The sequence below is a fragment of the Membranihabitans marinus genome, from assembly GCF_021729155.1.
GTDB lineage: Bacteria > Bacteroidota > Bacteroidia > Chitinophagales > Saprospiraceae > Membranihabitans > Membranihabitans marinus.
The window spans coordinates 1-57,671 of sequence record NZ_JAJQYA010000015.1; the positions used below are offsets into that span (position 1 = coordinate 1).

Annotated in this window: 43 protein-coding genes (1 of these 43 running past the window's edge); 18 read left to right on the plus strand and 25 right to left on the minus strand. The window is 38.0% G+C overall.

Features of this window, described 5'->3' with window-relative positions; genetic code table 11:
* The first annotated feature begins 842 nt into the window (after nt 1–842).
* The 3 genes from LVD51_RS10850 (at nt 843) to LVD51_RS10860 (ending at nt 4,090) form a co-directional block, all read left to right on the plus strand.
* Complete coding sequence (locus tag LVD51_RS10850; RefSeq protein WP_236971262.1) at nt 843–1,259, plus strand: thiol-disulfide oxidoreductase DCC family protein; 417 nt, start codon at nt 843–845, stop codon at nt 1,257–1,259.
* A gap of 130 nt (nt 1,260–1,389) precedes the next feature.
* Nucleotides 1,390–2,790 carry an alpha/beta hydrolase family protein gene (locus LVD51_RS10855; protein WP_236971264.1) on the plus strand — a complete coding sequence of 467 codons (1,401 nt, stop codon included), beginning with the start codon at nt 1,390–1,392 and terminating at the stop codon, nt 2,788–2,790.
* Between the two features lie 346 nt (nt 2,791–3,136).
* Nucleotides 3,137–4,090, plus strand: coding sequence for a calcium/sodium antiporter (locus tag LVD51_RS10860; RefSeq protein ID WP_236971276.1), 954 nt, complete (start codon nt 3,137–3,139; stop codon nt 4,088–4,090).
* Nucleotides 4,091–4,464: 374 nt separating this feature from the next.
* Here LVD51_RS10860 and LVD51_RS10865 read toward each other — a convergent pair whose 3' ends face one another.
* Nucleotides 4,465–5,289, minus strand: coding sequence for an SDR family oxidoreductase (locus LVD51_RS10865; RefSeq protein ID WP_236971283.1), 825 nt, complete (start codon nt 5,287–5,289; stop codon nt 4,465–4,467).
* A 491-nt stretch (nt 5,290–5,780) separates the two neighbouring features.
* Here LVD51_RS10865 and LVD51_RS10870 point away from each other — a divergent pair, with 491 nt between their 5' ends.
* Nucleotides 5,781–8,417, plus strand: coding sequence for a beta-N-acetylhexosaminidase family protein (locus LVD51_RS10870; protein ID WP_236971285.1), 2,637 nt, complete (start codon nt 5,781–5,783; stop codon nt 8,415–8,417).
* 48 nt (nt 8,418–8,465) lie between these two features.
* On the opposite strand, the gene LVD51_RS10875 is transcribed toward LVD51_RS10870, so the two are convergent.
* Nucleotides 8,466–10,043: an FG-GAP repeat domain-containing protein gene (locus LVD51_RS10875; RefSeq protein WP_236971287.1), complete on the minus strand. Its 1,578-nt coding sequence runs from the start codon at nt 10,041–10,043 to the stop codon at nt 8,466–8,468.
* A 274-nt stretch (nt 10,044–10,317) separates the two neighbouring features.
* On the opposite strand from LVD51_RS10875, the gene LVD51_RS10880 reads away from it, so the two are divergent.
* The 3 genes from LVD51_RS10880 (at nt 10,318) to LVD51_RS10890 (ending at nt 15,107) form a co-directional block, all read left to right on the plus strand.
* Nucleotides 10,318–12,117, plus strand: a complete 1,800-nt coding sequence (locus LVD51_RS10880) for a helix-turn-helix domain-containing protein (RefSeq protein WP_236971289.1) — start codon at nt 10,318–10,320, stop codon at nt 12,115–12,117.
* Between the two features lie 193 nt (nt 12,118–12,310).
* Complete coding sequence (locus LVD51_RS10885; RefSeq protein ID WP_236971291.1) at nt 12,311–13,285, plus strand: NAD(P)-dependent alcohol dehydrogenase; 975 nt, start codon at nt 12,311–12,313, stop codon at nt 13,283–13,285.
* 871 nt (nt 13,286–14,156) lie between these two features.
* Nucleotides 14,157–15,107 carry an IS1595 family transposase gene (locus LVD51_RS10890; protein WP_236971297.1) on the plus strand — a complete coding sequence of 317 codons (951 nt, stop codon included), beginning with the start codon at nt 14,157–14,159 and terminating at the stop codon, nt 15,105–15,107.
* 137 nt (nt 15,108–15,244) lie between these two features.
* Here LVD51_RS10890 and LVD51_RS10895 read toward each other — a convergent pair whose 3' ends face one another.
* The 4 genes from LVD51_RS10895 to LVD51_RS10910 all read right to left on the minus strand — a co-directional run bounded on the left by LVD51_RS10895 (nt 15,245) and on the right by LVD51_RS10910 (nt 22,290).
* On the minus strand, nt 15,245–17,983 hold the full coding sequence (locus LVD51_RS10895) for a 2-oxoglutarate dehydrogenase E1 component (RefSeq protein WP_236971299.1): 2,739 nt from the start codon (nt 17,981–17,983) through the stop codon (nt 15,245–15,247).
* A 109-nt stretch (nt 17,984–18,092) separates the two neighbouring features.
* Nucleotides 18,093–19,181, minus strand: coding sequence for an ABC transporter permease (locus LVD51_RS10900; protein WP_236971306.1), 1,089 nt, complete (start codon nt 19,179–19,181; stop codon nt 18,093–18,095).
* Nucleotides 19,178–20,572, minus strand: a complete 1,395-nt coding sequence (locus LVD51_RS10905; RefSeq protein WP_236971308.1) for an ABC transporter permease family protein — start codon at nt 20,570–20,572, stop codon at nt 19,178–19,180. Before LVD51_RS10905 ends, LVD51_RS10900 begins: the two co-directional genes overlap by 4 nt.
* Before the next feature lie 23 nt (nt 20,573–20,595).
* A complete protein-coding gene (locus LVD51_RS10910) occupies nt 20,596–22,290 on the minus strand; it encodes an ABC transporter substrate-binding protein (protein WP_236971310.1) in 1,695 nt (564 codons plus the stop codon).
* A gap of 60 nt (nt 22,291–22,350) precedes the next feature.
* Between LVD51_RS10910 and LVD51_RS10915 the strand changes: the two genes are divergently transcribed.
* Nucleotides 22,351–23,262, plus strand: coding sequence for a TIGR01777 family oxidoreductase (locus LVD51_RS10915; protein WP_236971312.1), 912 nt, complete (start codon nt 22,351–22,353; stop codon nt 23,260–23,262).
* Here LVD51_RS10915 and LVD51_RS10920 read toward each other — a convergent pair.
* Together LVD51_RS10920 and LVD51_RS10925 are read right to left on the minus strand one after the other, a co-directional pair.
* The gene (locus tag LVD51_RS10920) at nt 23,259–23,693 is read right to left on the minus strand and encodes an LNS2 domain-containing protein (RefSeq protein WP_236971313.1); all 435 of its coding nucleotides are present in this window, start codon (nt 23,691–23,693) and stop codon (nt 23,259–23,261) included. The genes LVD51_RS10915 and LVD51_RS10920 overlap by 4 nt on opposite strands.
* Nucleotides 23,694–23,742: 49 nt before the next feature.
* On the minus strand, nt 23,743–24,633 hold the full coding sequence (locus LVD51_RS10925) for a M23 family metallopeptidase (RefSeq protein ID WP_236971321.1): 891 nt from the start codon (nt 24,631–24,633) through the stop codon (nt 23,743–23,745).
* Nucleotides 24,634–24,991: 358 nt separating this feature from the next.
* Between LVD51_RS10925 and porW the strand changes: the two genes are divergently transcribed.
* Entirely contained in the window at nt 24,992–27,907 is a 2,916-nt protein-coding gene (gene porW / locus LVD51_RS10930; RefSeq protein WP_236971323.1) for a type IX secretion system periplasmic lipoprotein PorW/SprE, read from the plus strand.
* Between the two features lie 203 nt (nt 27,908–28,110).
* Here the strand turns inward: porW and LVD51_RS10935 are convergent, their stop codons facing one another.
* From LVD51_RS10935 to LVD51_RS10950, 4 genes are all read right to left on the minus strand, one after another.
* Entirely contained in the window at nt 28,111–28,599 is a 489-nt protein-coding gene (locus LVD51_RS10935) for an acetyl-CoA carboxylase biotin carboxyl carrier protein subunit (protein ID WP_236971325.1), read from the minus strand.
* Nucleotides 28,596–28,967: a hypothetical protein gene (locus LVD51_RS10940; RefSeq protein ID WP_236971327.1), complete on the minus strand. Its 372-nt coding sequence runs from the start codon at nt 28,965–28,967 to the stop codon at nt 28,596–28,598. The genes LVD51_RS10935 and LVD51_RS10940 overlap by 4 nt, the downstream gene beginning before the upstream one ends.
* 84 nt (nt 28,968–29,051) lie before the next feature.
* On the minus strand, nt 29,052–29,507 hold the full coding sequence (locus LVD51_RS10945; protein ID WP_236971329.1) for a bactofilin family protein: 456 nt from the start codon (nt 29,505–29,507) through the stop codon (nt 29,052–29,054).
* Nucleotides 29,508–29,519: 12 nt separating this feature from the next.
* A complete protein-coding gene (locus tag LVD51_RS10950) occupies nt 29,520–30,581 on the minus strand; it encodes a PorP/SprF family type IX secretion system membrane protein (protein ID WP_236971341.1) in 1,062 nt (353 codons plus the stop codon).
* 325 nt (nt 30,582–30,906) lie between these two features.
* Between LVD51_RS10950 and recN the strand changes: the two genes are divergently transcribed.
* From recN to LVD51_RS10970, 4 genes are all read left to right on the plus strand, one after another.
* Nucleotides 30,907–32,574 (plus strand): DNA repair protein RecN, encoded by a 1,668-nt coding sequence (gene recN / locus LVD51_RS10955; RefSeq protein WP_236971351.1) that lies wholly within the window; start codon nt 30,907–30,909, stop codon nt 32,572–32,574.
* Nucleotides 32,575–32,727: 153 nt separating this feature from the next.
* Nucleotides 32,728–33,531: an enoyl-ACP reductase FabI gene (locus tag LVD51_RS10960; protein WP_236971353.1), complete on the plus strand. Its 804-nt coding sequence runs from the start codon at nt 32,728–32,730 to the stop codon at nt 33,529–33,531.
* Nucleotides 33,532–33,603: 72 nt separating this feature from the next.
* A complete protein-coding gene (locus LVD51_RS10965; RefSeq protein WP_236971355.1) occupies nt 33,604–35,397 on the plus strand; it encodes a putative porin in 1,794 nt (597 codons plus the stop codon).
* 635 nt (nt 35,398–36,032) lie between these two features.
* The gene (locus LVD51_RS10970) at nt 36,033–36,956 is read left to right on the plus strand and encodes an IS1595 family transposase (protein ID WP_236971357.1); all 924 of its coding nucleotides are present in this window, start codon (nt 36,033–36,035) and stop codon (nt 36,954–36,956) included.
* Nucleotides 36,957–37,280: 324 nt separating this feature from the next.
* Here LVD51_RS10970 and LVD51_RS10975 read toward each other — a convergent pair whose 3' ends face one another.
* The 5 genes from LVD51_RS10975 to recR all read right to left on the minus strand — a co-directional run bounded on the left by LVD51_RS10975 (nt 37,281) and on the right by recR (nt 42,615).
* Nucleotides 37,281–38,015 (minus strand): LOG family protein, encoded by a 735-nt coding sequence (locus tag LVD51_RS10975; protein ID WP_236971365.1) that lies wholly within the window; start codon nt 38,013–38,015, stop codon nt 37,281–37,283.
* Between the two features lie 36 nt (nt 38,016–38,051).
* Nucleotides 38,052–39,323 carry a sigma-54-dependent transcriptional regulator gene (locus LVD51_RS10980; protein WP_236971366.1) on the minus strand — a complete coding sequence of 424 codons (1,272 nt, stop codon included), beginning with the start codon at nt 39,321–39,323 and terminating at the stop codon, nt 38,052–38,054.
* 207 nt (nt 39,324–39,530) lie between these two features.
* Nucleotides 39,531–40,721 (minus strand): M20 metallopeptidase family protein, encoded by a 1,191-nt coding sequence (locus LVD51_RS10985; protein WP_236971368.1) that lies wholly within the window; start codon nt 40,719–40,721, stop codon nt 39,531–39,533.
* Nucleotides 40,722–40,780: 59 nt separating this feature from the next.
* Nucleotides 40,781–41,992: a glycosyltransferase family 2 protein gene (locus tag LVD51_RS10990; RefSeq protein ID WP_236971369.1), complete on the minus strand. Its 1,212-nt coding sequence runs from the start codon at nt 41,990–41,992 to the stop codon at nt 40,781–40,783.
* Nucleotides 41,993–41,997: 5 nt separating this feature from the next.
* On the minus strand, nt 41,998–42,615 hold the full coding sequence (gene recR, locus LVD51_RS10995; protein WP_236971376.1) for a recombination mediator RecR: 618 nt from the start codon (nt 42,613–42,615) through the stop codon (nt 41,998–42,000).
* Between the two features lie 113 nt (nt 42,616–42,728).
* Between recR and LVD51_RS11000 the strand changes: the two genes are divergently transcribed.
* From LVD51_RS11000 to LVD51_RS11010, 3 genes are all read left to right on the plus strand, one after another.
* Nucleotides 42,729–43,979: a pyruvate dehydrogenase complex dihydrolipoamide acetyltransferase gene (locus tag LVD51_RS11000; protein WP_236971382.1), complete on the plus strand. Its 1,251-nt coding sequence runs from the start codon at nt 42,729–42,731 to the stop codon at nt 43,977–43,979.
* 200 nt (nt 43,980–44,179) lie between these two features.
* Nucleotides 44,180–45,760 (plus strand): DUF1800 domain-containing protein, encoded by a 1,581-nt coding sequence (locus LVD51_RS11005; RefSeq protein ID WP_236971384.1) that lies wholly within the window; start codon nt 44,180–44,182, stop codon nt 45,758–45,760.
* Nucleotides 45,761–45,769: 9 nt separating this feature from the next.
* Nucleotides 45,770–47,299 carry a DUF1501 domain-containing protein gene (locus LVD51_RS11010; RefSeq protein ID WP_236971386.1) on the plus strand — a complete coding sequence of 510 codons (1,530 nt, stop codon included), beginning with the start codon at nt 45,770–45,772 and terminating at the stop codon, nt 47,297–47,299.
* 314 nt (nt 47,300–47,613) lie between these two features.
* Here LVD51_RS11010 and rpmA read toward each other — a convergent pair whose 3' ends face one another.
* The 3 genes from rpmA to LVD51_RS11025 form a co-directional block, all read right to left on the minus strand.
* The gene (rpmA, locus tag LVD51_RS11015; protein ID WP_236971394.1) at nt 47,614–47,862 is read right to left on the minus strand and encodes a 50S ribosomal protein L27; all 249 of its coding nucleotides are present in this window, start codon (nt 47,860–47,862) and stop codon (nt 47,614–47,616) included.
* A 19-nt stretch (nt 47,863–47,881) separates the two neighbouring features.
* Complete coding sequence (gene rplU, locus LVD51_RS11020) at nt 47,882–48,187, minus strand: 50S ribosomal protein L21 (protein WP_236971396.1); 306 nt, start codon at nt 48,185–48,187, stop codon at nt 47,882–47,884.
* Between the two features lie 134 nt (nt 48,188–48,321).
* On the minus strand, nt 48,322–49,386 hold the full coding sequence (locus LVD51_RS11025; protein ID WP_236971404.1) for a serine hydrolase domain-containing protein: 1,065 nt from the start codon (nt 49,384–49,386) through the stop codon (nt 48,322–48,324).
* 187 nt (nt 49,387–49,573) lie between these two features.
* Here LVD51_RS11025 and LVD51_RS11030 point away from each other — a divergent pair, with 187 nt between their 5' ends.
* Together LVD51_RS11030 and LVD51_RS11035 are read left to right on the plus strand one after the other, a co-directional pair.
* Nucleotides 49,574–50,383: a DUF4349 domain-containing protein gene (locus LVD51_RS11030; RefSeq protein ID WP_236971406.1), complete on the plus strand. Its 810-nt coding sequence runs from the start codon at nt 49,574–49,576 to the stop codon at nt 50,381–50,383.
* A gap of 102 nt (nt 50,384–50,485) precedes the next feature.
* Nucleotides 50,486–52,441 (plus strand): M1 family metallopeptidase, encoded by a 1,956-nt coding sequence (locus LVD51_RS11035; RefSeq protein WP_236971408.1) that lies wholly within the window; start codon nt 50,486–50,488, stop codon nt 52,439–52,441.
* Nucleotides 52,442–52,487: 46 nt separating this feature from the next.
* Here LVD51_RS11035 and LVD51_RS11040 read toward each other — a convergent pair whose 3' ends face one another.
* The 5 genes from LVD51_RS11040 to LVD51_RS11060 all read right to left on the minus strand — a co-directional run.
* Nucleotides 52,488–53,621 carry a glycosyltransferase gene (locus tag LVD51_RS11040; protein ID WP_236971410.1) on the minus strand — a complete coding sequence of 378 codons (1,134 nt, stop codon included), beginning with the start codon at nt 53,619–53,621 and terminating at the stop codon, nt 52,488–52,490.
* A gap of 81 nt (nt 53,622–53,702) precedes the next feature.
* Nucleotides 53,703–54,131, minus strand: a complete 429-nt coding sequence (locus LVD51_RS11045; RefSeq protein WP_236971418.1) for a hypothetical protein — start codon at nt 54,129–54,131, stop codon at nt 53,703–53,705.
* A gap of 537 nt (nt 54,132–54,668) precedes the next feature.
* On the minus strand, nt 54,669–56,426 hold the full coding sequence (locus LVD51_RS11050; protein WP_236971420.1) for an ABC transporter ATP-binding protein: 1,758 nt from the start codon (nt 56,424–56,426) through the stop codon (nt 54,669–54,671).
* Nucleotides 56,427–56,538: 112 nt separating this feature from the next.
* Nucleotides 56,539–57,240, minus strand: a complete 702-nt coding sequence (gene radC, locus LVD51_RS11055; protein WP_236971422.1) for a RadC family protein — start codon at nt 57,238–57,240, stop codon at nt 56,539–56,541.
* 173 nt (nt 57,241–57,413) lie between these two features.
* Nucleotides 57,414–57,671, minus strand: the 3' portion of a protein-coding gene (locus LVD51_RS11060) for a YkvA family protein (protein ID WP_236971424.1). Its footprint extends 96 nt past the window's final position; only the last 258 of its 354 coding nucleotides appear in the window; the start codon falls outside the window, past its right edge; its stop codon occupies nt 57,414–57,416.

Sequence of the window (57,671 nt, forward strand, 5' to 3'; positions counted from 1 at the left end):
TGTTACAATGAAATTGAATTTACAAAACTCAATTTTAAATTAAAACTTTTACTCTTTCCTACTTATCAAAGAACTTTAATTATCTTTTTTCTTTCACCCTGTTGCAAACACTTTGTTTGTTAAGGGACGGCAAATATACGGCAATATTTCAAACCTCCAAGCACTTTCTCAAAAAAAATTGATAAAATTGATTTTTCAAGGCTTTTTTCGCCGTTTTCATGGTTTTCACCACCCATTTTTAGACAAATAAACCACTTCTTATCTCCACATAGCCATACAACCCAGTATTAAATACCGACCAATATACTACATCCAATCATTACTATGGATGTTGGTTTTTTTTCTGCTCAAGCTCATTTTTTTTTAATTTTTTTTTCATTCTCTAAATATTTCCAACCACAAGCAATACCATATCCGTAAATAATACAATCATCCACCCATTCCATCGATTTTATCTCTGAATCTAAAAACCTTGCTTTTTTATAAAAATTAATGTTTCCATATTTCTAATTAAATATTTTTTGATGAATTCATAGATCTGACCTGCATAAATCTTCCATCCTCTTTGTACAGGAAGTATAATGGAAATTGAATTCTGAAAAATAGAAAATAGTCTATTTATAAGTAATGAGTACTTTATACGAATTACAATTCAGCAGATGAATTGAATTCTTCATTTTTCATCTAGCAAAATGAATACTTTACAGTTCAAAATTATCATCAGCCCTTGTCCTACTCATTAAACTATTGTCATCCCTAAGCATTTTCATTATATTGAAACAATTATAAATGTACTTGGTATAAAACCATTTTACACCTATATCATATCCGTAGGAATAAAAATGAAACATTCAAACTCAAATAGCAATAATCACAGTTACATTATATATGATGGCGCTTGTGGATTTTGTAATCGAGGTATTCTATTTATCGCTCACCACGACGATCACAACAAATATTCCTTTGTTTCCAATCTCTCTGATCTTGGAAAACAATTACTCATCCAGTATAAGATGAATCACCTAGTAGACAAAACCATTGTATTGATCGAAGACCAACCCTATATAAAGAGTACTGCGGTCAAACGAATTATCCGAAACCTACCTCAATATTCATTCTTATATTACTTCCTTCTACTCCTTCCCCGCCCCATTGCAGATTTTGCCTATGACTTAGTGGCAAAATATCGTAAAAAACTCATGCCGAACAACACCTGTCCAGCCCCTAGTCCAGAAATACAGAAAAAATTTATCCTATAATCCCTTTGTTTTCAATCTTAAATTGTCAAAAGATTGATGAATTTCACTTCAAAATCATTAAAAATGATTAACTTAAAGGGAAGGGCAATGTAAATGCCTACATCCATTCATCACCTGTAATCATGGATCTATGAAAGTAATAATGTTTATTGCAATAATGATTTCGACATTTCATCACCTCCATGGTCAAGACATCGCAGGGCAATGGAATGGTTTACTAAAAGTTCAAGGTCTAGAACTCCCCCTCGTATTTCACATTTCTCCAAATGATACGGGATATACGGCCACCATGGATAGCCCAGACCAAGGGGCAATCGGTCTACCGGTCAACAGTACGACATTTGAAAACAATATATTGCAAATTCAACTCAACGCCATAGGCATTCAATATCGAGGTCAATGGCAAGAGAATAATACGTTTTCAGGTGAATTTACTCAAGGGGGAATGACCGTCCCATTAGACCTGAGTCGAGATAAGATAAGCAAGACCAAAGTCAATCGACCACAAGAGCCAATACCTCCCTACCCATATTATACAGAGGAAGTGCGATTCAAAAATAATGAAGCCGATATCGTTTTAGCAGGCACACTATCTCTGCCCGAAAAAAATGGCATCTTCCCAGCCGTAGTCTTAATCAGTGGCTCTGGACCTCAGAATAGAGACGAAGAATTAATGGGCCATAAACCATTCTTGGTGTTGGCCGACGATTTGACCAGAAAAGGCATAGCCGTATTGAGATTTGACGACAGGGGAACCGCCGAATCTACCGGCCAGTTTAATACGGCCACCACAAAAGATTTGGCCACAGATGTAAAAGCCGCAGTTCAGTATCTGTCCACTCGCAGCGAAATCAATGATTATATAGGATTGATTGGACATAGTGAAGGCGGAATCATTGCTCCCATCGTTGCTTCTGACATGGACAACATTGATTTTATAGTACTTTTAGCCGGCACAGGAATTAGAGGAGATCGATTACTATTATTGCAACAAGAACTCATAAACAAAGCCAATGGAATGACAGAAGAAGAATGGCAAGAAATCCAACCCATCAATGCCACTGCTATTGATATGGTACTTAATTCATCTAATCTTGATAGTCTTTCCTCAGCCTTAATGGCTTACTTTGAAGACAGCGTTCAGAAAAAAGAAGGTGGTGATTTACCAGGAGGGATGGGGAATAAGGGGTACTTGGAGGCTCAAGTTCAACAATTATCCACAAAATGGATGCAGTATTTTATTCAATTTGATCCAGCGACCGCCTTGGAAAAAGTAAGGTGTCCAGTTTTAGCACTCATTGGAGAAAAAGACTTACAAGTACCCGCGGAAGTCAATTTAAATGCCATTAAAACCGCATTGAAACAGGGAGGCAATCACAATGTAACCACCATTACTCTGCCCAATCTCAACCATCTCTTCCAAGAATGCAATACCGGTTCTCCCAATGAGTACGCCACAATTGAACAAACTTTTTCTCCGATAGCCCTAGACACTATTAGTCATTGGATCAAAGATCAAATAAACCAATAGCAGAAAGAATTCTATCCATGAGACTGATTATTTGTGAATAGTAGAATATCGGCTCCATTTAGATAGTGCAATTCTATATTCAATAGAATAAAATAGGTTTTTCCAATAAAATTTAACTTTCGGTATTTCGCCAATTGTTATCTTTATATCAAATTTTACGGCATGAAAATATTCACGCTAATCAATGGTGTTTTTTATCCCGTTCGACTTCTGTCAAATCCCCATGGCTTGCTGAAGGGACACTCTGTTTTCAAGATTTATGGTACAATGAGGCCACGAAAATATCATCCACAATTTAACTAACTAGGCTTTGACCAATCATCGGTTTTAATAAAGAATAATTTAAATGATTATATCCCTTTTATTCATTGTTTTTGGCTTTACCATTTTAATTCTGGGAGCCAATAGCTTGGTCGACGGTGCCACGGCACTGGCCCAAAAATATAAAGTTTCCGACCTAGCCATCGGATTGACCATTGTAGCCTTCGGTACATCGGCCCCAGAATTGGTAGTCAATACCATGGCCTCTTATCAAGGTCACGATGACATAGTACTTGGAAACATTATTGGCAGCAACCATTTTAATCTATTTATTATCCTGGGCATTGCTGGACTAATCTATCCCATGACGGTAAAATCATCAACGGTATGGAGAGAAATACCTATTTCCATTATAGCTGCCATCTTCCTGTATCTCTTGGCCAATTTAAATTTCACAAACCACACTCATCATATTGCTCGATTGGAAGGAATGATCTTATTGTCTTGTTTCATTGGATTTATGTATTATGTATTCATTCAAATGAAAACTGATGTTGAAGTGGTGGGAAAACATATTGAGTCCTCAAACATCAAAATTGTTTTGCGAATAATTCTAGGCTTAACCGGTCTAATATTAGGGGGCAAATGGGTAGTCGACCACAGCATTGTCATTGCTACCGAACTGGGCATGAGTGAAAAAATAATTGGCATGACCATTATTGCGGCCGGAACTTCACTACCCGAATTAATCACCTCCATTGTTGCCGCATTAAAGAAAAAGAGTGACATAGCCATTGGAAATGTCATAGGCTCCAATATTTTCAACATATTTCTAATCCTAGGGGTCAGTGCAGTTATCCACCCCATTTCTTACAATCCATTGTTCAATCTGGATATTGTCTTTTTATGTATGGGTAGCTTGTTTTTGTTTATCGCTATGTTTACGGGAAAAAAGAAAAAACTCGATCGCTGGGAGTCCGCAGTATTGATCACGGCATATATAATCTATACCCTCTATATTATTTTTGTGGAAGGGTAAGTGATCCTCAGGAGGAAGTCGACTGTGCTTGCTTGGCTCCGGCGTGGTATTAATAATACTCCATGTTAATCTTTATTGGCATCAATGGATAAAATTTCGATTTATGTAAATTAGATTTAGACGCAAAATTTTGCGTCTCTACCGAGGGGTGACTGCACAAAATTCGACAGCCAAATTCCCCTCTATTGGAGGGGTGTCTGACTTGTCAGACGGGGTGGTTTGATTGTCATGATTTTTTATTTATACCATTCCGGAGCACGGTGGCTCCGGGTGGGCTTGCCAGGATGAAGGAAGACGACCACTGTGTCGTGGGTGGGTGAGCTTGTCAATTAAAAATGTAATTCCTATAAATTCAAAAGGAGATACCCTAATTTCTATAAATTAAATTGTTGTTTTATACCCTGTAAAAAATGAGCATCACTACTTTCCCCCCTTCGAGTCAATAGGATTTCAGCATCCTTGCCCACTCGATATCTCAAACGATTGGAAGTATCTGTAGCCGCTTGATATATGACAGCAGCCACCAATGAAGGTTTGGACAATTTACTAGTATCACCTAGGGTTTCTTCAAATCCCAACAAGGTCTTTCCCACCATTTCTTGATACTCCACCATAGATTCATTATTTTGAAAATCAAAGGATCTCCCGGCAAAATCGGTAGCTACACCACCGGGCTCAATGATGCGTACTTTTACTCCAATGGCCTCCATTTCAAAACTCAGTGATTCTGAAATTCCCTCTACCGCAAATTTACTCCCGTGATATAAACTGCCCAAAGGGAAGGTCATTTTACCCCCAATAGAAGAAATATTGATAATCGTACCTGAATGACGCGCTCTAAAATGAGGTAAGATAGCTCTAGTCACGTCCAAGAGACCTATGACATTGGTGTTAAACTGACGTATAATATTTTCTCTAGGAAAAGATTCCAAGGGTCCATAAGCCCCATATCCCGCATTATTTAGCAAAACATCGATGCCTCCAAACTGCTCCAATCCTCTATGAACAGCCTTGTCGATAGACTGTAAATCCAATACATCCATCTTGACCACCAGAACATTTTCCATTATCGAAAGTTCTTTTTCCTTGTCTGGGCTTCGCATCGTAGCAATCACATTCCACCCCTTGGCTTGAAAGTACTTTGCCGTTTCTTTGCCAATACCACTGCTGGTCCCCGTTATTAGTATTGTCTTATTCATAATGTTCTATTTAATAATTTATCAAAAGAAAATATCGCTCGCATCGACATCTATCATTTATATTTATTTCTATTTGGTCTATGTCATCGAAAACCAACTAGATAAAACTATTTGTAACATAATCACTTTAACAGTGATCATGGTATCTGTCCATCTCCTGTGTGCAGGGCGGCATTTAATCTGTCAAATTTGAGGTTAAAAAATATATAGTACCAAATACATTTGGTAGGACTAGATGGGATGTAGCATTCATATATCGACCATCGGTTTCTACGCCGACAGTATTTGCATTAAGATAATAAAATTTGTTCAATTTATTTATACTATACGACGTCGATATCGTGATTTAATCGAACAATGAGATGAGTAAACGACCTCGTTGAGATCTGACTTATAAAAAAGGACTGATAGTACATGAATAAAATAGAATATACCATATCTCAAGTATTAATGTGAATTAAATTTGCTCCATAATAATCAATACATACAAAATGGAATTTCAATCAATACGGTTATACAGTTTATTTATCACTTTACTGGCACTATCCGGTCTGTCCTTAACAGCCCAAGAGTCCGATTATCAATCCTTTACCAAAATATCAATTATCACCGGATCTTCTGCTAGCGAGGTAGAGCTAAAAGTAAGTCAATTACTCCATGACCGTCTTTCTGAAAACAACCATTTATCAGTGGATATAGTCTCAGAAAAAGATGTAACAGAGCTAGATGCCCAAAGCTTAAACATTGTGTTAGGTCATCATCAAAACCATAGTCTGATGCAAGATATATTTAACCAATATAGAATCCCTACACTTACGGAATTGGCCCCTGGTCCAGAAGGATTTTTATTGAAAACCATAGAACGTGAAGACAGAGCAATCTTATTGGCTGCCGGCATCGATGATAGAGGTTGTCTATATAGCGTAGGTGAGATTTTGCGTCGTGCCATTATCGAAAAAGATCAGGTCTTACTGCCCAACCACATAGACATTCGCACAGCTCCGGCCTTCGAAATTAGAGGGACTCAATTTGGTCAAAGTCGTATAGCCAAACAATTGGGAAAAGTTCGCGAATGGACGACCGCTGAAACTCAGCGTGTCATTTTAGATTACGCTTTGGCGGGAGCCAACATTTTTCCTACCCATTCCAAGGAGGACTACGATTTCATAAAATCATATGGCCTAATGGTGGAAAATAGTTTTGGAGCCAATACTGCTGGTAGTGACATCCCTTTAGAATGGAATGCATCCGAATCCATTGGTCGTAAAGGCTATGTCTGTTTATCCGTGCCAGAAGCGAGAAAATTTATGCTTGAGAAGTGCGAAAACTACTTTAAGTCCAGTCCTTCTTATGACTTAATTAAATTCTATGGCGGTGACGGTGGGGGTTGTGAATGCGATCGATGCAATCCTTATGGACTTACTTTTATAAAATTGGTGGAAGAGATGGCGGCGATTATCCATAAATACCATCCAGAAACTCGAATTTATTTTACCAATCAAAAATTTGACAATGAAGACGATAATGCCATATTCGATTATTTAAATGAAAAACCCAGGCCTTGGCTATGGGCTTGGGGATATGGACCGGGGTCTGATGCCACTACTTGGCAACCCGGCCATAGACAAAGTCATCGAATGGACTTATTTCAATATCCCGGTTTTGGACCTTATGGATTATATCCTCAAGAAATATTACACCAAATTCCCCGGCGACATCAACTCCTGTACTACAATGAAATTACTCATTGGAAATACGCCCAACACGCCTATATTCAAATGTATCCCCGAGCCGATCGCAATGGAGATTTACCTCCACATTGGGGCCATGAAATATACGAGCGACGTCCAGACCAATTCCTGACCATGGTCTACAATCGACTTACATTTTATGCTTGGCCCAAATTCTATCATCGGGTATTCAACGATTTGATGCGATACGGAATAGGTGACATTACCCATTCTAGTGGCCACCACGACCATTTCAATCAATGGATGTGGCAGCGCTTGTTATGGGCTCCTCGTACTTCGGTAGAAGATGTGATTAATGAATATTGCATTACTTGGTTTGGAAGAGAAGCTGCGCCGCTTATGGCCGAAGCCCTATTGTTGTTAGAGTCCAATATGGAGGAGCAACCGGGTACTCCCCTCGATCAAAAGGTGGATATTGAAAGGTATTATAATCTGGTTAAGCAAGCTGGTCAGAAAATGTCACCTCACCAAATGTCCAATAATTGGCTTTGGCGCATGTATATGCAAAAGGGGGCATTGGACCGCTATATCCAACTCGATGTAGATCAGCAGAAAAAATATGAAAAATCCATTATTTCAAAAGCAGCAAATATCCTTTCAATTCCTAAAAAATCGGATATAGAATCCATAATTGATTCATGGAAAATTCCTGTTGAATCGACCGAAATGCAGTCTTTGAAAGCTGAAGCCAAAGAATTGGGCAATGAAAGTAATGAGCTATTTGGTCAGAGAATTGCTGGTATCTACAATTTGAAACACGACTACATAGGACTGGGTTGGCTCTATAGACAACTTCAACGCAGTGCGAACAGCGATACCGAAACGGCCAAAGAACTTCTTCGACAGATCGTCCATTATGAAGATCCCGGGCAAGGAGGCTATTACGACAACCTCGGTACGGCCAATATTGCTCCCAATGTAGTCCATGGATATCCATACGATCACGGACAGCCCTATGTTTCCGAAATGTTGTCAGAAAGCAATCGGCCCAGCCAGAGATCCATGCATTTTACCCAAGACGAGGATGAAGGTGTTACCTTATTGTACAAAGATCTAGATCCCAATGCCGAATACCGCATACGTTTTACTTTAGTTCGTCCTTGGTACCAAGAAAGATATGCCGATCGGATGAATCAAAAATCAGAAACAATATGGGCAGACGACCAAGTCTTGGCCAAAGACTTAGAATTGCCATTGCAAATGAGTGATTTCTATAGTTTCGATATCCCACCGTCATTGACCAATGATGGGGAACTTCGCATAATGTTTCAACGGGCAGATGATGTTGCTCGAGGTGACCGAGTAGAAATAGAGCAATGGCGAAATTCCGGTGGTTGGGGCACCATGGTGTCTGAAATTTGGCTGAGTAAAAAGTAGAAATTTCACCCCCAGTTGTTGAATAAAGCTCAGTGCTTAGGACTACATCTATGGCTTTGTGGTATTCTCTAATACCACAACAGCTGGTCCATTGCGCATCCACTTTTGGCCCAATCCCGTAGTATCTCCCATAGCTTGAAAAAATACAAATGAGCCCAATGCCAAATCGATATCGCCATCTCCATCAATGTCTCCGGCATCCATAACCATCCATCGACCATCGGTCGATTGGGGAAAAGTATAAGAATCGAAATCCATTTGACCTTGATTTTCTAAATAAACAAAGCTCTGGTGAGCCTGGGATACATAATCTGGAAAAAACGAAATCGCTGCGATATCCATATCTCCATCTTCATCGTAGTCTCTTGCCATGGCTTTGTAAGCGCCATTTAATGGATAAAAGTATCCTTGTACAAAATTAAAATCTCCGGTATTTAAAAAAATATAAACACCATGATAGGGTTTTAAAATAGGCGTTTTATCCGCATTATCACCACAGACGTAAAGGATATCATCGAGACCATCACCATTAAAATCCTCCATTTCTATATATTGAGATCCATTTAAGGGAGAAAAACGCATCAGCGGTTTTGCGGTAAATTTACTGTCGCCCATATTTTTGTAATAGACAATAGATTCATCACCTTGGGCCATCAGTGCCACAACATCGAGTAATCCATCTCCATCCACATCTTTGACAACGGTTGAAATGGCTCCAGCGATAGGAGACAATATATGGGTTTGGTAGGAATCGCCCCCTTTGTTTTCATAATAGGCCAATCGACCTATATTATTGCCATATTCACAAGCAAGCACATCTTCGAGACCATCGTTATTGAGATCGCAGTATACTATATCTACGGGCCGATGAAGATCTGGGATCATGATTCGGGTACCATTATAGACTTCTCCTCCTGACTGCTTAAATACTTTTTGAATATCTCCGTCTGGGGCATCATGAGGAAATACACTTTTCCCTATTGTAGTAATATATAAGGTATCCGACTGATTGCGAAAATCGATAGGAGTAGTTTTAAACTTCAAGTTATTCGTCAATTCTAAGTCGGAATTCAAGATATTTAAATTACTAAATTGCGGACGACCTTCACTATAGACCAATGACTGTTGATGAGGCAATATTTTGACCATGGTCGTCAATGCTGGAGGTTGAATTTGTTTTGGAACCTTGTATCTAAATAGTGATAGATTGGTATTTAATACATCATTGACTTTTGGAGGCATTATGGTGTCTGGCGCATTGCTTACATAAAAATCAATAATTTTTTCCCAATCAGCCCGGGAAAGTACAGGTTGCTCAGGATAAATATTGGCTTGACGGACCATATCTCCTCCCAGGCCTTTATCGAATAAACTATCGGGTTGGTGCTCCCCCTTGTATATACCTAATCTAAAAGCCATGGCTGGGAGAACGTCCTTTTCCCAACTCGACTTGGGCAACATGCCAGGATCAACATATTGATGACATTTACCACAGTGAATGGTCGCCAATTCCGAGCCCAACAAATCGGAGACTGGGAGTGATGCCGATTTGTCTACGTCTTGGGGAGCTGTCGAATGACAAGCATAGAGCAAGATCCAGAAAAACAGAAAAGAAGTATACTTCATATAGTGATTCAATAAAACCCAAAATTAATAATCTAAAGTAGAGAAATATATTTAATTCTTAAATGAACATCATCTCCAAAACTATGATTGAACCACAAGGTTTCGACTGTATCCCAGTAAAAAACTCCTTTATTCTCTCAATAAAGATATTGGAAAAAAGGAGAGCTCACTTGCCCTTTTATACCACTAGATTGTTCTCTACTGTAAAAGTTAAGCTTTCCACTCAAAAGTACTTATCTTTAAGCTATCAAATGATATAGAATTAGAGCAAATCATGCAGGCCAATCCCACTCTTGAACAAAATACTATCGCTGTTTTGCCATTTGTAAATATGAGTGCAAGTGAAGAAAACGAATATTTTAGTGATGGAATAACCGAAGAAATCATCAATGCATTGGCCAAACTCAAAGACTTAAAGGTCACTTCTAGGACTTCTGCTTTTTACTTTAAGGGCAAAAACATTCCCATTTCACAGATTGGGAATCAATTAAATGTCTTTTATATTCTAGAAGGAAGTATAAGGCGGTCTGGTAATATGATACGGATTACTGCTCAATTGATTGAAGCCAAAGAAGATTATCATTTCTGGTCAGAAACTTGGGATCGCGAATGGGAAAACATTTTTGACATTCAAGATGAAATCAGCCTCAATATCGCCGATAAGTTACGTGAACAATTGGGTCATTTTGAGATTCAGGATCATTTAGTTTCTACTCAAACAAAAAACCTTGATGCATACGACTTGTCTTTGAAAGGAAGATACTATTTTAATAAATGGAATCCCACAGACGCTTCAAAAGCCATCGATTTGTACACAAAAGCATTGGCCTTGGATGAACAGCACACCGAATCTATGATAGGATTGGCGGACTGCTATAGTTTTATGGCTATTGCAGGATTCAGCCCTCTAAAAGCAACTTGGGCAAAGGCCATTGACCTCATCCATCATGCTGCTCAACTCAACGACAAAATTCCTGGTGTTCACTATCAATTAGCTCATTTGTATTTTTTCACTCAATGCAACTTTGGTAAATCCTTATTTTCCTTAAATCAGGCTTTAGAGTTGAATCCCAATTATGTAGAAGCTCATCAATTCATGTCATTTTTTTACTTAATATCTGGCAATCATTCTGCATCTTTAAACCACCTAAAAATAGCACTGACTTTAAATCCCTTATCACAAGAGACCCTATTTTTCATGGCTTATCATCACTACATGTTGGAGGACTATGAAAAATCAATTGAAATTCTCGACCGTTGTATTCAAGAAAACCCCATCAATTTACCGGCTCATATGATTAAATGGCAATGCTTAATCGCACAGGGGCGATGTGGAGAGGTATTGACTAAAATCGATGCCTATGACAAAAATCTAATTGTCGAAGGCGACGTATTGGGATTAAAAGGACTGGCCAACGCTATCGACAACAACCTAGCAGAAACCAAAACCTTTATCGATCAACTCATAGAATATTCAGAGAAAGAAGATGGTTATCGAGCCAGTTCTTATCTGGTAATGATTTATGCCAATATCGGCGAGGCAGACCAAGCATTTCATTGGCTAGACATTAGTATAAATAATCAATACAGTTTAATATTATTTCATTTTTCAGATCCTCTACTCCGACCATTAAGGAATGATATTCGTTACAAGGATTATCACAAAAAGCTCTACACTACTTCATCATTTAAAAGAAAAAAAGCAGAAAAAAAACCCATTGTATCGAAGTCATTATTGGCCAGCTATAGCAAAAAACTCTTAACTCATATGACTGCCAATAAACCCTATCTAGATCCAGGATTATCATTGCGAAGTTTGGCCCAACAAATCAATATCCATCCCAACCAATTATCTTATTTATTGAATGAGTCTATGGAGAAAAATTTTAATGAATTCGTCAATCAATACCGCCTACAAGCTTTTAAAGCAGCGGCTTTAGATCCACAAAATCAACATCTCAATTTAATGGCCTTAGCCTATGACAGTGGATTCAATTCAAAAACCGTATTCAACACTTATTTCAAACGTCACACTGGTATGACTCCAAAGCAGTACATCCAACAGATGTCATAGTGGTCAGTGCCTTAATGGACCAATAATCATCTTAGAACATTTAATGAAAAAGTACGGATTTATAATTTAGAACTTCTTCTTAAAATACAGAACACCATCAGGAAGGGAATCCTCTAGATTTGTAACTACAAATTCGAACAAGGGAAATACAAAGCATTATTTCTTAATTATTCAATCATTAAATTTCTATAAAATGAAAGCGATAACTTATCATCGATACGGCGGACCTGAAGTCATGAATGTGGAAGAAATAGCTACTCCAAAACCAAAGGAGAACGAGGTTTTAATCAAGATCAAAGCAGCATCTCTCACCAGGGCCGACACCTTAATGCGAATGGGCAGTCCCAAATTCGGAAGACTAATGCTAGGACTTTTCAAACCCAAGACATCCATCACCGGTACAGGCTATGCAGGGGAAGTTGTTGCCATAGGTGAGCAAGTTAGCCGATTTAAGATAGGCGACCGTGTTTTTGGAGAAACCGTATTTGGCAGGGGTAGTCACGCAGAGTACACCACCGTATCTGAAAACAGTCTGATATCAACCATTTTGCCGGGATTGTCGTATGATGAAATGGCTGTAATCTGTGATGGTCCATTGACATCGATTAATTTCTTAAAGAATTGCGGCAACATTCATGCTGGGCAAAAGATATTGATCAATGCGGGTTCAGGCAGTTTGGGTTCAGCCGCTATCCAATTGGCCAAGGCATATGGAGCCATTGTCACTGCCGTGTGTAGTACTCAAAACACATCGTTGGTTCGTTCATTGGGGGCAGACTATGTCATTGATTACAAAAAACAGGATTTAACAAAATTAGATCAAACCTACGATGTTATTTACGATACCATAGGTATTTTGAAATTTTCTAACATCAAAAAAAATCTAACCTCCCATGGCATCTACATGTCTCCCGTTTTAAATGGAAAAATTCTGTGGCAGATGATGACGACATCCATTTTTGGAAGAAAAAAAGTGAAATTTTCAGCGACCGGTATGTTGAAAACCAAGGAATTACGAGTATTGCTCGATGAATTAAAGCAACATTTAAGTAATGGACAATTAAAGATTGTTTTAGATCGCAGTTACAAACTCGAAGAAATCATTGAAGCGCATCGCTATATTGACAGTGGGCGCAAGCGAGGTAATGTAACACTACAATTGGTTTAGTTATGATTAATAATAATATTCTTTCATCGTTAGATATGGTTTTAATATTTCGACATATTGAGTGGTTCTCCTATCTTGATTTCATATTTCATCCTTTTTTATAAATGGAAGTTGTGTTGAGTGAAATCGTATAAAGTAAATCATCTTATCTTTTTCAACTATACATCCTAGATTAGGACTTATCCATGAAATAGAACGGTCGGATTTTTACACCCATAGTCCACAATATTGTCACATAGTCAATGGGCATGATAATTGTCCCAAATGTTGAGATTTCTTTTTACATCAATCAGGCCTGATAATGGCCGTATGGAACTTTACCCTATCCAAAAGTCATTTTTAATATAGGCTGTTGTTCGTATTTCTAAGGTTATACAGAAGTTTATAATCAAACCAATGGTCTATGTCCAATGTCAGATTTTTGAAAATAAGATATTCGCAATCTTTCATAGGCAAGCCATTCGATAATGCTATTCACGGGGGGGGTGATTCACGAAAGACATTATTCACTGAATGGCCAATGGTTTTGAGGCTGGCAATTTCGATGGCTTATTTTGGTTTATCACAAATATTAAAGTGAAGGGCAAAAATTAGCTCAAAGGAAAAATTGAGTTAAAGTGTTGAGGTAAAAATTTGTCTATAACAATAAAACTTTGAGAATGAGAAGTTTGATGAGAAAGAGGAGAAAGATAGATAAATAGGGGATTAGGTGAATAGGTGAATAGGTGATTAGGCGATTAGGCGAAATTTGTGAGGTGGGTAACGGGATTTGAGACGGAGAAAAAAGGGATTTGAGACGGGGAAAAAGGGCGCATTAGGCGCAAATTCATCATGATAGAATTCAGAATTTTAACGTATAAAATATTAAATCATGGAAGCAATATCAAAAAGCCTATCCTTATTTGACTTCCAACAATTTTTCCCCAGCGATGAAAGTTGTTTGAAGTACTTAAGTGAACAGAAGTGGAAAGACGGATATTCATGTCATCGATGTTATAAAAATAAATACTGTCGGTCCGTAAAAAAATTCGATCGCAGATGCACAGCATGTGGATATGTTGAATCTCCGAAAGCGAATACCTTGTTTCATCATATGAAATTTAGTCTTCAGAAAGCGTTTTACATTGTCTACCTCGTATCCACAAATAAAAGAGGTATCGCATCGACAGAATTAAGCAGAAAATTGGGACTAAGACAGAAGACTTGCTGGCTTTTTAAGCATAAGATTATGCAAGCCATGGCCAGTCGAAAAAAATACACCATTGCATCCGATGTTGAAATCATGACATGTGAATTAGGCATCAATAATATCGTTGAAAATGGCGTCAAGATTGAAAAAAAGAAATTAGCTGTCTTGGCCCATGAAAAGAAAAGTAAAGGTCGTGGCAAGACATATGGTCACAAAATAAACGATTTAAGTGCCAAGGAATTATGTAAAATATTACACGATCATGTAGATAGATCCGCATCTATTAAAACCAATGGATGGCCGGCATTTTCAGCAATGAAAAAAGAATATCATGGAATCCAAACAGTAGTTCAAAAAAAAGGAAAGCACCCTTTGGTAATGAGTTATAGAATAGGATGTGGGTTACTGCAATGGTTAAGAGGTGTCCATGGCCATGCAGAATTACTGCAATATTACCTCGATGAATATTTTTTCAGGCTCAACAGGAGTGACATGGAAGGAGACTTGTTTTTCCACTTATTGGATCGCATGATAAAGCACGAACCGCGGACCTATTACGACATTGTCAATTTTACGCCTAAAGCAGCGTTTCTCAAAAAAGCCAATGTTTCCGATCTTTCCATGGCCCATTAAAAAACCCTATATAGTCTCATTACTCATTGTAATATCCTATATAGGGCCTGTAAAATTTATCTCTATATCTCACGTGGTGCTCGCATCAATGGAAATTTCATCTTCCACTTATAGCCCCTGATCTATAGTTTTATCGCCTATATTGAAAATGCCTTTTCAATTAAAGCCGCTTGCTGCTCATCGTGAATTTTCTTAAATCCTGTAGCCGGTGAAGCTCCAGGATCACGCGATACTTTCTCCAAATTCCAGTCCTTCAACAAATAATTTAAATAAATCCATGCCCCCATGTTCTCTGGCTCCTCTTGAACCCACACAAACTTGGCCTTGCTATACTTCTTCTTAATAGCCTCTAACTGATTGACCGGCAATGGATACAATTGCTCAACACGGACAAGATTGACATCCTTGATCTCATCTTTTTGAAGTTTCTCCAATAAATCATAATACATCTTACCTGTACACATCAATACCTTCTTGATCTTACTGGCCGCTACTTGAATATCGTCTTCAATCACCTCTTTAAACGATGATCCTTCTACAAACTCCGATTTGTGACTGATACATAGAGGATGTCTCAATAATGACTTCGGCGACATATTGATCAATGGCTTTCTAAATGGTCGAGCCAACTGCCGTCTCAATGCATGAAATAAGTTGGCAGGAGTCGTAATATTAGTTACCGTTATATTGTAATCCGCAGAAATCTGTAAAAATCTTTCCAATCTGGCACTGGAGTGTTCTGGACCTTGACCTTCATACCCATGAGGTAATAAAAGTACCAATCCACTCATCCTTCGCCATTTACTTTCTCCCGCAGAAATAAATTGATCGATAATGGTCTGAGCTCCATTATAGAAATCTCCAAACTGTGCCTCCCAAATAACCAAATGGTCCGGAGATGCCAATGAATATCCATATTCAAATCCCATGACGGCAAACTCCGACAAAAGAGAATTGTATATCATAAATCGACCTTGATCATCTCGCAAATCCTCTAGTCTATTTCGCGCTTTAAATGTCTTCGCATCATATACCACTGCATGACGATGAGAAAAAGTTCCTCTCTTGACATCCTGTCCACTCATTCGAACATTCTTGCCATCGAGCAAAATTGACCCATAAGCCGTCAACTCACCCAATCCCCAATCTAGGGTTTCTTTTTCAAGCAGACTATTCATCCCCTTAAACAATCGGATAACCTTAGGTACAGGAGAAAATCCTTCTGGTAAATAGGTCAACTTACTAATTATCAAATCGAAATCTTCAGTCGAAATACCAGTTTCTGGAGATTTTTCAAAGTCAGCTGGATCATTGGTGATTTTGAGTTCTTGCCATGCCAACTCAGGTTTCTGATAAGTATAGGGCAATGGCTGTTGTTTCACCAAATCCAATCTTTTCTGAAGATCTTCCCAGAAGTTTTTCTCTAAATCCTCTGCCATCTTCTTTTCAACCTTGTCGCGATGTACCAATTTATCGATATATATCTCTCGAGGATTCATATGATCCTTGATGATATCGTACATCTTTGGTTGAGTAAATCGCGGATCGTCACCTTCATTGTGACCGTGCTTTCGATAGCAAACCATATCGATAAACACATCATTGTTAAATTTCTGACGGTATTCAATGGCCAATTCTGAAGCAAAAATTACCGCCTCAGCATCGTCACCATTGACGTGAAATACAGGTGCTTGAACCATATTGGCTGCCCCTGTAGAATAAGTTGATGATCGAGCATCGTCAAAGTCTGTGGTAAATCCAATTTGATTATTGATCACAAAATGTACGGTACCTCCAGTATAATAACCATCCAGCTTACTCATCTGGATCAATTCATATACTATACCCTGTCCAGCAATCGCAGCATCTCCATGCAACAACACTGGCAATATCTTATCGTAATCTGACTCATACAATTCGTCCGCTTTGGCTCGAGCATAACCCTCTACCACAGGATTTACCGCTTCTAAGTGTGAGGGATTTGGTGCCAATTTCAACTGCACCTTCTTCCCGTTCATCGCTTCCACCAAACTAGAATAGCCCATGTGATACTTTACATCTCCATCTCCAAACGCCAATTCTGGAACCGCAATCCCTTCAAATTCATTGAAAATGTGTTCATAAGTCTTACCCATGATATTGGCAAGTACATTGAGTCGCCCCCTATGAGCCATCCCTATAACCACTTCCTCTACAATATCTTCGGCAGCTTTATTGATCATGGCATCCAATGCAGGAATAAGGTTTTCACCTCCCTCTAATGAAAATCTCTTTTGACCAATATATTTGGTATGTAAGAACTTTTCAAATATTGATGCCCCGTTTAATTTATTTAATATCCTTTCTTTTTTGTCAAAAGACAATCCGTGATCGGGATCCAAGGATCTGCTTTCTATTTTATTGCGCAACCACATGCGCTTTTCCTTATCTTCAATATGAGCATATTCAAATCCAATATTCCCTATGTACAAGGTATTCAATCGATCAATGATTTGCCTCAAGGTGGCATTCTTCATTCCAATTTCTTCCCCTGAAATAAAAATCTCATCCAAATCAGACTCCTCCAAATTATAGTCTTGCAGATCTAAATGAGGTTTTCTATCCTTTCTCGGCTTGATAGGATTCGTCGTAGACAATAAGTGTCCTCGATCTCTATATCCGTGAATAATTGACAATACATCAAACTCCTTTTGAATCTTCCCAACAGTTGCTGGGGCTTGAATCTCTCCTACCTCACTTCCGTTATTATTGAAGTCAAATCCATTAAAAAAAACTCGCCATCCCTGATCTACAGATTCGGGAGTATTTTTATACTGTTCATACAATTTTTCAATGACTTTGGGATGTGCATTAAAAACATAAGAATAATCAGCCATTTTTTAGTTATTATTTTAATCCTCAAATATCTAACAATAGGTTGGATTACCCATATCTTTTTTAAAGATAATCTAGAGTTTTTTAAACTAAATGAATGTATATTTCTAATTATTGGCCTGTCACACTATTAAAACTTAACAATTTATAGCCCAATCGCTGCAGAAAAAACAATAATATAAAAATAAATAGACCAGAAAACACAAATACCCACCAACCATCTAAATAATCCTTTGCCTGATTGAGTAAAGTACCTAATGTAACCCTATCTGGTGGTAATCCCAACCCTAAAAACGACAATGTCGTCTCCAGTAGTATAAACCTGGCAATAGATAATGGCAATACTGCCAAAAACAAGTGTACTGAATTTTTAAACAAATAATTTAAAAACAACCATTGGTACTTTACCCCATTGCGAAGCGCTTGTTTAAAATATGGCTTTTCCATGATCTCCAATCCTTCCCTCCTGGCCATCATCGCAAAACCAGGCCAGGAAATCAATACCATAATCAAAATCAATGTCCACTCATTGGTCAGTTTCAAAGAGGCCGACAACACCAGTAATATCAATAAATCCGGTAGGGCTTGATACCATTCTACCCCGCGAGACAATAGCCAGCCAACTCGAATTCGCTTAGCAGAAGGCCTTGAAACAAAGAATATATAAATCAACCCAGCCAACAAAGCCATCAATATAAATAAATGGTATATCTCTAAGAAAAATGACATAACAAACACGATGATCAGACCGATGATTGACCAATAATGATAGTTCGCCATCCCCAATTTGGATAAAAAAACAATGACTAACCCGATACTCCACCCCAAAACAATGGCCAATAAAGCCGTCAATAAACCAATGGTAATCGACTTTCTTCCTCCGTATAGCAATCCAGCCATTACATCGCGTCCCAATCCATCGGTACCCAATAAATGTATACCCACCTGTGGGCTTCTACTCAAAGGTCTGGCATAACTAGCTACCTCTGGCCTTATGGTTTCACCATCCATCTTAACTAATAATGGATGCCATAGAACAGTGCATTCACCGGTATTCTCTTTATGAAAAAACTGATATTCTCCATCGCATTTAGCTAAAATCGCATTTTCATTGGCAAGAAAACTACTCCCGATATAACATATAAACAAAAACAAGCCCAATATTACTACCTCTATATGTCGCCCAATCCAATCCTTCATATTCCTCCACCTTTATTCTTCCTAATACTAGAACCATAGACGACGGTGGAGATAACCATATCGGAAATAAGGTGTCCCACTTGATGTAAAATAGTAAAGAATACAACCAAAAACAATGTGGTATTGATATCCAACATTAAAATAGCATCGTAAAACCAACGACCCAATCCAGGCAGATTAAATATCATTTCCAATATCAAAGAACCTCCGAACAACCCAACAAAAATGTTTGAAAAGGTCGCCATTCCCGTTACCCAAAGAAACCGAGGCAAGTATTTAAATCGAATTATATTTTTATTCATCCCCATTTGCATTAAATATCCATTGATTCCTGTTTCCTCTCCTATGGTCTTTAATTTTTCATCGAAAACTCGAAATAACACGATGCCTGGCCAAATGGAAAAAAGCAAGATGGGTAAAACCAATTGATGTCCATATTTCATATAAATCTCACCCAAATGCTTTACTTCTACAGAATAAAACGTGGGAAAAGGAAATAAAGTAGACATCCAACCGTATCGATGACTGGTCAAAAAAACGAGGGCCAACAAACAGATAATAAAGGTAGGTAAAGAATACAGTGCCAATGACATAAATCGAGCCAGCCTCATCATCCTCCCATTTACTGAAGTCATATGTCCAGTGATTACGAGATACATCGATAGAAATACAGCAAGTAAAAACCCAGGAATAGTGTAGGACAATGTCCATTGCAGTGATTTGACAAAGACCCGATACACCGGTTGTCCATTGATATCTAGATTGGAAGCTGACCGCCCCAACAACAAATTCAATTGGTGATTAAATATATTTTCTCGCCCATGCCACAGCCATCGATATCCTTTGCCTGCCTTTAATCCATCTTTACTACCTGCTAGAGAAAGTCGATCTATCCACTGTAAGGCCACATTATTAGAGATGGAAGAGCGAATATTTGAAAAATCATCAATTGTCGATACGGATAAAAGAGAAATCAACTCTTTTGCCGGTAGCGAATGTTCACTGCCATGATTTTTAAAACGGGACAGTCCATCTGATAAAAAAGATCCATATTGCCCCATAAGTAGAGGATCTTTAACTTGATGACACAACTCTTCAAAGTTATGGCGAAAAACCAAAGGGATAGAATATACTTCATCGGGTAAAGCATTGGACAATAATGAAAAGTAAAACAATGGCATATTTTTATCCACCTGTCCCTTATCGACCATCAACTCTGATCTGAGCAACAATTGTTGATCCATGGCTGAACCAGTAGTAATAACCTCGGTATCCAAACCCTTCCAATCGGACAATCTGTAGAACAACCACAGCGTACAATACATTATGGACAAAGTAATGATAGGTATGACGAGGCAGCGAAACATCCATTTTGAAATCAATTTTGTCACAATAAAATTGTTCTTTTAAAAAATTACTCTGTCTTTACTCCCGACCTACCAATATCATACCCCGGCCTTTGGGCTATTCGGTATACATCTATTCTGTTTTTCACCCCTATAATATCGACTGGAGCCACAAGAAATATAACCGGTGTTATCTCACTAAACCGCTTTTGAAACTTATGATAAAGAGCCATTTGCTCTTCAAAATTCAAATTAGTCCTCAAATCCTCCAGAATAGAATCGAGGATATCATCCTTTAAACCTTGATAATTTTTTCCCGCCACTATAGCTTGTGAACTATGCCACAAAGGATAAGGATCATCTTTTATATTGTTTTGCCTCAATGCCAAAGCAGCCATATCAAATGATTTCTGCTGTAATTCAGGAAGAAAACTCTTGAAATCCGCAGATTCAATATTGAGTTCCACGCCTATTTCCAACCAGTAACTTTTCAGCAATGTCGCTACATTTTTGGATAGTGTAGATCTTGTTGTCCAGATATTAAATACCAATGGCTGCCATTTATTTCCAATCTCACATTCCACTATGCCATCACCATCTCTATCCACGCATCCCAAATCAGACAACATCTGCTTCGCTCTTTCCACATTATGGGGGACGGCAGTAGTGTCGGCATAATATTTACTGGGATGTATCGGACCATAGACGGGCAAGGTATTTGAATTGAACAATTTACTTATTAAATCAGATCGATTGACTGCATAATTAAGTGCCCTACGTATACCGACATTTTCCAATAAACTATTCTGATTGTTGAGGGCTATATACAACACTTGAAGATTGGGTACGGACATGGTTTGCCCTCCATAATCACTAATCAAGGAAGTATCTTTTTCCCTTAAATCTGTCAGCACATCTACTTCGTCTTGAATAAACGCATTTAAGGCATTTTCTTCATTGGGGATAATGATAAATTCCAATCGCTGAGCCTTGTTCTCAGTGTATATCTTGGGTAGAACATCATCTCCCCAGAAATCTTCCCTCCGCTCTAATACTATTTTTTGATTCGTCATCCACTGCAAGGGAATATATGGTCCATTGACTACATAATTATTCTCACCTATTTGGCCATAACTATTAAAACTAGAGGATAGAGATTCCAGTTTTTGATCTTCAACCGAAGTGAGTTCCTTGGTCTCAAGCAAATGATTCAGTATCTCTATATTTGCCAAACCCTCTTCGTCCAAGCGATGTGAAGGATAAATACTCAGACTTCCAATAAATTCATCGGACAAAATATAAGGTTCTTTTAGTATCACGGCTAGACCACCATCCAAGTCTTCCACATGGTGGATCAATGAAATATAAGCAGCCCATGCCTTATTTTCAGCATAGGGATTAAGCCCCATAACCAGGGTGTATATTAGGTCGGCCTTGTCTATAGCTTTGCCATCACTCCAGTATGCATCTTTGTTTAATATCAATTCATATCGCACGCCATCGTCATTGTGTGTGACTTTCCATTGATTTAATAAAATTGGTATCCATTCACCAGTATGGTCATCGATCTCAGCCAATGGCAGATACATTTGTGACTCTATTTGACTGGACACAGTTTTACGAGAAATAGCGGGATTTAAAATGTCGGGTTCAGAATTAATCTGTATTTTTATTACATTTAAAGTAGATCTTTCTACAGGGTCCTTACATTGAAATAGGTTAAAGACAATAAACAAAATACATACAAATCTTAAGATGGTCATGTTTAGAGGGATATCGAACAAAGTTATTATATTTATACGACATTATTACTAAATTAGATAATGAGAAAAATCCTAATACCCGGTGGTACTGGTCTAGTCGGCACCATTTTAAAAAAACAACTCTCTAAGCAGGGCTTCGATGTTTATTTTCTTACCAGAAAACCGACTACAGAAGCAGACTCATTCACCTGGGATCCGGACAACCAAAGAATTGACAATGAATGTTTTAAACATTCGTATTATGCCATCATCAATACTTGCGGGGCTTCTATTGCCTCTAAGAAATGGACAACGAAGAGAAAAAACGAATTACTAAACTCGAGAATCAAGCCCACCGAATATCTTTGGAAATTGATAAGGGATAAAAATCTCATCACAGAAAAATATTTCAATCTTTCGGCAACTGGATATTATGGCAATGTACCGGATCCTGTTAACGAATTAGATAAATCCAATAGTCAACTTTTCATTACTCACCTTTCCAAAAAATGGGAAACTACTTTTTTTGAAAATAGTGTAGATGGCATCGATCACGGTGTACTGCGCCTAGGTGTAGTACTGAGTAAAGAAGGTGGATTCCTTACTCAATTCAATAAATCACTAAAATTCAGCATCTCCCCCTACTTTGGATCGGGTAAAGACTACCTAAGTTGGATACATGAAACAGACCTAGGTCGCGCTATTCACCATATTTTATTAAATGATGAAATGCAACAAATATATAATTTGACCTCACCTTATCCATGTACTACAAAACAGTTGAGTAGACAACTTAAAGAAGTCGATCCTTCCTTAACCATCATGGTATCTATACCCAAAATGTTAATCCGATGGCTGTTCGGAGAAATGCGCGAGATCATTCTTACCAATGTCCAAGCACTACCCTACTATCTCCAAGAAGAAGGATTCCAATTTGAATATACAGAAATAGATGCCGCTCTCCGTGAAGTTTACGGCCCTAGATATTACTAGTGATTAAATACTTCAACCGCTTTCTGCTTGATCACTAGATCGGTAAACTTACCTTTAAATCTAGTAGCTCTCACTATGTGATTGTCTATCCAGTGATAATTACCCCCTCTAGGCTTATTCATTAAAAGTCCGTGATATTTGAAGTTGTGCTTGCGCAACCATTCTTCCGTTACTTCACGGTGTTCTTCAGTTCTACTGGTAAAGAAAGTGATGACATGACCTTCAGCATACCATTTGTTAATGATTTCCAAAGCATCGGGATAGATCTTTGCAGTAACCATCCTTTCTGGCTCTTCATTAGGAATATCATCGCAAATCGTACCGTCGATATCAATCAAAAAATTCTTTACTTCCTCTGGTAAAACGGGGCTAAGATGTTCACCCTGCTCGTTTACAATTTCGTTAAATTTAATTTTGTTTCCCTTTTCCATGGGTCAAAAATATTACTTTATTTCAATTTTTATTTAATTGAATTGAATTTTACTTGAAATTTATATACTCAGTAGGGTCTTTGGGGCGTCCATTTTCCCAAATTTCGAAATGCAAATGCGGTCCAGTACTCAGTGTTCCCGTATTGCCAATAATGGCTACAGCTTCCCCAGCTTGAACCCTATCGTAGTTGGCTTTCAATAGAGAAGAATTGTGTTTATACACCGATATTAGTCCATTGTCGTGAAGGATCATTATTGAATTTCCCGTCTCCACACTCCAATCAGATTGCAATACCATACCAGAGGCAATGGATTTAATAGCTGTATTTTTGGACGCCAAAATATCTATACCAAAATGATTTTCTGAGGGATCATATTTTTTTCCAATGGGTCCAATTACTGGAGCAAACAAGGTTATTTCCTCATTATCTAGCCGTTGTTGTGAAGATAAATCGGGATTAAACGAAGTCCTCAGAGCATCCAATCTTTCTTTTCTCTCAATATTTTCACGCAACTCATCGTCTTCCTTCACTCTTTCCACGATACTGGGCTCTGCATTATCCGTCGCACTGACTAATTCTTTATCATCCTTTTGCAAACTGTCTATGGGTTTACCACTCAACAAACTTCTCAAAGACAAAATATAGGCATCTTGCTCTTGCATCTGAGATTCCATACCATTGATCAACTCTCTTAATTTGATAATCTCTGAAGTTTCCACTTGTGCATAAAACCCAGGCAAAGCTCGTTTTAAGGGAGTGAATCCTATCAATCCATAAAACAATAAAAACATGGTAAAGAACAATCCAATCCCAAGGACTAAGAGTTGCGTACCAGAAAAGGTGATCCGATATTCGGCCTCAAGAGTCTCCAAATTGGTCAACACCATTCGGTAACTCTTTCGCCATCTCGACTTTTTTTTCCTTTTATCTTCTTCCATTTAATCTCTAATTTATTAAGTATAATAACACCAATCCATCTCCAATTGTATTCTCGAGAAATGAAGCAATGGTCAGTAGACTAAACTATCTACATAAACAACTCATTCTAAGTGACATTATTTCGCAAAAACCAAAGTAGAGATAAAAGTAAAGTTTAATTTCTTGAATTAAAATAAACCAGTCAATAATTAGTTATAAAACTTAAGTTAAGATCATGATGAAATAGGTATTATACAGAAGAGATTGAATCCGTGTTTTCTTCTTAGATTTGCAACTATTCCATCAACAAAGTGAATTAGCCGCTAAAATATTTTATATTAGCATAATTTTTAATGTGTAAACAGTTAAAACAACCTAATGATTCGTCCATTTATTATATACTCACTCATTCTACTGTCAATCTCGGCGTGCACTGTCCAAAAAGACAAAGAAGAAATGTCCAAACTGGGCAAAGCGTACCACAATATGACTTCGAGATACAATGGATATTTTAATGCAGATATTTTATTAACTGAAAGTATAGCCGCCTTAAATGAGAGTTATGCTGAAGACTACGATACCCTGTTAGCTGTTTTCCCATATGTCGCTAACCCCAATGCAGAGAATCAATATGCCAACTTAGACAAAATCATTGAAAAAGTAACTACGATATCCGCTTTACATCCAGTTAGTCATTGGCTAGATGACAATTACCTGATGTTGGGTAAAGCCAATTATCTGAAAAAAGATTACAAATCTGCTTCTAATGCTTTTCTGTATCTCATCAACAATTTTGACCCCATATCCCTTGAGGAAGAGACTATAGAAAAAGCGGGGCGCGATGAAAGTTCAGCTAAAGAAAAAATCTCTCGGGCTGCTTATAAAGAACAACAGAAAAAAGTAAAGGAAAGAAATAAGGAAATAGCTCAACGTCAAAAAGAAAGAAAAAAGAGCACTAAGAACAGAAATAAAAAGAAGAAAAAAAGACCTGCGAAGGAAGAGGAAACCACTCCAGACCCCATCGACCCTGCTGAACCACTGAAAGATTTAGATGAAGTAAAAGTGTCCAAATCCGACCAACTATTGGCCAATGCCAATCATGCACCACTGCCCATGAATGGCAGTTGGGACATACCAGAAGAATCAACAGCCGACAGTTATTTCATGAAACATAGACCTGCATATCAAGAAGGCTTATTGTGGCAAGCCAGAGCTTGGACGGCATTGGAAAATTACTTTTCTGCTGAACATCGGTTGACTCAATTGATCAAAGATCCCAAAACCTTTCCATTGGTAAGAAACGATGCCATCATAGCATTGATAGACAATTATATTAAGAACAACCAATTCTCCCATGCCTTAACGGGAATCGATCACGCTTTGGAGAGAAATATAGACAGAGAACAAAAAATAAGATTGGCATTTATTGCTGGACAAATTCAATCCAGAGGTAGTGGTAGCCATGATGCCATCCCCTACTTCGAAAAGGTACGCAGTTTAAAACCCAATTATCACCTAGACTTCTATGCACAATTGAACATTATTCTCATTGAAGATATAAATGTTATTGAGAAACTGGAGAAACTGTTGAAAAATGAGAACAATATTGATTTTGGAGGAGAAATATATTATCAAATGGCCAAAGTATATTTCAAAAATTATGAAATAGAAAAAGCTATTGAAACCTTAAAGAAGGTGTCTTCTCCAGAATTAAATGCTTCGCAAAAGACAAAGACCAATGCTTATTTAACCATTGCGGAATACTATTTTGAAAACGAAGATTATTTGCCTTCTAAAAAGTATTATGATTCAACCCTTATGGTGATGGCTCAGCAAGATCACAGGTTTTATAAAACCGAGCAATTGGCCAAAAAACTTAAAACAGTGGCTCAGTCTATAGAGACCATAGCCTTGCAAGACAGTCTTTTAAAAATTTCGTATTACGATTATGAGCAGAAAAAGGCATTGGCGTTAAGTTTAAAGAAGGAAGACATAGAGGAAATGAGGTCAAATGAAGATTCGGGCAATTATGCCGACCAAATTCAATCCACGAGTCAATTGTCAGCCGGAGGTAATGCAGAATCTTCTTTTTTCGCATACAATGAAAAAGAATTGAAACGTGGAGAAAGAGCATTTGAAAAAATATGGGGGGATCGAAAACTTGCCGACAACTGGCGAAATTCGTCCATAGGAAGTGGAATAGGCGGCAGTAGTGATGAAATAGAGGATAGCCCAGAGGCTGATGGAAGGAGCTTTTCATTTGGAATAACCGATACCGAAATAGATGAGATCCTAAAAGATGTTCCAAAAGACGATAACGAAAGGGTCCAAGTCAAAGGAATGATAAATGAAGCTATGTTAAAAATGGCATTTAGCTATCGGTCGGATTTAAACTTACTTGAAAAGAGTAACGAAACCCTGCTCCTCCTACTCGATCGTCAACCTTTGCGAGAAATTGAGGCAGAGGCTATTTACCTGCTGTATTTAAATGAGAAAGATCTTGGTCACACAGCCAAAGCAGATGAATACAAGCGCAAATTTGATCAACTGTTTGCAGATACTGAGCTAGCTAAAAACATAAGAATAGCCAACACCCCTGTTTTCGATCAAGAAACGGTAGCTGAAAGTGCTTATAAGAAAATTCTTAAAGCATACGAAAACGATGATTTGGAAGAAGCAAGAACACTGATTGACCAAGCATTCAACATGTTTAAAACGGACAAAGAATTCATGCCCAAGTATGCATTGTTAGACGCTTTGGTCACAGGTAGAGTAGAGGGAAAAGAGCCCTATATTGAAAAACTCAAATACTTGGTTGCTAATTATCCCAACTCTGATGAAGGCCAAGAAGCTAGAAACTATATTCAAGTATTGGGAGGCAAGATTGAAACCAATATTACCCGCTTAACCAACAATGACTTTAATACCAGTGTGGCTTCCATACCGCATTACATTTTGGTCACCGTTCCTAGCCCTGAGTCTATCAATACTCTTAAAATCCAAATTAGCGATTTCAACAAAGAGTATTTTAACAATGATAAGTTGACCATATCCACGGTTCAAATAACCAAGAAAGGAGAAAAAGAAGCGGCCTTATTGGTCAGAAGGTTTGACAACCAAGAAAAGGCAGAAACCTATTACAATACGGTTAAGAAACAGGAAAATAAATTTAGCAAGGGCATGGAAGTAGATATCTATCCATTGGCCATCAACAACTATCGATTCTTAATTACTGAGGATAGGCTGGATAGCTACCGCGATTTCATAAGGGACAATTACAACTTAGAAAACTAATAGCTATACTACAGCGACTCGAAGTATTGTTATGAAGTCAATCATTCATGGTCATTTTAACTGTCTAGAAACAGGAAATGATATGATATTGCGCAGATTACTACATTACAATTATAAATGTAATTCGTATTTATCTGTATTCAAGCCAATACTCAACTTGGGAAAAATCCAATAATGGTTAAGCGAATAGAACTAGGGGCAAATTATTGGGGATTTGGGGAAGGTAGTATTCTAAATAATAGATCTCCTTTGCTTACATTTTGACCTTCTACCACAGGTAGAGCAACCAAGGTGCCAGATGCTGGTGCAGAAATTATATTCTCCATTTTCATAGCTTCGAGAACGAGGATGGAACTGTCTTTATCAACCGTAGCATCGACCTCTACAAAGACTTGTTTGATCACTCCGGGAATAGGAGCCAGCACTACACTACCGGACGAACTTGCATCATCGTCTTTGGTCAAACTATCGATTAACATTCTTAAATCATCTTTTAAATCGATGGAGAAATGATACCCGTCAACCATTAGGGAAAATGATTGCTGATGAGGATTAAAATCCAATAAAGTCAAATGGTATTTACGATGATTGTGATAGAGATAAAACTGATTGGGAGCCCATTCTTGGTATTCGATTTCCTCGACCTTGTCGAGCACGTATATAAAACGATGGTTGACATGAGCTGTTATCATTTTTCTTCATTTTTAAAATACATTCCAATAACATCAAAGACACTTGCCACGATATAGCCAACCACATATAATAACAAAATCAATCGATGATCGGCACTAAAATGATTCATCAGTAGTTTTGCAAAAAAGATAATGACTAAAATCTTGGTAAAAAACGAAAATAGCAAGAATGACAGTGGTTGAACACTTCCAACATTCATCCACAATCGAATAAGCATACCAATGGTTAGATAAAATAAAAAAAATATGTAGAGTAAAAAGAATAAAATAACCTCAAAACACTGACAATATAGATAGCCTGTTAGGAAAAATGTTGTCGTAAAAGTAATTGAAAACCATAGGATCACCTTTTGAAAAGACCAACTCATATTTTGGGACAACATTTATAGATTATACTATATCGCAATAGTATAATAGCAATTAAATAATTAAACAGGCCTAAAATAAGGTTTTTAATTGGCTTTTGAACTCTTTTCTAAAGTAGACTCAGCGGTCTTGACTTTATTTGGCGAAGTAGGAATATTAATGGTATCCGCCATTTTACAATTCACTTCAAAAATGGAACCTGACTGTACTACCAGTTTACCAGTGACAACATCACCTTTAATATTAGCAGTTTCTCGAACATACAGGACTTCATTCACTTTCAAATCACCTTCAAATTGACCTTCGATTACGGCATTTTCACAGAAAATGTCGCCTTCAAAGACCCCATTACTACCGATGATCACTTTGGCTTTGCAATGAAGCGTACCTTTAAATGTTCCGTCGATTCTAAAATCGCCCTCAGACATCACTTTTCCTTCGATCAAGGTGCTTTTTATAACAATGTTGTGTCCCTCGTCTGCACTTGATGATCGTGTACTCATGACTTCTTTACTATTTTGATCGTTTTTTTTCCCAAACATAATTTAAATTTTTCAGAAGGTAGGACAATATACGCCTCTGTTCTCAGCTCCACAAATTAAATAATTTAATGAGAATTCAAAAGCACCATTTCCTCTAGATGCACCTCTTAGTTTTGAAACATTCCAGTCATAACTAAATCCCAAACCAAATTCGTTGTAATTAAAACGCGTAGAAAGAATTACAGATTCCGCTCCGAACTTAGACGTGCTTTCATTGGTGTAATTTTTCACCATTCTCATCCAAGCTCCCACCTCAAATGATTGAGAAAAAAAACGTGACGATCCCATATCAAATCTAAAAGAATTACCAATATTACCCTCAAAAGATGGTCCTTGATTAAAAATAACAAACCCTGGCACCAAACTTACCGTAGGACTAATGGGTACTTCTCCTCCCCCATGAAGGGTTAATCTTTGATATAATTTGTAATCATCCCCGATAAAAGAAATATTGGGTTGATTGAGGTGAGCCATAGCAACTCCAGCGTAGAAATTAGTACGTTGGTCAAATACAGAAAACCATAATAGACCAGCTGAAACATCAAAAAAGGTAACAGGGGTTATATCACTGACCACTGGATCTGTAGGTGATCCCGGATTAAATATACCAGTTATCGGATCGTACTGACTACCGAATCGCAGTGAATTGATGTCCATGCTGCGTTGGTTTAATCCAACATCTGCTCCTGCCACTAAATAATGGGAAGTTTTTCGATTCCCGAACAATTTCTTACTATACGAACCAGTCAATCGGCCCATGACTTGCTTGTACTTAGTTTCTCCAGCCACATCACCCCAAGCTGAGGCACCCCAACCGAAATAATCACTTCTACCCACAGGTACTTTTTGATCAAAGGATGCGGAAAATGTATTAAATGGATTGGTCAATACTGTAGCCCATTGATTTCTATAATTGGCAATTACTCTGTAATTGCAATTCATCACTCCTGCCATGGCAGGATTTAGGTGCAATGGAGCCATGTAAAACTGAGAATAGTGAATATCCTGAGCCTTGGTCAAAGTAGACAAAGAGAAAAATAAGATTACACTAAGTCCGATATATTTGAAATTCATATAATATTTCTAAATCACTGAATAAAAGATAAATTAAAATAAGCGTACCAATTCTTACTAAAAACGCAAGCCATAGACATAAATTTTATATCACACCCTAATTAATTGACAAAATCCTGTCTAGATCTTATCTTTAAAGCATTATATAGCCAGTATCGACACAGTTACAAACTCCCATTTTAAAATATAGTCTAGTTCGTTGGCCCAAAGGTATCAAATTAAATATATACTAATTTTAAGTCATGGAAAAATTTATCAGAAAAAATTAGGATGGGAAAATCTAAAAGATTTATTGATATTTGAATTCTAAAATAGGCTTTTAACCATGCTATTATCGCTACACATTAAAAATTTTGTACTAATTGATGATCTCACCATCGATTTTTCTCCACAACTGAATATCATTACAGGGGAAACTGGTGCTGGAAAATCCATCTTATTAGGCGCTCTTAATCTAATCCTAGGGCAGCGCGCCGACACCTCAGTTCTCAAAGACAACGGCAAAACTTGTGTAATAGAAGGCCGCTTCAGTCTCGTGAACTACGATTTAAAAGAAATCTTTTTTGAAGAGGACATCGATTACCTAGAGCAGAGTACCATTCGGAGAGAAATAAGAGCCAGCGGCAAATCGAGGGTTTTTGTCAACGATAATCAAATCACATTGGCTGGGCTCAAAAAAATTGCCTATAAAATCATTGATATTCACGAACAATTTGACAATCATTTCCTCACTAAGAAAGATTTTCAATTCGATGTGATTGACAGTTTGGCCCAACAAAAAGAAGAAGTCAACCAATATCGCAAGAGATTCCAACAATTAAAAGAGAAAGAGAATCAACTGAAAGCCATGAAGGCTAAGGCCATCGAGGAAGCGCAAAAAAAAGACTTTCTCGAATTTCAATTAAATGAAATAGAAAGTCTTAAATACAAAGAAGGAGAGTTTAAGACCTTAGAAGAAGAACTGTCCTTTACCAAGAATATTGAACTCATCGATGAAATCGTTCAACAAGCTGAACACATTTTCGAAACAGCGGACGAAAGTATTCTCGATCAAATGCGGTCATTATTAATAAAAACTAGAAGCGCCAGTGGTGTTTTCGAGCCTTTGCAGCAACTAGAATCGAGATTGGAGAGCAGCCTAATCGAATTAGAAGATATTCAAAGCGAATACTCCAGTCTAAAGGATGAATTAGAGATAGAACCAGGGCGGTCAGAAATAATTGAGACTAGAATGGGGGAAATATTTCGAGTAATGAAAAAACACTATCTCGATCAAAGTGATGATATACTGTCCTTGGCCCAACGATTAAGCGATGAATTAGCAGAGATTTCTCAACTCGACGCCGGTATAGACAAGTATCAACTCGAAATAGAAAAAGACCGTAAAGAGCTTGAAAAAATGGCGACAACCATTTCTAAACGCAGACAATCCCAGAAAAATAAAATCCAAAAATCAGTTTTGGAAAAATTAATTCATCTGCAATTGGACAAATCTCGTTTTGAAATTAGCCTAGAAACCATGGACCATCTAGATGAATATGGCAAGGATAAAATCAGTTATTTGTTTTCCGCCAACCCAGGCATGGCTTTAGGTAGTATTGACAAGGTAGCATCAGGGGGTGAAATTTCCCGATTGGCCTTATCCATCAAAGCATTAGTGGCCAAATCTATTCCATTGCCAACCATAGTTTTCGATGAAATAGACGCAGGAGTTTCCGGTGCTGCCGCAGATAAAATGGGCAGTCTATTGCACGAGCTGTCAAGAGATCACCAAGTTATCTGTATTACACATTCGCCACAGGTAGCTTCCAAAGCCGATCGCCATCTCTATGTATTCAAACAGGTCAAGCAGAAAGAGACCAAAACAGACATTGCCACTCTTACCTTGGACCAACGAGTACACCAACTGGCCATCATGCTCAGCAGTGATCCACCGAGTGCCTTTGCCGTCGAAAACGCAAAGTATCTTATAGAACAAGTACAAAGTAATTAATTATTCATAAATTCGTTTTCAGTTTGTTGCTCTATGTGACCTCGATAAAGGTTGTAGAACCTTTATCAATCCTGAGATTTTATGCAGTAAAATAATAAGACTTAAAAATCGGAAACAAACACAACAGTTTAAAATATAAAATACTAAATCAATATGTCCAACAATCTATTAGCAGGAAAAAGAGGAATTATTTTTGGAGCCCTTGATGATCAATCAATCGCTTGGAAGATAGCAGAAAAAGCAGTTGAACAGGGAGCAAAAATCACCTTGACCAATGCACCAGTTGCCTTGAGACTTGGTCAAATACAAGAATTATCGAAAAAACTTAATGCAGAGATTATTCCTGCAGATGCTACCAGTATTGAAGATTTGGAAAATCTTTTTGACAAATCCATAGAAATTTTAGGTGGCAAATTAGATTTCGTCCTACATTCGATTGGAATGTCGGTTAACGTAAGGAAAAACAAACCTTACACCGGTCTAAATTACGACTGGATGCAAAAGACCTTTGATGTTTCTGCTATTTCATTTCACAAAGTAATGCAAGTAGCTATGGACAAGAAAGCCATTAATGAATGGGGTTCGATTGTAGCTTTGTCCTATATTGCTGCTCAAAGAACCTTTCCCGACTATAGTGAGATGGCTGAATCCAAGGCTTTACTTGAGTCTTTCGCCAGAAGTTTTGGGTATCATTGGGCCAAGGAAAACAATGTTCGAGTCAATACCATATCTCAATCACCTACCATAACTAAAGCGGGTCAAGGGATTAAAGGATTTATGGATTTCTTCAATTATGCGGACAAAATGTCGCCTTTGGGCAATGCTTCCTCAGATGCCTGTGCTGACTATTGTATCTCATTGTTTTCTGATTTGACTCGTATGGTTACTATGCAAAATCTATATCACGATGGAGGATTTTCATCCATGGGGATGAATCCGGCTATATTAGAATTATAAATGTTTTGTTTGCCCTTGGTTTTTAAAAATACAATCCAACAACCATCATTAGTTATACTACTGTGGTGTCTTATGTCTATACAAGTATGGGCGCAAAGTGAAGAGGGAGGAAGGTCTGAACATAGTCATCCTGTAGTAAACGATACCATTCAATATAGCAACTACCAGTACAAGTCCATGGTAGATAATGTCACAGACACTATGCTCAATGGCAATTTTAATCATATAGATGCTGTAGAAAAGAAATGGCCCTATGAATCACAATTGGGCTATAGTGGTTCACCGCGCAATGGGGTTTATACCACATTGCCGAGGGATGCATCGTGGTCATTGGGATTTAACGCCTTCGATGTATATAGGAAAAACTTTTCTGATTTGCTATTTATACAAGAAGGTCTACCCATCACCAAGGCGACCTATGTTCAAACTCCACAAGTCAATCAGAGTATTTTCAATGGTTTCTTTGCTCGAAAATTCAATAATTTGAGTTTTTCCATTGATCATCAACGCTATAATTTTACTGGAGACTACGACAATCAACAGAGTTACAATACCATATTCCATACTGGAGCTATATATCGAGAAGGCAAATGGTCGGCTCATTTTTTATTTGCTTCAGAGGTATTTCAACAAAGCAACAATGGGGGGATAATTACCGACTCTTTATACGCTTCACCTGATTATTCAAACCGTATATCCATCACCACTGTACTCGAAGACGGAAGAACTCGAGATGATACCAAGAAGGGAAGCCTAGGATTATTGTACAATGCCTTGTCTATAGATAATTATATAGGTTCTATCGGTGGTGGCATCGATATTAGTCAGCGAGTAGTAACCATGAGTTCGGGTCCGCCCAATGATAGCACCTATTACCTCGCCTATCAAGAAGACGATACCGGGATAAATAGTTTTATCGAAAAAAATTCATTTTTCCCACATGCCATCATAGAATTGTCCGACACCAGTAAATCGAGATTCACATTGGAGTCAAAAACTGGAATTGGTATTCACCAAGTACAATATGGTGAACGAACAGATCCATGGCAAGCTTTTGTACAGAAAGCGAAATTAAATTTCAATTCCAATTACTTCACTTTGTTATCGAATCTCGATCTTCAAATATTTAACGACAATTTGTATTTCACCATTGATGGTGAACTTGCGGGGCATTGGAAGGGATTCGAAGTTCGCGGTTTTGGTCAAATTAACAGAACCATTTCACCTTGGATTTTTCATAGGTATGATATATCTGGCCAGCTTATATGGGACGGACAACCGCAGTCTCAGTTTTCCCAGATCCTAGGCGGGCAAATAAGTTACCATCGACCTAATTTAAAGGCCGATCTACGGGTAGAACAAATATTTCAAGACAATCTTCCCTATTTCAATACCCAAGGACTCCCCGATCAGTTAAACAATCAGATTTCCATTATTGCCAGTCCCTCACTTTCTGTGAAACTGGGCTTGTTTCATTTAAAGAATAAAATCAGTTATCAGCATTTTGATAACAATATCTTAGGGATTCCGGAATTATCAGGACGTCACGAAATTTTTATCGAAGACCATTGGTTCAAACGAAATATGCATATAAACCTAGGGTTTATTGCTTATTGGAAAACCCAGCACGATGCCAGTTATTATCTTCCCTATGTACAGTCCTTTATCCCTACGGGAGAGACATTGCCTTCAGATTACAGGATAGATCCCTTTTTTGCCTTTAGAGTCAAGACCTTCAAATTATTTGTAAGAGGGGAAAACATGCAATTATTGTGGGATGGTGATACTCCAACCTATGACATATATCACTATCCACTACTAGATCCCACCATTAGATTGGGTATCGAATGGATTTTCCGAGATTAGGAAGATTCCTAAATACCATTTATTGTAGTAATGCTATAGTAAACAGTGTAAGTTTAGAAGTGATTCCAATGGATAACACTTTTATAGGTTCACCTGTATGAATTAAACAAATTATTTATACAACTATGACTGGACTCTTTATTTCCCATGATAGATATTACACGAATAGGATAAACAGATACAAATCAGGAACTTTTTAGCAGTCTGTCCACATTTTTTATTATAGACTTCTTTTATAGAGTGGATGGCCACAATCTAGAATATTACCCTGGGAAGGATTTCTAATGTCGATAATAGATATACGAAAAACAGGGTTCAAGGAATGAGGCATTGCAAGGATAAGATAGCATAGTAAAAACAAGAGTTGGTGAGATTGTCTGAAGATTAGGTAATAATAGAATGCCAATAGTGAATTGTGGGCTTGAAAATGAGATAGACAAGAACATTACTGGAAATTAGGATAGAGAATTTCGGTGAATTGAGTGAAAGGATTTACTGGAATTGGGGGGGGGTAATTCCTGGGAATTGAGGCTAAAGGGATATGAAAGTTGAGGGATTAAGAAGGGGAAATAGCGCATTAGGCGCAATCTCATCAAGCTATGATTTCGAATTTTAAAGAATTAAAACATAATATCATGGAAGCAATATCAAAAAGCCTATCCTTATTTGACTTCCAACAATTTTTCCCCAGCGATGAAAGTTGTTTGAAGTACTTGTCCGACAAAAAATGGAAAAATGGATATTCATGTCATCGATGTCATAAAAAGAAGTACTGTCGATCTGTAAAAAAATACGATCGGCGGTGCACAGCCTGTGGATATATTGAATCTCCCAAGGCCAATACCTTGTTTCACCATATGAAATTCAGCCTTCTTAAAGCTTTTTACATAGTGTATCTAGTATCGACCAATAAAAGAGGTATTGCCTCCACAGAACTAAGCAGAAAACTGGGACTAAGACAGAAGACTTGTTGGCTTTTTAAGCATAAAATTATGCAAGCAATGGCCAGTCGAAAAAAATACACTATCTCGACTGATGTGGAAATTATGACTTGTGAATTGGGCATCAATCATATCGTTGAAAATGGCGTCAAGATTGAAAAGAAGAAATTAGCCGTCTTGGCCCATGAAAGGAAAAGCAAAGGTCGTGGCAAGACATATGGTCACAAAATAAACGCATTAAGTGCCAAGGAATTATGTAAAATATTACACGATCATGTGGACAAATCCGCATCTATAAAAACCAATGGTTGGCCGGCATTTTCAGCATTGAAAAATGAATATCAAGGAATCCAAACTAAAGTTCAAAAAAAAGGTAAACACCCTTTGGTAATGAGTTATAGAATAGGATGTGGTTTACTGCAATGGTTAAGAGGCATCCATGGTCATGCAGAATTACTGCAGTATTACCTTGATGAATATTTTTTCAGACTCAATAGAAGTGACATGGAAGGAGACTTGTTTTTCCTCTTATTGGATCGCATGATAAAGCACGAACCGCGGACCTATTACGACATTGTAAATTTTACGCCTAAAGCGCTGTTTCTCAGAAACACCTAATTTTACCACATCCCAACATTTCTTTCCCTATCTCACAAAAATGTCTCGGTCTAATCCATTACTCTAGTCCAAAATTGAGGTTAAATAAAAGCAATTAAACCTATTGCTTTTGGTATTATTCCTCCCTTGTTTAAAAGAATGACGGTCTTTTATACCGAAGTATTGCTTTCTATACAAATCTGTACTCCATACCGTCCAATACTGCTACAAACCTTGTTCTCAAGCCCACTACTGAAATGAAATACAGAAAAGGAAACATCTATAGTCATGTAAAACCCATTTGAGTCCATCTGCCTTACCTAAGAAACCAAAAAGGTGAATTGACTACAACTCGTAATTCGGCTCAAAGGTCCCTTCTTTCTCTTCGTCGTAAAACCTTCTTATTATACTCACTACTTCATCGGTATCGTCGGTTATCGGAAGAAGATTCAAATCCTCTGCATTGATGTTGTTCTCTTGTCCCAAAACAACCTCCTCTACCCAAGCCTTTAAACCAGTCCAATACTTCGATCCGTATAAAACTATGGGAATCTTTGAAATTTTTCCTGTCTGAATCAAAGTCAACACCTCGAATAATTCATCCAAAGTACCAAATCCACCAGGTAAAACCACAATGGCTTGAGCATATTTTACGAACATAACTTTTCGAATGAAGAAATATCGATGATTCAAATTCTTGTCGGCATCTATATAAGGATTACTCGAAGCTTCAAATGGAAGCTCTATGTTCAATCCCACAGATGTACCGGCCTCTAAATGAGCCCCTCTATTACCAGCCTCCATGATTCCAGGCCCACCACCAGTGATGACGCCAAAACCTTCTTGCACCAATTTTTGTGCAATCTCCGTGGCCGCTTTGTAATATTTGTTATCACTTTGTGTTCGAGCAGAACCAAATATCGAAACGCAAGGCCCAATGGCATTTAGAGTCTCAAATCCATCCACGATCTCGGCAATTACCTTAAACAAAGTCCATGAGTTTTCACCCTTGGTTACCCGCCACTGCTTCCGAGTCTTGTGGATTGGTTTTAAATGATTGTTGTTATTGTTGTTATCCATTGAGTATAATTAAAATTCCGAATAATCGACAAAGAATTATTGAGTCGTATAGGGCTTTTGATACACTTTATCCAAGTATTCTTTCGCCTCCTCCAATGAGGAAAACTTACTCATAAAATCCTTTATCCCCGGCTTACTGTAAATATCAGGATGTACATATTTTTCAACGAATTCCTCTGTCACATCATCAATACTTAGTATAATCAGGCGTTCTATAACGTTGCGAAGTTCTCGAATATTTCCCGTCCAATTGTGCATTTGAAGTTTCTGTATTGCACCCTTGGTAAATTTCTTAATCGGATAACCGCTATCTCTACATATTTTCTCGGTAAAATAAGCTACCAATTCGGGGATGTCCTCCCTTCTATCGTTCAGAGAAGGTACCTTGATATTGATAACCTGCAATCGGTGAAACAAATCCTCTCTAAACCTACCTTGATCAATTTCTAATCGAAGATTTTTATTGGTCGCAGCCAAAACCCTAACATTTACAGGCAACATCTTATCTCCCCCCACTCTCATTATCCGATTCTCTTCCAATGCGCGCAAAACCTTAGCTTGAGCCGAAAGACTCATATCTCCTATTTCATCGAGAAAAAGTGTTCCCTCATTGGCTTGCTCAAATTTTCCTATACGCTGCTTAAAGGCCGAAGTAAATGAACCTTTCTCATGTCCAAATAATTCACTTTCGATCAATTCCGAAGGTATGGCCGCACAGTTGACAGCAACCAAAGGTTTGTCTGCCCGTTGACTCTTCTCGTGTATCCATCCAGCTACCAACTCCTTCCCAGTTCCATTGTCCCCAGTGATCAATACCCTGGCGTCGGTCGGTGCTACCATATCTATCATCTGCTTAATATGAGCCAGTGATTTTGACCCTCCAATCATGGGTTGATTCGCCCATTTGGTTACCTTGCGCTGTAAGTCCTTCTTCTCAGTTACCAAAGAAGACTTATCGATAGCATTGCGAACAGTAATTAACAATCGATTTAAATCAGGTGGCTTTGAAATAAAATCAAAAGCACCTTTCTTTACTGCCTCCACCGCATTGTCGATATTGGCATGCCCGCTAATCATGATCACCGGTAAATCTGGCTTGATCTCCTGCAAACGCTCCAATGCCTCCATCCCATCAACATTTGGCATCTTAATATCCATCAATACAACATCGTAAGCCTTTTTCTTTATCTTGGCCAAACCATCCATTCCATCTTTGGCCTCATCTACGGTGTACTTCTCAAAAGACAATATATCCTTTAGCGTTCTGCGAATAGCAGCTTCATCATCAACTATTAATATTCTGGGCATATAGCGTATATTTTAAATCGAATATATATTATAAATTTATTTAATATGTCAAATTAAACAAATTTATCGCTATCTACCAAAGATTATCATATGTATTTTTAAACTAATATGTAACAAACACCTTTACAACGAACAAAAATAAAGACCCATTCTATAGGAAATTGTTAAGTGGATTCCTCCCTTCGAGAATCGTATCCCCTTAGAAATTTACATTCCCTTCAGTCGATTTATCGCCATATATGCCATCAATCCAGAACTTACCTTAAAACAATCTTCGTCTACATCAAATGTCGGCGAGTGCAACTGAGATTTAATCCCTCTTTCTATATTGCCAACTCCCAATCGATAGAAGCAAGATGGAACTTCCTTGGTGTAATAAGCAAAATCTTCAGCCGTCATCTGAATCGGCAATTCTACAACGTTCTCTGGTCCTAAAAATTCCTTGGCAAAGTCAGTCATTTGGGCTGTAGTAGCTGGATCGTTGTACAAAAAAGGATATCCTCTAACTATTTCCAACTCCACTTCTGCCCCCATGGACTTGGCCGTGTAATGGGCTACATCTTTGATGTATTGATGAGCTTTATCGCGCCATTTTTCATCCATGGCTCTAAATGTTCCCTCAACATAGACGGTTTCAGGAATTACATTCGTCGATCCACCATCAGAGGCAATCTTGCCAAAAGTTAAGACCGTTGGTTTGGTTGGGTCGGCTCGTCGGCTGATTACTTGTTGCATAGCCACCAATATATGAGAGGTGACCAATGTAGTATCGATACAAGCATGAGGTAGGGCTCCGTGACCACCTTTACCCTTGACCGTCAAAAAGATTTCGTCGGTGGATGCCATATACATACCTGGTCTAAAACCAACTTTTCCAGCAGCTAAGGGGGGATGTACATGTTGGCCGACAACAGCACTAGGACGAGGCGTGTCCAATACACCATCCTTTATCATCAATGATGCTCCACCAGGAAGACGCTCTTCAGCAGGTTGAAAAATTAATTTCACCGTCCCTTCAAACTCACTCCTCATTTCATTGAGAATCCGGGCCGTACCCAAAAGAGATGTAGTATGTACATCATGTCCACATGCATGCATAACCCCCTTCACCTTAGATGCATAGGGTTGGTTGGTCATTTCCTCAATAGGCAAGGCATCCATATCAGCTCTTAAAGCAATTACTTGACCATTGTCCTTATGACCTTTTAATTCTCCCACTACTCCATATCCACCTACGTTGGTCTTAATGGGTATATCCATCGCCTCTAGTTTACTGGCAACCAGAGCAGAGGTCTCTTTTTCTTCAAAGGATAGTTCTGGATGCATGTGTAAATGCCGTCTCAACTCAATACTATCTGCCAATATCTCTTGGCTCAATTCCTTTATCTTTTGAATCATCTTTTATTATTGTTTAATCAATCAATGTTTTAACAGTTATATACGAATTACAATTTATATTAAAAAGAGAGAACGTCTCCCTGCTTATTTTTCATATTTGAAGAAAGTACAAAACCCCTTTCCGAATCCGATAAGAGATATTGAGCGGTGGGGCAGGTTTCCATAAGAGATACAATATTTCCAAACCCCATTCGCTTGGTATCTAAAATCACTTCACTCTGTGGAAACAATTGCAAATACTCCACAATATACCTTAACGGTATCCCATCTCGCAATTCATTCCCTTCATAAACCATTGGCATACTACCCTCTACCAATTGCCCTTCCAATCTCTCTCGCAATTCAATATCATTGGACATTAAAACACCATGACTCAGTCGAACTTTTTTAACCACTCTCGGTTTGGCAAAGGGAAGGAATAACCATTTAAAAAATGCTTTTACATTCTTTATAATACTTACAGCCAATACCAAAATCTTAGATTCTATAGATCCATATAGGATACCTTTGTACTTTTTTATAAATAATGCCATTGATGTAAAAAAGAAATCATTGTAACTCAAAAGAGACTTCTGAGTGCTTTCTCCTTTAAAATGTATGGCAGACAATTTCCCAACATACAACAATCTGTATCCGCTCTGTCTAATCCTATACGACAAATCGATGTCTTCGGCATACATAAAAAACCGAGGATCAAATCCACCTACCTTATCTAACACATCACGCCTAATCATCATATAAGCACCGGATAAAACCTCCACCTCATCCACATCGTAATAGCCAATATTGGGAGCATAATATCCATTGAAAAAATCAACATTGGGAAAGATCTTACTCAAGCCAAGAAATTTATAGCACGATGAGGAAAATGAGGGAATCGATCTTTTACTTTCCGGTAAAATTTGCCCCCTTCCATCAATTAAACGAATTCCTAATGCGCCAACTTTTGGTGTTTGATACAAATACTGAAGGCTCTCTGTTAAGGTCTTTTCTCCGACCACGGTATCGGGATTCACAAACAATATGATCTTTCCTTGGGCTATAGCAATGGCTTGATTACAAGCTTTTCCAAAACCAATATTTTCCTTATTGGCCAAAACCTTTACCCTCGGAAAATGATGTCGAAGATAAGATACTGAATCATCGACAGAATCATTATCCACTACGATAATTTCCGCTTCTATTTCTTCTGTAGCTGCCAACACAGATTGGAGACAGAGACTCAAATAGTGTTTTACATTGTAACTGATAATAATTATTGATAAATCCATTTATACTATTGACCATTAAAGAATTTATCTACCGGTTGGCGCGATTGAATCGCTCGTCCTAGAGTAAACTCATCGGCATAATCTAATTCACCACCAAATGACACTCCCCTCGCTATTGAGCTTACCCTTACCTTGCCATCGAGATGACTGGATAAATAATACATGGTAGTATCGCCTTCAATCGTAGCACTTATGGCCATAATAACCTCTTGAATATTTTCAGATTCAATTCTTGCAAATAAATCGGAAAAATTGAGTTCCTCTGGCCCTATACCATCGATGGGAGATATCAGCCCCCCCAATACGTGGTACCTACCCATAAATTGGCCAGTATCTTCTATGGCTATCAAATCCTTGATGGACTCTACTATACACAAGGTTCCGTTTTCTCGCCTTTTATCGGCACATATATCGCAAACCGGTTGGTCAGAATAATTTCTACAGTGTTTACACAAAGTCAACTGTTGCCTCATAGACTCCAATGACTGTATCATTTCAGCAGCTACATCGTCTGATCGATCGGCCAAATACATGGCCAACCTCAAGGCTGATTTTTTCCCAATACCAGGCAGTTTTCCTAAAACAGCTGTCAATTGCTCTAAACTTTTTGGTAATCTATTCATTTATCAAAAATAACATTTTCTTTAACCCTATCAATACAAAAACTTTTATAATTGTTTGATTATATTTGTGAATTGGAAGAGTTATTTACCGAAATACTAATTTAAATTGAGATATGGCAGAAGTAATTAGAATGCCTCGAATGAGCGACACCATGGAAGAAGGTGTCATTGTTGGTTGGCTTAAAAAAGAAGGTGACGTTGTGGAACCTGGCGACGTATTGGCAGAAGTGGAAACCGATAAAGCCACCATGGATTTGGAAAGTTATCAAGAAGGAGTACTTCTGTATATTGGTGTAAAAGAAGGTCCAGTTCCCGTGGATGCTCTAGTAGCTATCATAGGCGAAGCAGGCGAGGACTTCCAAGACCTCTTAGCGGATGCACAGTCCGAAACAAGTACTTCATCTGACAGCAAATCCGATGAAAAACCAAGTGAAGAAGCAAGTGCAGCCACTGAAAACAACGGAGTAACAGAAGCTGTTGTAGATCAACCTACCCCATCTGACGACAGACTAAAGGCATCGCCATTAGCAAAGAAAATAGCTAAAGAAAAAGGACTCGACATCCAAAATATTGCAGGCACTGGAGAAGGTGGTCGTATTATTAAAAAAGATGTGGAATCAGCAGTGGCTCAACCCGCTAGTCAACCCGCAACAAGTGCTCCATCAATAGTAGTACCTGCCGGGGAAGATCAAAAAGTTCCTGTAAGTCAAATGAGAAAAGTAATTGCCAAGCGATTGAGCGAAAGCAAATATACAGCTCCGCATTTCTACCTTACCGCTGAGATCAATATGGACAACGCAATCCAAGCGCGTAAAATGATCAATGATGGAGAAGATGATGTTCGCATCTCTTTCAACGATATCGTGATCAAAGCTACTGCAGCAGCCTTGCGTCAACATCCATTTGTAAACGGTTCTTGGAATGGCGATCATCTTTTACTACACGGAGACATCCATATTGGTGTAGCTGTAGCTGTGGAAGATGGACTAATGGTACCTGTTGTGAAAAATGCAGACTTCAAATCACTCTCTCAAATCAAAGCAGAAGTTAAAGATTTGGCAACAAGAGCACGTACTAAAAAATTGAAACCAGACGAAATGCAAGGAAATACCTTTACCATTTCTAACTTGGGCATGTTTGGTATCGACGAATTTACTGGTATCATCAACCCCCCAGATTCTTGTATCTTAGCCGTAGGTGCTATTAACAAGAAACCCATTGTGGTCAATGATGCCATCGTTATTGGCAGTACAATGAAAATCACCCTGTCTTGCGACCACAGAATAGTCGACGGCGCAGTTGGTGCTCAATTCTTGCAAACGCTTAGAAAATATTTGGAAAATCCAATGAAACTTCTATTGTAATAATTGATTACATTAAATAATACAAAAGGTCACTGAGATTATAATTTCAGTGGCCTTTTTTAGTTCTATAGAAAGCATTGATTCAATTTACACAAAAAAAGATAATCCTTTATTAAACCTAAGACGGCATTTGCCCTCTATATAGTAATTGAATTCGCTTAACCATCCGTTTTTAGTCACCGTGAAAGTAAAATCATATTATGAATAGCCTCAATCCATATACCGATATATTAACACCAACGCTGACGAGACACTTGTTAAATAGAACAGTGTTGGGATATTCTAAAACCCAATACGAACAAGTGCAATCCGAATCCCTATCCAATGTCATCACCTATTTATTGCGCGACTTAAATCCCCCCTCTCCTCCAATCAATTACGATTATCCCGACGACATTCACGTGCCAATCGGAGAAACTTGGATTGACGCACCCTACGACAAAGATAATTTCAATAAAATATACAATTATCGCAATAGAAGTCTGGTCACCACTGTCATTCAATATCTCATGACAGAACAAAATAGTATCTATCCAAAAATGATATTGTTTTGGCACAATCATTTTGTCACGAGCGAGATCCAAGACCCAAGATTTAATTTCAACTATTTCATGACTTTACATCAACATGCATTGGGCAATTTCAAAGAATTTACCAAAGCCATGATCATCAATCCCTCAATGTTGAGATACCTCAATGGCAATCAAAATACAGCAACCAATCCCAATGAAAACTTTGCTAGAGAACTCTTAGAATTATTTACCATTGGCAAGGGACCAATAGTCAGCGATGGAGACTATACCCATTACACAGAGGAAGATGTAGTATCTATCGCAAAAGCACTAACCGGGTGGCGGGATATAGGATATAGAAGCATCGAAAATACCGTGGCCGATTCTTACTTCCGCACTTTTTATCACGACAAATCGGACAAAGTCCTTTCTCATCGATTTGACAATCAAACCATCTCCAATGAAGAAGAAAAGGAATACAAAACCGTAGTCGACATTATCTTTGCCAAAAAAGAAGTTGCCCGATTTATCTGTAGAAAATTTTATCGTTATTTTATCGATTCTACCATCGATGAAAGTGTTGAAAACAACGTAATTACACCATTGGCCGATATAATGTACGACGCTGATTACGAAATAAAACCAGTGCTTGCTGCACTCCTAAACAGCCAAGCCTTTATCGACGAAAACAAGGTTGGAGCCATTATTAAAAATCCTATCGAATTTTTACTCCCCTTTCTCAAACACAGCAATATCACCATAGAGCCCGTTCACAATATTTCTCGACAAAGATATTGGTATTTATGGCAGCTAACCGAACACCTCGGAATGGGGATATTCAAAGTACCTAGCGTTTCGGGCTGGAAAGCATATTACCAAGAACCGACTTGGTATAAAAACTGGATCAATACGACTACCCTCAAGGATCGCTATGCTGTAGCGGTAAGCTACTTGGAGAGAAGGACTAATTTTAGTAAAGACATAGGGTCTAATATTATAGATTATATAAGTCAGCTGAACAGTCCAGAATTTCCAGGAGAATTAGTCAGAGAACTCAGCGAACTCATGTTACCCAAAACCCTGACTGACGAACAAATCCAAGCCCTCAAAGAAAGTTTTATTCCAGGTCTCCCCGACTACGAATGGACGATTGAATACCAACAGTACTTGGACAATCCCAACGATGAAGATTTAAAAAATGCCCTAAACTCAAAACTAAAATTATTGATATACAATATCGTCAGCTTACCCGATTATCAAATCATATAACAGTCTGCCATGAAAAGAAGAAAATTTATTAAAAACATGTCGGCTTTATACTTGCCGGTGACCATGGGTATCCCAGGACTTTCCTTTTCAAATATAGCCCCCATCATTGAAAACAATCCAGACAAAACCCTTATAATCATCCAACTTATTGGTGGTTATGATGGACTCAGTGCTTTTATTCCCTTAGACCAATACAGCAACCTCCAGTCCGTGCGTTCCAATATCTTACCTACAGAGAAATCCTTGTTAAAAGTAGGAGATAAAAACGCCTTTCACCCAGCATTGAGTGGATTCCAAAAACTATTCAATGAAGGCAAGATGACAGTAGTACAAAATGTAGGCTATCCCTTACAAAATAGATCTCACTTTCGCTCAACTGATATTTGGAATTCGGCATCGGGAAGTACGGAATATCTAAACTCCGGATGGTTGGGCAGATACAGTGATATCTACAACAATGTAGAAACCGACTATCCTTGGGCTATAAGTATCGGCAACAATGTATCTGAAACCTGTCAGGGTGAAACCAGTAATCACGCCATATCACTATTAGATCCCAGCAAACCAATAACCCTACCCTATGGAGAAGTCAATGAATTGGGCAATGGTTCATTCGCCGATAATATGAACTATATTTTGGAGACCATATCGGCCAATAACAAATATGGAACCATCTTGGAATCTACTTTTAATAAAGGCAATAGTCTCTCTACCCTATACCCCGACAACAACTCTTTAGCACAACAATTCAAAACCATAGCCCAACTTTTATCAGGGGGATTGAAAACACCAATCCTCACCGTCAGTCTCGGTGGATTTGACACCCATGCCAACCAAGTCAGCAATTCAGATAATACTCAGGGTACTTTGCCACAATTATTACAAACTCTAGGCGACGCCCTCTACGCTTTCTGGGACGACTTATCTCTACTCGGACTTGAAAACAAAGTGATGGCCATGACTTATTCAGAATTTGGAAGGAAGATTAGATCCAATGCCAGTTTGGGAACTGATCACGGCGATGCAGCACCTATGTTTTTATTCGGGAATTGTCTCAATCAACAAATCATTGGAAGCAATCCCATTATTCATCCCGATGTATCGCAAAGAGATGGCATTCCTTTTGAAATCGATTATCGCAATGTTTATGGAAGTATCCTATCCGATTATTTCCCCTATACAGAAAGTGATACCTTAGCTTTGTTTCCCCAACACGATTTTCAAAAACTTGACATTACTACATCCTGTGAGACCATTACGTCCAATTCTCAAAACTTTGATACCTCTTCTATTACTGTATTTCCTCAACCGACAAGGAATTATCTAGTAGTTCAAATGACTGTAATGTCTACAAACACCTTGCAGCTCATTCTCAGAGATGATGGCGGGAAACAGATTAAACAGTGGAAATTCAATACCAGAGGCAAAACAAAATTCGAGGAAACCTTGCACTTTAATGGATTGGTTACTGGGATGTATTTTTTAGAATTTAAAACGGAAAGCAAAAGAGTTCAAAAGAAGATTATCATCCAAGCCTAACGGTATGCAAATCTATAATTTCTCTTTAATTCGAGCATTAAATACAATGTTGAGTACATCTAGGAATTTTTAGGAAATATAACCGACGATTATAAATTCATTTGGTATTTTATCGGATTCCATACCTAACTTGAGCTTAGGCTATCGATGTATTGAGGGTCAAAATAAAATAATAGAGATATTTGAAGGGATTATAAGAGCTAGACAAACAAGCCCAACCATGTCATTATACAACAAAAAAGACTAGCTTCAACATGGAAGCCAGTCTTTATAAATATCTTTTGAGTTCTGATAAATCAGATCGCAAAAACAAATTACACTACGTGTACGAAGTTTCTATTATTCTTACCCTTCTTGAAATTGATGGTACCATCAGTCAAGGCAAACAAAGTATGGTCTCTTCCGATCCCTACGTTATTTCCTGGGTGGAACTTCGTTCCTCGTTGTCTTACGATGATATTGCCAGCGATTACCGCTTGACCACCAAACAACTTTACACCTAATCTTTTGCTGTTACTATCTCGTCCATTATCTGAACTACCTACACCTTTCTTATGTGCCATAGCTTATAATATTTTAGTGTTATGCAATTTTATCGATCTTCACACGAGTGAGATACTGTCTGTGGCCATTTCTTCTTCTATAGCCTTTTCTTCTCTTTTTCTTAAAAACGATTACTTTATCGTCTTTCAAATGCTCAATTACAGTAGCTGATACATTTACTTCGAGACTAGGAGTCCCTATTTCAACATTGCCCTCATGACTTGTTAAATGTACATTTTCAAAAGTCACTTGACTTCCTTCTTCTGCATCAAGTCTATGTACAAACAACTCTTGTCCTTCTGCTACTTTAAATTGCTTTCCCGCAATGGATACTACAGCAAACATATTGTTCTGAATTAATAAATGATTAAAAAATTGGACTGCAAAGATAGGATTAAGTTTGAATAAAACAAATAAGGACTCAAATATATTTTATAATAATATTGTCTAAGAAGTACTTAGATAGTAAATCCTACCATCTAAAGCCCCAACATCTCCATCGCAGTATCAATATATTCATATATATCTTCAGTCATATCTCGCTCTACCACTTTGATTTTTGATTTCCGTTTACCCAATCTCGTAATCACTACATTATGTGACGGAATCACTATAACGTACTGGCCCAAATGTCCCCGCATCATATAAAATGGGTATTTATACTTCTCGTCCATCCACAAACCGTATCCGTATTGAGGACTATCCTCAAAATAAGGCTTGGCCATAAGGTCTATAAATCCAGCGTCTATCAATTGCTTTCCCTTCCACTCTCCTCGCTGCAACAACAACTGCCCCAACTTTAAAAAATCTCGTCCACATGCATTGATACAGCAATATGCCCGTTCTATACCAGTGACATCATCGATCATCCACTGTCCGGCTTCCTCCATGCCCATGGGCTGCCATAATTTGTTGGATAAATATTCTGACAGGGATATAGGAAGGGCTTGATCTAAGACCATAGCCAACAATTGGGTATTGCCACTGAGATATTCAAAAGATTCACCGGGCTTCTCCCTGATCCGTCGACTGGTAATAAGGTTGGAAATATTATCTCCATAATAAGCCTCTGTGGTCACATTAATGGGCAGATAATACGACTCTTGCCAATCCATTCCAGAACTCATGCGAGCCAAATCTCCTACCGTCAATTCATGACCATTACCAGAGCGATATTGGGGGAAAAAATCACTGACTTTTTGATCTAACCCCTCAATATAACCATCCTCTATTGCACATCCCAACAGAAGGGTGACCACTGATTTGGCCATAGAAAAAGAATTGGAAATACTGTGAGCTTCGTGATCTTTAAAATAGGTCTCAAACACCAATTGCCCATCTTGAGACAATAAAAAGGCAACGGTTTTAAGATTTTTCATATAATCCATACGAGACGCTGACATAGAAAGTTTTCCATATCTGGCATCAGTCTTCCAGGGCTGAGCTTCCCCGCTGTCTATAAGTCGAGAAGAAAAATACTGATAATCATATATACCTGTCGTCCATTGTCCTTTTAACAAGGTATATCGAATAGCCTTGGCCATGTAGCCATGCCTGAATTTTAACATATAAATACAGACAACCACAACTACAATTATGAAAAAATATACTATATTACCTATCATCATTCCTCTTTAAATCTCCCAGCTAATAAAATAGTGAAACTCCACTCAAAGTTTCCAATCAAACACTGCCCTAATTAATTCATTTTTTCAACTCAATACATTAGCAATGGAGTATAAATATAATTTGTTTTTCATAATTGGTCTTTTATTTTACTCCCTTCTCAGTTGCACTACTGACATGGATACTGCGGCGTCCTATGCGCAGACAATGTCCCCATCCATACAATCAGACCTATCCCACAATGCAACCATCGTAAAAGAAGGGTCAATCGTATTCAAAACAAAAGACATAGAAGAAACTGGGAGCTTTATTCGAAACAAAATCGATACTTTGGAAATCATCCTGGTCTCAGATCAACAATACAGCACCGAACACAGCATTCGAAACGACTTGGTAGTCCAAGTACCCATCCAGTTCTTAGACAGTTTTATGGACAATATCCTACATCACGCTCACAGTGTAGTACACAAACAAATCATCAGCAAGGATGTCGGCGAAGAGAAGGGAAATAGTGAGATTTATCTAAAAAGTCAAAAAGAATTAGAAGAAAAATTTATCCATTTATTAGAAAAAACAAAAAATATTGGAGAGATTATTGAACTGGAAAATCAACTCAACATCGTCAGACAAAAAATCTATGAACTCGAGTACAGTGCACAAAACCTCAAACAGAGAATCTCATATGCCTCTCTCACCATATCATACCATCAAGATATTCCATTGGCCAAACGATTTGGCAATAAAATAAAATCTGGAGTATACACAGTATGGAACAATCTTATGCTTTTTGTCATCTTTGTTGTTAACCTCTGGCCCTTCTTTGTCCTTTTTACCATATTTTACTATTGGTATTGGCGCAGGAGAAAAATTAAGATAGCAAAAGCTAAAAACCAAGATCAGATCATTAAAAAATAATTCCGCAGTCAAAACCAGACTCAAATACTTGTTTATAAAGTTTTTAAAAGTTTTAATAATCCTTTATATCTTTGTACAATTATATAACTAAACATGCTTTGAATGAGTAAAATAATGAAAATAAGTTTTACAATTGGATTGATGATGACCATGATGTTTTCTGTGTATTCACAGGAAGAAGTCGTGGAGAGAAATCAAGAAATATTTGCTGATTTTATGTACCAACCTGGGAACGAATATCGAACTGCCTCAGGTAAACCAGGTCCTAAATACTGGCAGAACTCAGCAGATTACAAACTTGACGTTCACCTAGATCCAAGCGCTCACTCCATCAATGGCCATGTAGACATCTATTATACCAACAACAGTCCAGAAGAACTCGAATTTATTTGGCTAATCTTAGAGCAAAATCGATTCACTCCAGATTCAAAAGGGACATTAACCACACCGGTAATGGGCAATAGATACACTGGAGACGTTAATGGAGGATACCAATTATCGAATGTAAAAGTGGTAGATGACAACAAAACCACATCGACCGATTACAGTATCAGCGATACCAGAATGAAGATCAACCTCAAAGACGCCATACCGGCCAATGGAGGAAAGGCTACCATCAGTATGGATTTTTCATTTACCATCCCTCAGAAAGGAATGGATAGAATGGGAAGAATGACGGTAGAAGATGGTGAGATTTACGCATTAGCTCAGTGGTACCCCAAAGTGGCCGTCTTTGACGATATCCAGGGTTGGAACATTGAACCTTATTTGGGAGCTGGGGAATTTTATTTAGAATATGGCGATTTTGATTGCTATATCACAGCACCCTATGACCAAATAGTCGTGGCTTCAGGAAAATTAATGAATCCCAAGAAAGTATTGTCCAAAACTTTATTAGACAGATGGGAAAAGGCCGCAAAAAGTGATACCACTGTATTTTTAATAGCTCCAGATGAAATTAAAAACTACGACCTTACTCGTCCCAAGACTTCGGGGACTTTCACTTGGCATTATCAAATATTAAATGCACGAGATTTTGCCTTTGCCAGCTCGAATGCTTTTATATGGGATGCGGCAAAAATGGATTTGGGGAATAATTTATACGGCATGGCTCAATCCGTATATCCCAAAGAAAGTCAAGGCTCTGATGGTTGGGGACGATCCACTGAGTACACCAAAAAATCTATAGAACATTACTCCAACAAATGGTATACCTATCCCTACCCAACGGCTATTAACGTGGCTTGTCATGTCGGAGGAATGGAATACCCAGGTGTGTCATTTTGCAGATTCCAAGCAAAAAACAGGTCTCTTTGGGGGGTTACTGACCATGAATTTGGTCACAATTGGTTTCCGATGATTGTCGGTTCCAACGAAAGAAAATACGCTTGGATGGACGAAGGATTCAACACTTTCATCAATTACTATAGCACATTGGACTTTAACGATGGAGAATACAGTGCCACACTGAACAGAACAAGACAATTCACTTCTTGGTTTAACAACAACTCACGAGAACCCATCGCCACTTATCCCGATGTAGTTCAAGTATCCAACTTGGGAATGATAGGTTATAGAAAACCAGGAATGGGATTACTTTTGTTGAGAGAATACATTTTGGGTCCAGAACGATTTGATGAAGCATTCAAAGCTTATATTGAAAGATGGGCCTATAAACATCCTACACCCAACGATTTTTTCAACACGATAAATAACGTTGCAGGAGAAAACCTCAGTTGGTTCTGGAGAACTTGGTTCTATGGCAATGGCAACATAGATCTCAGCATCCAATCTGTCAATCCATACAAAGGCAATTACATCATCCAATTGGGTAATCTAGGAGAAATTCCCATGCCTGTATTATTAAAAATAACCTATGAAGACGACAGTGAAGATACGGTCAAACTACCAGTAGAAATATGGCAGCGCGGCAACCAATGGAATTACTTACACGAGACCGACAAAAAAATAAAATCGGTTGAGTTAGATCCCAACAAATTACTTCCCGACGTCAATGGATCCAATGATATTTGGCCATTGCAGTACTACAAGAAATAACCGAGATTATCAACTCGAAACAAATCACATCCCTTTAGTCAAACGATTAAAGGGATTTTTTTATGTTACTATTATTCAGTCTCCCCTTCCAGGTAAACTCCCCTTGTTTTAATATCCGATAAAGTAAAATGCTGGCATAAAAAAATTGAAAGTAAGAAGCCCCTATAATTTCCCTAGTCATTGCATTTTGCCCAGTCCACCACAGTCCAGTGCGAATAATGATATAGTCCATAATAGATTTGGAAATAATAAAATAAAACAAATAAGTCCTAGATAGTGGATGGACAATACTCAGAATTATCAATATCAAAAAAACAATATTATGAGCTATAAAGGAGTAAAGATACCAATTGGTACCGACATGGACATAGGCTTTTGACTTGCTCGCCCAACGCAGTCGCTGATTGAGAAAGGATTCAAAATTAGGCTGAACCCAAGTACTCACAATGGCCTTCTTGGCCTTGACATAGGCTATTTTCATTCCGTGAGCCACAGCTTTGTGAACAAAAAACACATCGTCTCCAGAAGCAATATGGGCATTGGATTCAAAGGGATTTAACTCCAAAAATGTTTTCCTGTAAAATCCCATATTTGCCCCATTCGAAGAATAGAAGGTTCGACTAACCAATCCAGCACAATTGATGATATTGAGAGCGGCCTGCTCTATTTTCTGATATTTCTGGACATAATTCCCTTGGCTCTTTCCCTGCAATACGAGGGGCCCAACAACTATATCGGCTGATTTGCCAATTAAGCTCCCTACCATGTTAATCACCCAATTTTCTCCCACTATGCAATCGCCGTCGAGAGTAAGGATAATTTCACCGGCAGCTTCTTTTACACCGGCATTAATAGCCGCTTTCTTGCCATGTTGATTGGGGCCAAGTGCTAGGTATTTCACCATAGAATATTGTGATACGACCTCGGCCGTTTCATCGCTACTGTGATCATCGACAACCAAAATTTCAAATCCGTCGTAAGCATAAGACTGCTTCAGGATGGAATCAATACAAGCAGCGATATTCTTTCCTTCATCCCGCACCGGGATGAGTACGGTCAATGAAAGCTGCGGCAGGTCCTTAATATTGAGAGATATGTTGGCGGTTCGGTTCCAGGTAAACCAGAGGAACAACTGAACGAGTATATAGACACTTCCAATCAAAGTCAAGAAGAGCAACATAAATATTTTTTTAGTCTAGTAGATGCTACCTTACTACAGACAATTTTTTACGGGTTATTCCGATGAAAGTAGATTGCTAATTTAACGATAGTTTTTCATCGAATCAACATTATCTATATCTTCTTCTGGCAATTCTATATAATCGATATATTCACTATCAGAAAAACCCTCTGCTTCATAATTCATTTTCTCCAATCTGGCTCTTGAACGGGCTCTAAAAAATAATATAAGACAGGTTATAGGAAATCCGACAATGGACAAAAGGGTAAGGGCTATTCCATACAATGGATTTTTCACTATCGATTGCCAAAGATATATTGCAAAATTTTTAACCGTAGCAAAATGAATAAACATTGCCGAAATCAACAATATAGGTGCCAAAAAAGAAAGTCCAATTAACACCCATTTAGTAATGTAGAAACCAATATACAAGAGAGAGAAAACAAAAAGTAGTCCCATAATGATTTGGACAGTAGAGATAGGTTTTCTTTGGGAATTAAAATAAATCATAAGTATAAATTTTTGCTTGCCTCAATACGAAGATAATAATACTTTTTCAACCCGTTTTTGAAGCTCTGTCTTTTAATACGAATTACGTTTATAATTAACGGAAATCTTTCGATTTATTTGAAGTTTTACTTCGTTTAAAATACTCGCCGTAGCTATGGCTATGCTGGCCCCCCTCCCGAAACGCGGAGGTTTTGGCTCCTTCATCATTGACCGATTTACGGTCAATGGCTCTTTGAGCTTCATTCAGTCGTAACCTCGTCTAACTCCAAATATTTTCAAAATCTTTTCCATCATCATAAAACGTAAATCGTATAAGTTTAATTTAGGTCTTATACGAATTACATTCATAATACAACTATTAGAATCAACCACTAGATATAAGTTTAGTTTCCTTTGAAGAGGGGTTTTCGATAAATGTCGAGAAATCATCGATCATCGACATGTAATTATGCCGCCCAAGAGAATCAACAGAATGAGAGGAGGGAGAAAAAACATCAACACCTCACATATAAATTTAAAAGAAATCTTTTTAAAGACTTAAATTTCCTCAAATTGAAGTTCGTACAGACTCCTAAATTTGCCATCTTCTTTTTCAAGAAGTTCCGAAAAGGTTCCAAATTCGATAATCTCTCCTTTGTCGAGGACCAGTATTTTATTGGCGTGTTTGATAGTGCTCAGTCTATGGGCAATAATAATAGAGGTACGTCTGGATATCAATTTTTCAATGGCGTATTGTATGAGATTTTCGGTCTCCAGATCTATATTAGAAGTAGCTTCATCCAAAATCAATACATCGGGATTGAAGATCAACAATCGAACAAATGATATCAATTGACGTTGGCCTGAAGACAGATTGGACCCTCTCTCGGTTATCATAAAATGATATTGATTGGGCAATTCCATTAGAATATCATGGGCTCCAATCATTTTTGCACATTGAATTACAGTCTCCTCATCGATGGATTCGTCCATCATGCGAATATTGTCCAATATGGTGCCCGAAAACAAAAATACATCTTGCAATACCAATCCTATTCTAGATCGCAGTGCGTCCAATTGGTAGGACTTTACATCTCTATCGTCCAGTTTGATTTCCCCCGAACGCGTTTCATAAAATCTTGAAAGGATATTGATCAAAGTCGTCTTACCCGAACCGGTACTTCCCACTACGGCCAAGGTTTCCCCAGGATTGATTTCAAAAGTGATGTCCCGCAACACATCATTTTCTCCATCGTAAGAAAAATAGACTTGATTAAAGCTTATTTTCCCCTCTACTGAAATCGGTTCAAATTCACCATTGTTTTCGATTTTATCCTTTTTATCGATCAAATTAAATATTCGCTCCCCTGCTACGATTCCCATCTGAAGAGTGTTGATCTTATCTGCCAACATCCTCATGGGTCGGAACAACATATTTAGGAAAATGGGAAATACCACTAGACTACCAAAAGACAGATCGTCACTGATGATGCCCTTGGCACCCCACCACACCAACAATGCCAATGCCAGTGCAGATATAATTTCTACAACTGGAAAGAACACTGCGTAATAAAGGATGGAATCGAGGTTGGCCTTGGTATATTCTCTGTTTATCGTATTAAATTTGGACTTCTCCTTCTCTTCTGCATTAAATATTTGCACAATATACATACCGCTTAATCGCTCTTGAAGGAAGGCATTCATCCTCGCTATTTGTGCTCTCACCTTTTGATAGGCAATTTTCACCTTTTCTTTAAATATATAGGTCGCTATCATCATAAGTGGCAAAGTCAACATCACGATCAAGGTCAACCGCACACTAATAACAATCATAGTTATCAATACAGCAAATATCCTCAGAATATCGGCCACCATAATCAGTACGCCTTGGGTAAATACTTGATTGACGGATTCGACATCGTTAATAGTCCGGGTCGTAGTTGTCCCCACAGGAGTTTGATCGAAATACCTCAACTGCAATGACAGAACTTGGTTAAATACCCTTGCCCTTAGATCTCGTATCACATTTTGTCCTAATAGATTGGAAAGGAATACAAAGAAATACCGCAATACTACCTCGAGGATTAGCACTCCGATCATGATCAAAGTTATGATTAACAAACCATCAAAATCATAATTTATAATATAGTCATCCACAGCTTTATTGATCAGTACTGGTCGAATCACACCTATGGGTGCAAGAACGATAGCCAATAGAGCAGAGACGATAAATAATTGTTTGTATTTACTTCCCAGAGAAAGAATGCGCATTAACACATTCCAATCAAATTTATTTCCTTTTATGTTTTTCGCCATGGATTCACGAAGATAATACAAGTTAACTACAGAGTTATTAAATTTGTTTAAGATCAAGGCTAATCTCACAAAAATTTAATACAAACCACCATTGGAGACAGTAGTTTATCTTTTAAATTTTGCCTTCGTCCGCAAAACTATAATAACTATTTCCAGTAATAATTAAATGATCTAAAACCTTAATATCTAACAATTCCCCTGCCTTTGAAATTTTCTCTGTCAATTTGATATCTTCCAAAGAAGGATAAAGATTGCCAGAGGGATGGTTATGGCATAATATTAAACCACTTGCCGCTTTTTCCAATGTAGGTTTAAATATCAATTTGGGATCCACGACAGTCCCTGACACTCCGCCCTTGCTTATAAACTTGGATTGAATAATCCCATTGCCCCTATTGAGCATTAAAATCCAGAATTCTTCATGGGGCAAATCTTCTACATGAGATTTAAGCGCGATATAGGCATCTCTACTACTGGTTATTTTGGCAATTTTCGACGCATCTGCCCGCTGTCTCCTTTTACCCAATTCCAAGGCGGCGACTATTGATATGGCCTTGACTTCACCAATTCCTTTAAAACTGGCCAAATCGGAAACGGATGCCTTACTAAGTTGGATTAAATCGTGATCAAATGATTTGAGTATACGCTGACATAGCATCACAGCATTTTCATTCCTATTCCCCTTGCCGATTAGGATGGCCAACAACTCTGCAACTGAAAGAGTCCTCACACCATTGGTCAATAATTTTTCCCTGGGGCGTTCACTGACATCCCAAGATTTTAAATTAGAGCCATATGATTTTGACTTTTCCACAATCACAATCTATTTTCTTTCTAATATACTAAAAAAATACTGAATATACTTCAAGCCACCTATTATGATATTGGGTAAATATCAATATTGCCATTCTTCATACCAGATGACTAATACTTTCACCAATATATTATTTAGAAAAAATCTACTCACACGAGGTAGGACATCACTTCCTACAAAACCTTTTCTACACTCTCTATCATATCATCGTCGAGATTCCCTGTCCAACGCTGAAGTTGTTTTCGGGCTTTTTCCTTCACTTCATCATTGACATAGGCTCCTATAGTGACCAATGCGAAAGAAAGGATACTCAAATCATCGGTATAGCCAAGGATGGGAGTAAAATCTACTATAATATCTAGCGGAGTTAACAAATAGCCAATAGCTCCCATTACTATATTTTTAGCCCATCTTGGAGTTTGCGGGTTTAA

What these genes read in the sequence shown, in the direction of transcription:
- LVD51_RS11050 (WP_236971420.1), bottom strand. Translation starts at nt 56,426, where the DNA reads ATGGCGAAAAACATAAAAGGAAATAAATTTGATTGGAATGTGTTAATG.
- LVD51_RS10915 (WP_236971312.1), top strand. Translation starts at nt 22,351, where the DNA reads ATGAGAAAAATCCTAATACCCGGTGGTACTGGTCTAGTCGGCACCATT.
- LVD51_RS11045 (WP_236971418.1), bottom strand. Translation starts at nt 54,131, where the DNA reads ATGATTTATTTTAATTCCCAAAGAAAACCTATCTCTACTGTCCAAATC.
- LVD51_RS10970 (WP_236971357.1), top strand. Translation starts at nt 36,033, where the DNA reads ATGGAAGCAATATCAAAAAGCCTATCCTTATTTGACTTCCAACAATTT.
- porW (WP_236971323.1), top strand. Translation starts at nt 24,992, where the DNA reads ATGATTCGTCCATTTATTATATACTCACTCATTCTACTGTCAATCTCG.
- LVD51_RS10960 (WP_236971353.1), top strand. Translation starts at nt 32,728, where the DNA reads ATGTCCAACAATCTATTAGCAGGAAAAAGAGGAATTATTTTTGGAGCC.
- LVD51_RS10895 (WP_236971299.1), bottom strand. Translation starts at nt 17,983, where the DNA reads ATGGCTGATTATTCTTATGTTTTTAATGCACATCCCAAAGTCATTGAA.
- LVD51_RS10860 (WP_236971276.1), top strand. Translation starts at nt 3,137, where the DNA reads ATGATTATATCCCTTTTATTCATTGTTTTTGGCTTTACCATTTTAATT.
- LVD51_RS10985 (WP_236971368.1), bottom strand. Translation starts at nt 40,721, where the DNA reads ATGATTCAAAAGATAAAGGAATTGAGCCAAGAGATATTGGCAGATAGT.
- LVD51_RS11005 (WP_236971384.1), top strand. Translation starts at nt 44,180, where the DNA reads ATGAATAGCCTCAATCCATATACCGATATATTAACACCAACGCTGACG.
- recN (WP_236971351.1), top strand. Translation starts at nt 30,907, where the DNA reads ATGCTATTATCGCTACACATTAAAAATTTTGTACTAATTGATGATCTC.
- LVD51_RS10925 (WP_236971321.1), bottom strand. Translation starts at nt 24,633, where the DNA reads ATGGAAGAAGATAAAAGGAAAAAAAAGTCGAGATGGCGAAAGAGTTAC.
- LVD51_RS10965 (WP_236971355.1), top strand. Translation starts at nt 33,604, where the DNA reads ATGTCTATACAAGTATGGGCGCAAAGTGAAGAGGGAGGAAGGTCTGAA.
- LVD51_RS11040 (WP_236971410.1), bottom strand. Translation starts at nt 53,621, where the DNA reads ATGTTGCTCTTCTTGACTTTGATTGGAAGTGTCTATATACTCGTTCAG.
- LVD51_RS10975 (WP_236971365.1), bottom strand. Translation starts at nt 38,015, where the DNA reads ATGGATAACAACAATAACAACAATCATTTAAAACCAATCCACAAGACT.
- LVD51_RS10865 (WP_236971283.1), bottom strand. Translation starts at nt 5,289, where the DNA reads ATGAATAAGACAATACTAATAACGGGGACCAGCAGTGGTATTGGCAAA.
- LVD51_RS10940 (WP_236971327.1), bottom strand. Translation starts at nt 28,967, where the DNA reads ATGAGTTGGTCTTTTCAAAAGGTGATCCTATGGTTTTCAATTACTTTT.
- LVD51_RS11035 (WP_236971408.1), top strand. Translation starts at nt 50,486, where the DNA reads ATGAGTAAAATAATGAAAATAAGTTTTACAATTGGATTGATGATGACC.
- LVD51_RS11010 (WP_236971386.1), top strand. Translation starts at nt 45,770, where the DNA reads ATGAAAAGAAGAAAATTTATTAAAAACATGTCGGCTTTATACTTGCCG.
- LVD51_RS10950 (WP_236971341.1), bottom strand. Translation starts at nt 30,581, where the DNA reads ATGAATTTCAAATATATCGGACTTAGTGTAATCTTATTTTTCTCTTTG.
- LVD51_RS10890 (WP_236971297.1), top strand. Translation starts at nt 14,157, where the DNA reads ATGGAAGCAATATCAAAAAGCCTATCCTTATTTGACTTCCAACAATTT.
- LVD51_RS10850 (WP_236971262.1), top strand. Translation starts at nt 843, where the DNA reads ATGAAACATTCAAACTCAAATAGCAATAATCACAGTTACATTATATAT.
- LVD51_RS10885 (WP_236971291.1), top strand. Translation starts at nt 12,311, where the DNA reads ATGAAAGCGATAACTTATCATCGATACGGCGGACCTGAAGTCATGAAT.
- rplU (WP_236971396.1), bottom strand. Translation starts at nt 48,187, where the DNA reads ATGTTTGCTGTAGTATCCATTGCGGGAAAGCAATTTAAAGTAGCAGAA.
- LVD51_RS10855 (WP_236971264.1), top strand. Translation starts at nt 1,390, where the DNA reads ATGAAAGTAATAATGTTTATTGCAATAATGATTTCGACATTTCATCAC.
- LVD51_RS10990 (WP_236971369.1), bottom strand. Translation starts at nt 41,992, where the DNA reads ATGGATTTATCAATAATTATTATCAGTTACAATGTAAAACACTATTTG.
- rpmA (WP_236971394.1), bottom strand. Translation starts at nt 47,862, where the DNA reads ATGGCACATAAGAAAGGTGTAGGTAGTTCAGATAATGGACGAGATAGT.
- LVD51_RS10875 (WP_236971287.1), bottom strand. Translation starts at nt 10,043, where the DNA reads ATGAAGTATACTTCTTTTCTGTTTTTCTGGATCTTGCTCTATGCTTGT.
- LVD51_RS10870 (WP_236971285.1), top strand. Translation starts at nt 5,781, where the DNA reads ATGGAATTTCAATCAATACGGTTATACAGTTTATTTATCACTTTACTG.
- LVD51_RS11025 (WP_236971404.1), bottom strand. Translation starts at nt 49,386, where the DNA reads ATGGCCAAGGCTATTCGATATACCTTGTTAAAAGGACAATGGACGACA.
- LVD51_RS10880 (WP_236971289.1), top strand. Translation starts at nt 10,318, where the DNA reads ATGCAGGCCAATCCCACTCTTGAACAAAATACTATCGCTGTTTTGCCA.
- LVD51_RS10900 (WP_236971306.1), bottom strand. Translation starts at nt 19,181, where the DNA reads ATGAAGGATTGGATTGGGCGACATATAGAGGTAGTAATATTGGGCTTG.
- LVD51_RS10920 (WP_236971313.1), bottom strand. Translation starts at nt 23,693, where the DNA reads ATGGAAAAGGGAAACAAAATTAAATTTAACGAAATTGTAAACGAGCAG.
- recR (WP_236971376.1), bottom strand. Translation starts at nt 42,615, where the DNA reads ATGAATAGATTACCAAAAAGTTTAGAGCAATTGACAGCTGTTTTAGGA.
- LVD51_RS10935 (WP_236971325.1), bottom strand. Translation starts at nt 28,599, where the DNA reads ATGATAACAGCTCATGTCAACCATCGTTTTATATACGTGCTCGACAAG.
- LVD51_RS10945 (WP_236971329.1), bottom strand. Translation starts at nt 29,507, where the DNA reads ATGTTTGGGAAAAAAAACGATCAAAATAGTAAAGAAGTCATGAGTACA.
- LVD51_RS11000 (WP_236971382.1), top strand. Translation starts at nt 42,729, where the DNA reads ATGGCAGAAGTAATTAGAATGCCTCGAATGAGCGACACCATGGAAGAA.
- LVD51_RS10980 (WP_236971366.1), bottom strand. Translation starts at nt 39,323, where the DNA reads ATGCCCAGAATATTAATAGTTGATGATGAAGCTGCTATTCGCAGAACG.
- LVD51_RS11030 (WP_236971406.1), top strand. Translation starts at nt 49,574, where the DNA reads ATGGAGTATAAATATAATTTGTTTTTCATAATTGGTCTTTTATTTTAC.
- LVD51_RS10910 (WP_236971310.1), bottom strand. Translation starts at nt 22,290, where the DNA reads ATGACCATCTTAAGATTTGTATGTATTTTGTTTATTGTCTTTAACCTA.